The 46,728-nt window shown below is 58.0% G+C and carries 39 protein-coding genes, 1 other RNA gene and 3 pseudogenes; 21 read left to right on the top strand and 22 right to left on the bottom strand.

Translation table 11 applies throughout. The features are described 5' to 3' along the window. Window positions 1-151 precede the first annotated feature (151 nt). A complete protein-coding gene (gene ppk2 / locus ACE1BR_RS20800) occupies window positions 152-967 on the top strand; it encodes a polyphosphate kinase 2 (protein ID WP_374873645.1) in 816 nt (271 codons plus the stop codon). A gap of 110 nt (window positions 968-1,077) precedes the next feature. On the opposite strand, the gene ACE1BR_RS20795 is transcribed toward ppk2, so the two are convergent. The 5 genes from ACE1BR_RS20795 to yejK form a co-directional block, all read right to left on the bottom strand. Then, on the bottom strand, window positions 1,078-2,214 hold the full coding sequence (locus ACE1BR_RS20795; protein ID WP_374873643.1) for an ABC transporter ATP-binding protein: 1,137 nt from the start codon (window positions 2,212-2,214) through the stop codon (window positions 1,078-1,080). A 68-nt stretch (window positions 2,215-2,282) separates the two neighbouring features. Next, on the bottom strand, window positions 2,283-3,173 hold the full coding sequence (gene malG, locus ACE1BR_RS20790; RefSeq protein WP_005333868.1) for a maltose ABC transporter permease MalG: 891 nt from the start codon (window positions 3,171-3,173) through the stop codon (window positions 2,283-2,285). 12 nt (window positions 3,174-3,185) lie between these two features. Then, entirely contained in the window at window positions 3,186-4,838 is a 1,653-nt protein-coding gene (gene malF / locus ACE1BR_RS20785) for a maltose ABC transporter permease MalF (RefSeq protein WP_374873641.1), read from the bottom strand. Window positions 4,839-4,913: 75 nt separating this feature from the next. After that, a complete protein-coding gene (malE, locus tag ACE1BR_RS20780) occupies window positions 4,914-6,095 on the bottom strand; it encodes a maltose/maltodextrin ABC transporter substrate-binding protein MalE (protein ID WP_374873639.1) in 1,182 nt (393 codons plus the stop codon). Window positions 6,096-6,490: 395 nt separating this feature from the next. After that, the gene (gene yejK / locus ACE1BR_RS20775) at window positions 6,491-7,552 is read right to left on the bottom strand and encodes a nucleoid-associated protein YejK (RefSeq protein WP_374873637.1); all 1,062 of its coding nucleotides are present in this window, start codon (window positions 7,550-7,552) and stop codon (window positions 6,491-6,493) included. Between the two features lie 73 nt (window positions 7,553-7,625). Here yejK and ACE1BR_RS20770 point away from each other — a divergent pair, with 73 nt between their 5' ends. Beyond that, the gene (locus ACE1BR_RS20770; protein ID WP_005333874.1) at window positions 7,626-7,853 is read left to right on the top strand and encodes a YejL family protein; all 228 of its coding nucleotides are present in this window, start codon (window positions 7,626-7,628) and stop codon (window positions 7,851-7,853) included. A 47-nt stretch (window positions 7,854-7,900) separates the two neighbouring features. Beyond that, window positions 7,901-9,751: a DUF3413 domain-containing protein gene (locus ACE1BR_RS20765; protein WP_374873635.1), complete on the top strand. Its 1,851-nt coding sequence runs from the start codon at window positions 7,901-7,903 to the stop codon at window positions 9,749-9,751. Window positions 9,752-9,841: 90 nt separating this feature from the next. Here ACE1BR_RS20765 and ACE1BR_RS20760 read toward each other — a convergent pair whose 3' ends face one another. Then, window positions 9,842-10,702 carry a MetQ/NlpA family ABC transporter substrate-binding protein gene (locus ACE1BR_RS20760; protein ID WP_374873633.1) on the bottom strand — a complete coding sequence of 287 codons (861 nt, stop codon included), beginning with the start codon at window positions 10,700-10,702 and terminating at the stop codon, window positions 9,842-9,844. Window positions 10,703-11,219: 517 nt separating this feature from the next. On the opposite strand from ACE1BR_RS20760, the gene ACE1BR_RS20755 reads away from it, so the two are divergent. Both ACE1BR_RS20755 and ACE1BR_RS20750 read left to right on the top strand, forming a co-directional pair. Then, a complete protein-coding gene (locus ACE1BR_RS20755; protein ID WP_374873631.1) occupies window positions 11,220-13,121 on the top strand; it encodes a S8 family serine peptidase in 1,902 nt (633 codons plus the stop codon). 18 nt (window positions 13,122-13,139) lie between these two features. Then, a complete protein-coding gene (locus ACE1BR_RS20750; RefSeq protein WP_374873629.1) occupies window positions 13,140-13,598 on the top strand; it encodes a hypothetical protein in 459 nt (152 codons plus the stop codon). Between the two features lie 104 nt (window positions 13,599-13,702). Here ACE1BR_RS20750 and ppsA read toward each other — a convergent pair whose 3' ends face one another. Next, on the bottom strand, window positions 13,703-16,087 hold the full coding sequence (gene ppsA / locus ACE1BR_RS20745) for a phosphoenolpyruvate synthase (RefSeq protein WP_374873627.1): 2,385 nt from the start codon (window positions 16,085-16,087) through the stop codon (window positions 13,703-13,705). A 348-nt stretch (window positions 16,088-16,435) separates the two neighbouring features. Between ppsA and ACE1BR_RS20740 the strand changes: the two genes are divergently transcribed. After that, window positions 16,436-17,248, top strand: a complete 813-nt coding sequence (locus tag ACE1BR_RS20740) for a pyruvate, water dikinase regulatory protein (protein WP_374873625.1) — start codon at window positions 16,436-16,438, stop codon at window positions 17,246-17,248. Between the two features lie 236 nt (window positions 17,249-17,484). Here the strand turns inward: ACE1BR_RS20740 and ACE1BR_RS20735 are convergent, their stop codons facing one another. Next, entirely contained in the window at window positions 17,485-17,808 is a 324-nt protein-coding gene (locus ACE1BR_RS20735; RefSeq protein WP_374873623.1) for a hypothetical protein, read from the bottom strand. A gap of 50 nt (window positions 17,809-17,858) precedes the next feature. On the opposite strand from ACE1BR_RS20735, the gene ACE1BR_RS20730 reads away from it, so the two are divergent. Both ACE1BR_RS20730 and ACE1BR_RS20725 read left to right on the top strand, forming a co-directional pair. After that, the gene (locus tag ACE1BR_RS20730; protein WP_374873621.1) at window positions 17,859-18,029 is read left to right on the top strand and encodes a hypothetical protein; all 171 of its coding nucleotides are present in this window, start codon (window positions 17,859-17,861) and stop codon (window positions 18,027-18,029) included. Window positions 18,030-18,154: 125 nt separating this feature from the next. Beyond that, entirely contained in the window at window positions 18,155-19,537 is a 1,383-nt protein-coding gene (locus ACE1BR_RS20725; protein WP_374873619.1) for an amino acid permease, read from the top strand. A 99-nt stretch (window positions 19,538-19,636) separates the two neighbouring features. Here ACE1BR_RS20725 and ACE1BR_RS20720 read toward each other — a convergent pair whose 3' ends face one another. Beyond that, entirely contained in the window at window positions 19,637-19,963 is a 327-nt protein-coding gene (locus tag ACE1BR_RS20720) for an ArsR/SmtB family transcription factor (RefSeq protein ID WP_374873617.1), read from the bottom strand. A 106-nt stretch (window positions 19,964-20,069) separates the two neighbouring features. On the opposite strand from ACE1BR_RS20720, the pseudogene ACE1BR_RS20715 reads away from it, so the two are divergent. Then, window positions 20,070-21,140 (top strand): annotated as a pseudogene (locus ACE1BR_RS20715) (permease). A 126-nt stretch (window positions 21,141-21,266) separates the two neighbouring features. Here the strand turns inward: ACE1BR_RS20715 and ACE1BR_RS20710 are convergent. The 4 genes from ACE1BR_RS20710 to gcvT all read right to left on the bottom strand — a co-directional run bounded on the left by ACE1BR_RS20710 (window position 21,267) and on the right by gcvT (window position 26,907). Further along, window positions 21,267-21,977 (bottom strand): HAD family hydrolase, encoded by a 711-nt coding sequence (locus ACE1BR_RS20710; protein WP_374873615.1) that lies wholly within the window; start codon window positions 21,975-21,977, stop codon window positions 21,267-21,269. Window positions 21,978-22,160: 183 nt separating this feature from the next. Beyond that, window positions 22,161-25,037, bottom strand: coding sequence for an aminomethyl-transferring glycine dehydrogenase (gene gcvP, locus ACE1BR_RS20705; RefSeq protein WP_374873613.1), 2,877 nt, complete (start codon window positions 25,035-25,037; stop codon window positions 22,161-22,163). A gap of 299 nt (window positions 25,038-25,336) precedes the next feature. Continuing rightward, window positions 25,337-25,726, bottom strand: a complete 390-nt coding sequence (gene gcvH / locus ACE1BR_RS20700) for a glycine cleavage system protein GcvH (RefSeq protein ID WP_005333898.1) — start codon at window positions 25,724-25,726, stop codon at window positions 25,337-25,339. An 83-nt stretch (window positions 25,727-25,809) separates the two neighbouring features. Then, complete coding sequence (gene gcvT, locus ACE1BR_RS20695; protein WP_374873611.1) at window positions 25,810-26,907, bottom strand: glycine cleavage system aminomethyltransferase GcvT; 1,098 nt, start codon at window positions 26,905-26,907, stop codon at window positions 25,810-25,812. Between gcvT and ACE1BR_RS20690 the strand changes: the two genes are divergently transcribed. Beyond that, window positions 26,884-27,111, top strand: coding sequence for a hypothetical protein (locus ACE1BR_RS20690; protein WP_374873609.1), 228 nt, complete (start codon window positions 26,884-26,886; stop codon window positions 27,109-27,111). The genes gcvT and ACE1BR_RS20690 overlap by 24 nt on opposite strands. Before the next feature lie 212 nt (window positions 27,112-27,323). On the opposite strand, the gene ACE1BR_RS20685 is transcribed toward ACE1BR_RS20690, so the two are convergent. The 3 genes from ACE1BR_RS20685 to ACE1BR_RS20675 all read right to left on the bottom strand — a co-directional run bounded on the left by ACE1BR_RS20685 (window position 27,324) and on the right by ACE1BR_RS20675 (window position 30,684). Beyond that, on the bottom strand, window positions 27,324-28,592 hold the full coding sequence (locus ACE1BR_RS20685; RefSeq protein ID WP_374873607.1) for an FAD-dependent 2-octaprenylphenol hydroxylase: 1,269 nt from the start codon (window positions 28,590-28,592) through the stop codon (window positions 27,324-27,326). A 122-nt stretch (window positions 28,593-28,714) separates the two neighbouring features. Continuing rightward, window positions 28,715-29,938 (bottom strand): 2-octaprenyl-6-methoxyphenyl hydroxylase, encoded by a 1,224-nt coding sequence (gene ubiH, locus ACE1BR_RS20680; RefSeq protein ID WP_374873605.1) that lies wholly within the window; start codon window positions 29,936-29,938, stop codon window positions 28,715-28,717. A gap of 176 nt (window positions 29,939-30,114) precedes the next feature. Next, a complete protein-coding gene (locus tag ACE1BR_RS20675) occupies window positions 30,115-30,684 on the bottom strand; it encodes a UPF0149 family protein (protein WP_374814656.1) in 570 nt (189 codons plus the stop codon). A 173-nt stretch (window positions 30,685-30,857) separates the two neighbouring features. Here ACE1BR_RS20675 and zapA point away from each other — a divergent pair, with 173 nt between their 5' ends. Both zapA and ssrS read left to right on the top strand, forming a co-directional pair. After that, entirely contained in the window at window positions 30,858-31,190 is a 333-nt protein-coding gene (gene zapA / locus ACE1BR_RS20670) for a cell division protein ZapA (RefSeq protein WP_005333910.1), read from the top strand. A 16-nt stretch (window positions 31,191-31,206) separates the two neighbouring features. Next, window positions 31,207-31,388, top strand: a non-coding RNA gene (gene ssrS / locus ACE1BR_RS20665) — 6S RNA. 173 nt (window positions 31,389-31,561) lie between these two features. On the opposite strand, the gene ACE1BR_RS20660 is transcribed toward ssrS, so the two are convergent. Continuing rightward, window positions 31,562-33,853: an FdhF/YdeP family oxidoreductase gene (locus ACE1BR_RS20660; protein WP_374873603.1), complete on the bottom strand. Its 2,292-nt coding sequence runs from the start codon at window positions 33,851-33,853 to the stop codon at window positions 31,562-31,564. Next, a complete protein-coding gene (locus tag ACE1BR_RS20655) occupies window positions 33,840-34,241 on the bottom strand; it encodes a formate dehydrogenase accessory sulfurtransferase FdhD (protein WP_374873601.1) in 402 nt (133 codons plus the stop codon). The genes ACE1BR_RS20660 and ACE1BR_RS20655 overlap by 14 nt, the downstream gene beginning before the upstream one ends. A gap of 162 nt (window positions 34,242-34,403) precedes the next feature. Between ACE1BR_RS20655 and ACE1BR_RS20650 the strand changes: the two genes are divergently transcribed. Next, on the top strand, window positions 34,404-35,312 hold the full coding sequence (locus ACE1BR_RS20650) for a LysR family transcriptional regulator (protein WP_374873599.1): 909 nt from the start codon (window positions 34,404-34,406) through the stop codon (window positions 35,310-35,312). 53 nt (window positions 35,313-35,365) lie between these two features. Here ACE1BR_RS20650 and emrD read toward each other — a convergent pair whose 3' ends face one another. The 3 genes from emrD to ACE1BR_RS20635 form a co-directional block, all read right to left on the bottom strand. Beyond that, the gene (emrD, locus tag ACE1BR_RS20645) at window positions 35,366-36,562 is read right to left on the bottom strand and encodes a multidrug efflux MFS transporter EmrD (protein ID WP_374873597.1); all 1,197 of its coding nucleotides are present in this window, start codon (window positions 36,560-36,562) and stop codon (window positions 35,366-35,368) included. Window positions 36,563-36,825: 263 nt separating this feature from the next. Then, complete coding sequence (locus ACE1BR_RS20640) at window positions 36,826-37,488, bottom strand: glutathione S-transferase family protein (protein ID WP_374873593.1); 663 nt, start codon at window positions 37,486-37,488, stop codon at window positions 36,826-36,828. A 169-nt stretch (window positions 37,489-37,657) separates the two neighbouring features. Then, the gene (locus tag ACE1BR_RS20635) at window positions 37,658-38,113 is read right to left on the bottom strand and encodes a hypothetical protein (protein ID WP_374873591.1); all 456 of its coding nucleotides are present in this window, start codon (window positions 38,111-38,113) and stop codon (window positions 37,658-37,660) included. A gap of 199 nt (window positions 38,114-38,312) precedes the next feature. On the opposite strand from ACE1BR_RS20635, the gene suhB reads away from it, so the two are divergent. The 7 genes from suhB (at window position 38,313) to pseC (ending at window position 45,281) form a co-directional block, all read left to right on the top strand. Next, entirely contained in the window at window positions 38,313-39,116 is an 804-nt protein-coding gene (gene suhB / locus ACE1BR_RS20630) for an inositol-1-monophosphatase (RefSeq protein ID WP_374873589.1), read from the top strand. Between the two features lie 323 nt (window positions 39,117-39,439). Continuing rightward, the gene (locus ACE1BR_RS20625; RefSeq protein WP_374873587.1) at window positions 39,440-40,372 is read left to right on the top strand and encodes a ZIP family metal transporter; all 933 of its coding nucleotides are present in this window, start codon (window positions 39,440-39,442) and stop codon (window positions 40,370-40,372) included. A 171-nt stretch (window positions 40,373-40,543) separates the two neighbouring features. Continuing rightward, window positions 40,544-41,236, top strand: coding sequence for a 5'-methylthioadenosine/S-adenosylhomocysteine nucleosidase (gene mtnN, locus ACE1BR_RS20620; protein WP_374873585.1), 693 nt, complete (start codon window positions 40,544-40,546; stop codon window positions 41,234-41,236). After that, a complete protein-coding gene (locus ACE1BR_RS20615; protein WP_374873583.1) occupies window positions 41,233-42,195 on the top strand; it encodes a cobalamin biosynthesis protein in 963 nt (320 codons plus the stop codon). Before mtnN ends, ACE1BR_RS20615 begins: the two co-directional genes overlap by 4 nt. After that, on the top strand, window positions 42,188-43,006 hold the full coding sequence (locus tag ACE1BR_RS20610) for a cobalamin-binding protein (RefSeq protein ID WP_374873581.1): 819 nt from the start codon (window positions 42,188-42,190) through the stop codon (window positions 43,004-43,006). The genes ACE1BR_RS20615 and ACE1BR_RS20610 overlap by 8 nt, the downstream gene beginning before the upstream one ends. Before the next feature lie 137 nt (window positions 43,007-43,143). Then, entirely contained in the window at window positions 43,144-44,148 is a 1,005-nt protein-coding gene (gene pseB, locus ACE1BR_RS20605) for a UDP-N-acetylglucosamine 4,6-dehydratase (inverting) (protein ID WP_374873579.1), read from the top strand. Next, window positions 44,145-45,281, top strand: coding sequence for a UDP-4-amino-4,6-dideoxy-N-acetyl-beta-L-altrosamine transaminase (gene pseC, locus ACE1BR_RS20600; RefSeq protein ID WP_374873577.1), 1,137 nt, complete (start codon window positions 44,145-44,147; stop codon window positions 45,279-45,281). Before pseB ends, pseC begins: the two co-directional genes overlap by 4 nt. Window positions 45,282-45,361: 80 nt before the next feature. On the opposite strand, the pseudogene ACE1BR_RS20595 reads toward pseC, so the two are convergent. Continuing rightward, window positions 45,362-46,571, bottom strand: a pseudogene (locus tag ACE1BR_RS20595) (IS3 family transposase). 58 nt (window positions 46,572-46,629) lie between these two features. Between ACE1BR_RS20595 and ACE1BR_RS20590 the strand changes: the two are divergent. Then, a pseudogene (locus tag ACE1BR_RS20590) lies at window positions 46,630-46,728 on the top strand (IS5/IS1182 family transposase); the annotation flags it as partial.

Raw genomic sequence — 46,728 nt, 5'->3', positions numbered from 1 at the left:
GGCAGTGCAAATCACCATAGTCATAAATGGCTTCATGTTGGCTTCTGTTGCCAACTAACGGGGCGGCAGTGTAACACGTCCCCCTTGGCAGTCGACTCTCCCTGGTGCAAGCTGAAGTGACGGCAAGAATGGACTCAAAAAGGAGAAAAAGATGCCGAAGGACAAGAGCAAGAAGCGGCCGCGCCTGGACAAGAAATGCTATGAACACCACCTAGCCCATCTGCAAGAGGAGCTGGTCAAGCTGCAGGAGTGGGTCAAGCAGGAAGGGCTGAAAGTAGTCGTGCTGTTCGAGGGGCGCGACGCCGCCGGCAAGGGGGGCGTCATCAAGGCAATCACCGAGCCGCTCAATCCCCGGGTCTGCCGGATCACCGCGCTGCCCGCGCCATCAGACCGAGAGCGCTCCCAATGGTACTTTCAGCGCTACGTGGCTCACCTGCCCGCTGCTGGCGAGATGGTGCTGTTTGACCGCTCCTGGTACAACCGTGCTGGCGTCGAGCGGGTGATGGGCTTTTGCAGCGACGCCGAGTATCGCGAGTTTCTGCGTGCCTGCCCCGAGTTTGAACGGATGCTGATCCGCTCCGGCATCACGGTGATCAAATACTGGTTCTCCGTCTCTGACGAGGAGCAGGAGAAGCGCTTCAAGGAGCGGATCAACACACCCATCAAGCGCTGGAAGTTCAGCCCGATGGATTTGCAGTCCCGCTCGCGCTGGGTGGAGTACTCCCGCGCCAAGGATGACATGTTCACCTACACGGATACCGAGGATTGCCCCTGGTTCGTGGTGGAGGCGGACGACAAACGCCGTGCCCGTCTCAACTGTATCGCCCACCTGCTGGGCAAGGTGCCCTACCAGGCGATCCACTACGAGCCCATCAAGCTCCCCCCCATCAAGACCGAAGGGTATGAGCGCCCGCCGCTGACCAGCCAGACCTTTGTCCCCGATATTACCGCCGATCTCGATGGCTGATCCCTGCTACCGCGCCTGCCGTTTTCACCAAACGGCAGGCAATAAAAAGCCGGTCTGACGACCGGCAAAAAAGGCATTGAATAGTAAGGAAAACCAGCGCAATAACACTATCAGGTACGGATATATTTGGCAGTCCGGGGGAATGCCTGCTCCTTGGCATCAAACAGATAACAGGCCTCGGCCGGGATCCCGACGCTATATGTCTGACCGGTTGCCACATCCACATCCGAGGTAGCCTTGACGGTAAAGTCGTGACCATCCACATCCATATAGACGAAGGACTCGGCACCCAGGTGTTCTGCCACCTGCACAATCCCGCTCACCTTGCTGTGCGCATGAGGGTGATCCAGCGGCATCAGGTGCTCGGGGCGAATGCCCAGCTCAACCTTGTCACCCACAGCCCCACTGCGCGCATCAACCCGGGCACGCACGGTATCGCCAGAGCTCAGCTTGACCACACACTCCTGCTCACCAATCTCCAGCAACTCACCGGCCAGGAAGTTCATCTTGGGCGAGCCGATGAAACCAGCGACGAACTTGTTATCCGGGTTGTGGTAGAGATCCAGCGGTGATCCGAACTGTTCCAGGTTGGTTTCCGCCTCAGCCTTGAGCGGGCTCAGTACCACAATCTTGTCGGCCAGGGTCATCGCTTCCACCTGATCGTGAGTCACGTAGATGATGGTGGAGTTGAGCTCCTTGTGCAGCTTGGCGATCTCGATACGCATCTTGACCCTCAGGGCGGCGTCGAGGTTGGAGAGCGGTTCATCAAACAGAAACACCTGCGGCTGCTGCACTATGCTGCGACCGATGGCGACCCGCTGACGCTGGCCACCGGAGAGCGCCTTGGGCTTTCTGTCCAGCAGCGGTTCAAGGCCCAGGATATCTGCGGCACGCATCACCCGCTTATGGATGTTCTCCTTGTCCATCTTCTTGAGCTTGAGACCAAAGGCCATGTTCTCGTAGATGTTCATGTGGGGATAAAGGGCGTAGGACTGGAACACCATGCCGACGTTGCGCTCAACCGGCGGCACATCGTTCATGTAACGACCACCGATGGTCAGCTCACCGCTGGTGATGTCCTCGAGACCCGCGATCATTCGCAGCAGAGTGGATTTACCGCAGCCGGACGGGCCGACGAAGACGATAAACTCCCCCTCCTTGATGGAGAGGTTGATGCTGCGCAGGGTGTCCTTGTGAACAGCCGGATCGTAATTTTTGCGAACGTTGTTGAGTACTACTTCAGCCATGACGAGCTCCGCTCTTGAATCTTTGCAAATCGTGATAGCGGGGGGAGTCAGCTCCCCCGGCCATTAACTTAACCTTTCACGCCACCGGCGGTCAGACCGCCCACCAGCCAGCGCTGTGCCAACAGGAACACCACTGTGATGGGGAAGCCGGAGAGCACTGCTGCCGCCGCGAAATCACCCCACAGGTAGTTCTGTGGATAGAGGTACTGCTGGGCCCCGACCGCCAGGGTCAGATTGTTCACATCCTGCAGCAGGATGGAGGCCATGGGCACCTCGGTAATGGAACCGATGAAGGCCAGAATAAACACTACCGCCAGAATGGGCACCGACAGGGGTAACAGGATCAGACGGAATGCTTGCCACGGGGTCGCACCATCGATGGCCGCAGCCTCCTCCAGCGAGGAGTCGATGGTCTCGAAGTAGCCCTTGATGGTCCAGACGTGCAGGGCGATACCGCCCATGTAGGCGAGGATCAAACCACCGTGGGTGTTGAGACCGAGCCACGGGATGTAGTCACCAATCTTGTTAAAGAGTGCGTAGATAGCCACCAGCGCCAGTACCGCCGGGAACATCTGGAAAATCAGCATGCCCTGCAGGATGGTGGACTTGCCACGAAAACGCAGGCGGGCAAAGGCGTAGGCACAGGTGGTGGAGAGCGTCACGATCATCAGGGCTGTGATGCCAGCGATCTTGATGGAGTTCCACAACCAGGTCAGCACCGGGAACGGCGGTGGCGTAATGCTGCCGTCGGCGTTGGTGATGGACATACCCAGCGCCAGCTTCCAGTGATCCAGAGTCGGATTGGAGGGGATAATCTCCCCTACCGCGAAGTTACCGTTACGGAACGAGATGGCGATAACCATGATCAACGGGAAAATGATCAGCGCCAGGAAGCCCCACATGACCAGGTGGGTTGCCCACACCCGGTATTTGACTGATTTGGGTTGTACGATTGCCATGTTGAAGCCTCCTTACAGTTGCTTGTCGGCTTTGGACAATTTCAGGTTGAGCAACGCCAGCGCACCTACGATGAGGAAGATAGCTGTGGCGATGGCACTGGCCAGACCGTAGTCCTGACCACCCGATCCCTGGAACGCAATCCGGTAGGTATAACTCACCAGCAAGTCGGTGGTACCGGCCGGGGTGCTGGCGCCGATGATGTCGGGCGCACCGTTGGTCAACAACTGGATAAGCACGAAGTTGTTGAAGTTGAAAGCAAACGAGGCAATCAACAGGGGTGTCAGCGGCTTCATCAGCAGCGGCACGGTGATCTTGAAGAAGTTCTGTACCGGGCCGGCACCGTCCATGGCGGACGCTTCATAGAGATCTTCCGGAATGGCTTTGAGCAGGCCCATGCAGAGGATCATCATGTACGGGTAGCCAAGCCAGGTGTTAACGATAAGGATCATCACCTTGGCCAGGAAGGGGTTGGTATACCAGTCCGGCTTGATGCCAAACGTCGCTTCCAGGAACATGTTGATCTCACCGAAGTTCTGGTTGAACAACCCCTTGAACACCAGGATGGAGATAAACGCCGGAATTGCGTAGGGCAGGATCAGCATGACCCGATAAAAACCGCGCCCCTTGAGAGACTCCCACTGCACCAGACAGGCCAGCACCATGCCGATAGCCAGGGTGAAGGCAACTGAGCAGGTAGAGAAGATCACGGTCCAGATGAAAATCTGCAGGAACGGTGACTGGATGCCCGGATCGGTGACGATGCGCGCGAAGTTCTTCCAGCCCACGCTGACCACGAAACCGGGGGCCACGCCCTTGCCGACAAACTGACCCTGTTCGTCGATGTATTGATAGAAGCCGGTGTCACCGTTGGGCAGCATCAGCTCGCCATTCTGGGTATCACGCAGCAGGTTGCTGTCTTTGATAACCACACCGGACTTGAGCACAGCGCCATCCATCAGGCGAGTGTACTGCTGCTTCTGGGCGGCAAACTTGCGCAGGCTGCTCAGGGTCAGGTGGGTACCGCCATCCGGCAACACCAGATCAAGGTCACTCAGGTGAGTACGATGCTCAACAATGGCGCGGATCGGCGCGGCCTTGCTGGCGACGTCGCCAGTCACGGGCTGCAACTCGACCACTTGCTGGGTGCTCTGCACTCGGCCCTCACGGGACGCCAGCTCACGGGCCTTGTTGTTCATCAGAGAAACAGGTTGGCTGATAAAGGAGTGATCATCCTGTGTCAGCAGCAGCTGGAACTGGCCATTGTCGCCACCCAGCAGGGTAAAATCGAATTCACCACCCGCCACCTTGTAGGTTTTCTTCAGGTGGTAGTCCCGCGCCTGCTCCACGGAGAGCAAGTTGGACCCCGAATAGTTGGTGAAGGCGATGCCAATCGTGTAGGCAAGAGGGAAGATGATAAACACAACCATGCCCGCAACACCCGGGAAGATGTAGCGATGGGCATAGGTCTTCTTGTTCATGAAGACATACAGACCGACGGAAACCACCACCAGATCCAGCAGCGCGAATACCCACTCGCCACTGGCGTACATCATCACGGCTGCATAGCCGTTGAGGATGGCGACCAGGGCCGCTATGGTCCACTTAAGCCAGGTGTGCTTATCCTTCGGACCGGCATAGGACTCAACAGAAGGTACTACTTCCATGCCAATTAACCTTTATAACGCCAAGAGAGATTTGAGAGAGCGGGAGGCCATGACAGCCTCCCGGGGAGTACGAGCTTACTGAACGATACGCTTGGCAGCGGTATCCAGTGCTTCGTCAACACCCTGACGACCGGAGGTCACGTTCTTAAGTGCGGTTTCGAAGGAAGCCCAGAAACGGCTCATCTCGGGCACGGATGGCATCGGTTCACCGCCCAACGCGTTTTGTGCAGTGACCTTGAGGCGCGGATCGGATTCCAGGGTCTTCTGGAAGGATTTCAGCGCAACGGCACCCAGCGGCTTGTCGGCGTTAACCGGTGCCAGACCGGCATCGGTCAGCAGGTAGTTTTCCAGGAACTCGATAGCCAGATCCTTGTTCGGGCTGGCGGCATTGATGGTGGCACCCAGTACGCCAACGAAGGCTTTGGCTGGCTTGCCGTTCAGGGTCGGCAGCGGCGCTACGCCGTACTTGATGCCGCTCTTGTCCAAGTTGCTCCAGGCCCAGGGACCGTTGATCATCATGGCCACTTCGCCCTTGTTGAACTTGGCATCCATTACGCCGTAGTCGATACCTTTTTCCAGGTGACCAGATTTGATCATCTCGGAGATGTAGCCCACGCCCATCTTGGCGCCCGCGTTGTTCACGCCGGTATCTTTTACGTCATAACCGGTAGCGGTTTTCTTGAAGGCGTAACCACCGTTGGCAGCCAACAACGGGTAGCTGAAATAGGGGGTATCATAGGCCCACATGATGGCGCGCTTGCCATTCTTCTTCAGGGTCTCGTCAATCTTGGCGATCTCTTCGAAGGTTTTCGGCGGCTCAGGCAGCAGATCCTTGTTATAGATCATGCTGACTGCTTCCATGGCCACCGGATAGCCATAGGTTTTGCCATCAACAGTCATGGCATCCCATGCCAGCGGTTCGAATTTGGCTTTGGTAGCCGCGTTCGGCGTCACCGGAACCAGCAGACCGGCTTTGACCCACTCACCGTAACGGTCATGAGCCCAGAAGAAGATGTCCGGGCCGTTGCCAGTGGCGGCGGCTTGCTGGAATTTCACTTCAACCTGATCCGGGTGAGCAACAGTAACCTTGATGCCGGTTTCTGCTTCAAACTTCTTACCCACTTCGGCCAGGCCGTTGTATCCCTTGTCACCGTTGATCCAGATGGTCAGCTGGCCTTCATCGATGGCAGCAGTGGCAGAGCAAGCGACGCCAAGAGTGGCCAGACCGATCAGGGATGACAGCAATTTCTTTTTCATGAGCCTTTCCTTGTATTAGTTCCGCGCTGTAAGAGCATTGTGTGCGGGATGAATATTATCCCAAGCGGCAAACGGCTCACATGACGCAACTCGCATTTTTGAAATGCAATTACGTATTTCCTTCCAGAAAGTTTTGAAAACATTTTCTTAAATCGGGGAAATAGGCCTGTTTATCGGCTTATTTCAATACAACCAAGGAAATATAATTACCAAAATGAAATTTTATTACTCGATTGAAAGGGTTTTCACCTGAATGAAAACCCTTTCAGGTGATTTATTTTGTTTGATTTGTTAACAAAGTACCGCGTCAGTTTCGGTCAATGCCCTGTGCCAATAAAAAAAGAGACTCCGCCAAGGCGAAGTCTCTTTTTGCAAGAAATGACGACGTGATCACATTACGACTGACGCAGCAGCTGATCCTTGAGGTTGGGCGGTACCCCCTTGATGGTCAGGGTGTCGGTCTGAGGGTCATAAAAAATCCGGCTGTTCAACAGCTTCTGCTCAAAGCTCAACGTGAGCCCACCACCGGAGCCAACAAACTTGGTCAAGCCGCGCAGGGTGGAACGGTCGGCCGGGAAGCGATCTTCCAGCTCATACTCTTGACCGATAAAGCTGTAAAAATCGAGATCGCCGTCGCCTGCATCTTTTGCGGAGAGTTCTGCAGATAGCTCCTTGATTTCGATCTCTTCACCGGCACTCGCCTGCTCGGTGCAATATTTGAAGACCTGCTTTTTGTAATCGTTGCGCTCGGTCGGTTCGAGCTGGCGACTGTCGCAATAATCTTCCACCGCCTGCAGCAGCCCTTTATTTTGCACCTTGGCATCCATGCCCTCACGGGCACCCAGCAGGTCCATAAAAAAGTCACCCAATTTGCGGCCGATCCGTCCTTTGCTGAAGGTAATATAACGGCGTGATTCGGGTTGGGTTTTCCATTCGGTCAAATCGATGCGGGCCACCAGATTGAGTTTGCCAATATCGAGATACTGAATATGGCGCAGTTCCAGCGCCTCGCTGACGGTGACGCTCTCCTTGCCCTCCAGCAGGGCAATCAACAGATAATCGACCCCGACATAATTGTATTTGGCAAACAGCAGCACCCCTTGCTCGTCGAGGGCGTGCTCCACCAGCTGTTTGACCAGCATCTGGGTCACATTGACCGAGAAAGGCACAAATTCGGTCTGCTCGCTGAGCAGTTGCTCAAGGGCGATACGAAACGCGGGCGAGGGCTGCTTGGGGGCATCGATGCCGTCAGCCAGCTCGGCGACGGCCGTTTCAGGGTCGGCAAAGAAGCCAAAACCCTTGCCACCTTTACCGTTGTAGATCCGATGCAGTTCCGCCATCAGCCCCTGTACCGCCTCGTCAGGAGGCAGGGTCTGGCTGCGGGTATCGGCGTGGGGTTGACCATCGCCGCCCTGGCGCAAGGAGTGAAGAATGATCTTGTCGATATCGAGACTCATGTCACAAAGCCATAGTGTTAGCCGAAAGGGTGAAGTATTATAAGGCGCTTTGAACCGAGATGAACTGAAGATTATGCCCATCGTATCAAAGTACAATAACGAGCAATTTGACGCCCTGATGAACGACCTGATCACTGCGCTGGAAAAGCATAAGGCGCCGGTGGATCTCAGCCTGATGGTGCTCGGCAACCTGACCACCAATATCATCAACGGTATGGCACCGGCCCAGCGTCAGGCCATCACTGAAAAGTTTGTCCAGGCCCTGACCGCATCGGTCGATAACCGCCACGACGCACACTGAGTCCCCGACTCTGTTGATTTGACGTTTCTCAACGCAGATGGATCACTATGGTCGAAACCGGTAACCCCTATCGTGATAATGTCTCTCGCCTGATCACCTGGGGGCATTGGTTCTCCTTCTTCAACATTATTCTGGCCATGCTGATCGCCACCCGCTATCTGGGTGCCATCAGTTGGCCATCGACCACGCTCGGCGTGATCTACCTCGTTGTAAGCTGGATTGGCCACTTCTCGTTCCTGAGTTTTGTCACCTACCTGTTGACGGTCTTTCCGCTCAGCTTCGTGCTGCCCAAAGAGAAGTCACTACGGTTCATCTCAGCCATCATAGCCACCCTGGCGCTGGTGCTGCTGCTGATCGACACCCAGGTATTCCGGCTGTTCAAGTTCCACCTCAATGCCCAGGTGTGGCAATTGCTGCTGGATCAGGCGCAGACCGAAGAGGGCTCAATCTGGAGCATCATCTTCGTCGCCGTGCCCACCATCTTTCTGCTGCAGTTGCTGCTGTCGGCCTATGTCTGGCGCAAGATCAACAAGCGCAAGCGCCGCCAGTACGGCAATCAGGTAGGGCTTGCCCTGCTGGTCTGCTTTATCCTGACCCACGTGGTCAACAGCTGGGCAGATGCCACCCTGTATCAGCCCATCACCATGCAGCGCGCCAACTTCCCCCTCTCCTACCCCATGACGGCCCGCTCCTTCCTGGCCAAACATGGCTGGCTGGATCTGGATCAGTACGAGAAGCAGGCGGCCTCCCAGGGGGATGACAGCGACAGCCGGATGCACTATCCGCTACGTCCGCTCAACGTCAACGCACCGCTGACCCACAACAATCTGCTGATTGTGGTGGTCGACTCGCTGCGCTTTGACATGCTCAACAACATCAATATGCCCAATCTGCAACGCTATGCGGATCAGCACCTGACGTTCCGCAACCATCTCAGTGGCGGCAACGACGATTTGATGGGCATGTTCAGCCTCTTCTACGGGTTGCCCGGCCACTATTACAAGGACATCAGCAGCGATAAACGCCCGCCGGTGCTGTTCGACGAAATGCTGCGTCAGGATTACCAGTTCGGGCTGTTCGGTGCGATGGAAGATGCCCAGAAGTATCGCAAGAGCATCCTCTCTGGCCTGCGCAAACAGGTGTTTGTCTCCGAACAGGGTGACGATGGCAAACTGCTGACCGACTGGCAGCAGTGGCTCGACAAGCGCACGCCAGAACGCCCCTGGTTCTCGCTGGTCTACCTCTCTAGTCCCGGTGACTACCAGCTGCCTGCTACCATGAAGGGGCCGTTCCAGCCGGAACTCGCCAACTTCAACCCGGCAACCGCCTATCGGGCAGAAAACCTGCAAAAGCTGGAGAACCGCTACAAGAACTCGGTCTTCTATACCGACCAGCTACTCGAGCAGATGCTCAACGAGCTGCAGCTGCAAGGCATAGATAACAATACGATTGTCGTTATCACGGCCAACCATGGTCAGGAGTTCAACGATACCCACAGCAACAGCTGGGGTGCCGGCAGCAACTACTCACCCTATCAGGTACAAGTGCCCATGGTGATTGCCTGGCCGGGCCGTGACAGCCAGATATTGGAGCAGCCAAGTAGCCACCTCGATCTGGCGCCCACCCTGATGCAGGGGATGCTGGGGGTGCGCAACCCGCCACGGGATTACAGCATCGGCCGCAATCTGTTCGACACCAGCCCGCGAACCTGGGTGCTGGCAGGGGATCAGAACGACTTTGCCATCTACCAGGGTGATACCATCACCCACTTCAACAAGCAGGGTGATTTCGAACTGCTGGAGCGCAATAGCTATCGCCCGATCAAGCACGGCACCCCGGATATGGGCGCCATGATCCAGGTGATGAACGAGCTGAACCGCTTCTATCGCAATCAATGAGCCCGCGCTGATGGCTTGATACCATGAAAAACGCCCCACATTCGGGGCGTTTTTCATGCCATAACGGAATAATTTAACCCTGATGGGGCGTTAGCCACCCCACCCTTGCGGGTACTTGTAGCCGACAAAATGCTTGGCCGCATAGGCCTTGAAGGCCGCCGAGTTGTAAGCCGCTGCCACATCTTTGGCAAACGGCTGCTCCGCATCCGCGCTTTTCACCACCACCCAGTTGATGAAGTCATAGCTGCGCTCCAGAAACAACCCTTCACTGAACGGGATACCGCTGGAGGCAGCAAAGTTACCGTTGATCACCGAGAAATCCACATCCTCCCGCGAACGGGGCAACTGTGCAGCTTCCAGCAATACCAGCTTGAGATTGTGCGGATTATTCACCACATCAAACTCGCTCGCCTTGAGCGGGTTTATCCCCTCCTTGAGGGTGAGCCAACCGAGATCCTGCAACATCAACAGCGCCCGCGCCTGATTGGTGGGATCGTTGGGGATGGCAACCGTACTCCCCTCTTGCACCTTGTCGAGTGCCGCCAGTTTGCCAGAATAGAGACCCATCGGGCCGGTGGGTACCTGGGTAATGGGCGCCAACGACAGCCCCCGATCCTTGGCAAAACTCTCAAGATAGGGTTTGTGCTGGAAACAGTTCACATCCAGTGACCCGTCGGCCAAAGCAATGTTGGGGGTCACATAGTCGGTAAACTCCACCAGCTTGACCTTGTACCCCTTGGCCTCCAGCTGCGGCTTGATGGAGTCGGTCACCATATCGGCAAAATCTCCCACAGTGGTGCCAATCACAATCTCTTTTTTAACTGGCTGTATGGCCGTGGCATCCGCTGCAATGGCAGAACAAGCGACACTTCCGGCAGCGATTCCGGCAATGAAGGTACTGGCGATCACCCCGGGGCAGAGGGAAAAGGTAAAGAAAGAACGAAACGGCATAGGGACTCCCTGTCAGGTACGCATCGAGATATAGGCCTGCGGCGGGCTTGTTTTCAGAAGCAACACACCTCACACATCAGCAGTCTGGCCATCCAAACGGCTATTGCAGTTACCATAACAGAGCCATCCACCACCGCCAAGCAATAAACCGGTGGCCCAAGGCTCAACCCCACACTTCATCGCCCTTGTACTCACTACTACCTGCTCCAAACACTGCCATGCTGTTCACTTTACCCGGTGCGCGACTTCTCCTGGGATTGCCCCTATATCCAGATTGATGCACCAAAGAAGAGTGACGACAAAGTGAGTTACAAACAAAAAGATCAGTAATGGAAGATAAGATCCATTACTAATAAATCATATAGGCAGTGTCATTAGAATACCAACCACACACTGGATCGGTTTTCTTTGAACCTCATTGAGCTTTTTGCAAAAGGCTCTTTTTGAATCTCCATCGCCCGTGTATAGGTTTCAGTCGCACCCAGGATGGTGCCATTCAAAATGGAGTTTAAAAATAATGAAGCAAACATCGTTAGCACTGGCGATCACAGCGTTGCTGTCGACCCAGCCCAGTGCGCTCGTTCAGGCAAGTGAAGGTTGTGCACCACTCACCGGCAAGGAGAGTGGCATAGATATCGGACGCAGCAGCACGGAGCGCTGTCTGCCAGGTACGAATTCGTTTCAGTATCAACAATGGGGTCTGCTCAACAGCGGACAGGATGCGTTCAGCCACCATGGTGGAGTAGCAGGCAATGATCTCAACCTCTGGTGGGCCCACCGACTCGGCGTACTCGGTCAGGGTATCAATGTGGCGGTCGTCGACGATGGACTGGCCATCAGGCATCCTGATCTAGAGGACAATATCCACCCTGGGTCGAGAAACGTGGTGACTGGCAGCGAGGATCCCACGCCAGCCGAGCCTAAAGATGGCCACGGCACCGCGGTCGCAGGCATCATTGCTGCTGTCGATAACGCAATCGGAACCAAAGGGGTTGCCCCCAGCGCGCAGTTGCAAGGCTTCAATCTGCTCGCTAAAGCTAGCCGCCAGTTACAACTTGACTGGCTCTATGCCCTTGGTAACAGCTATGCCAGCCGCAACATCCGGGTCTTCAACCAGAGCTATGGCCAGAGTATCACCCGACCGATTCCGGTCAGTCCCAACCAGAATCAACTCGACGGTTTGTTTGGACAGCAAACCCTGACTGCTGGCGCGGCATATATCAAAGCAGCGGGCAATGGTTTCAACTCTATTTCCCGTGGCGATTATTCTTACATGCGGCGCAATAACCCCTTCGCCCTGCCGTTTGAAAACAGCAACCTGGATCCCGCCAACAGCAACTTCTGGAACCTGGTGGTCAGCGCCATCAATGCCAACGGGGTGCGAGCCTCCTACTCCAGCGTGGGGAGCAGCGTCTTTCTGAGTGCCCCGGGTGGTGAGGACGGCATAGATGCACCGGCGATTGTCACTACGGACTTGCCTGGCTGTGAGAGGGGTTATCACCATGATCTTGAACTGCCACTTGGTGACCGCACCCGTGAGAACCGGCTACACGCTCTGAACGGGAAACTGGACCCACATTGCGACTACAACGCCATCATGAATGGCACCTCTGCTGCGACCCCCCACGTTTCCGGGGCCATGGCACTGCTGATGTCAGCCTATCCGAACATGTCGGTGCGCGACCTGCGAGACGTACTGGCGCGCAGCGCCACTCGGATTGATGCCGCGCAAGCACCGGTGATGATCAGATATACCAGCAGCACTGGCCAGAGGCGGAACGTGAAAGGCCTCGAAGGGTGGGAACGCAATTTTGCTGGCATGTGGTACAGCCCGACTTACGGCTTCGGTCTGGTGGATGTCAACAAGGCACTCAGCCTAGCGGCTGACCATATTCCCCTGCCGCCATTGGTGCAGTTACCCTGGCAAGAGGTCGTAGTGAAAGACCCCGCAGACCCCGAAATTGGGGCCATTCCGAATGCTGGTGCCCACCCAACCAGCTCGACCACGCTGATTGACGAGCCGTTGACGGTGGAAGCTGTCCAGGTGATGGTGAGTCTGGATCATCAGCGCCTGCCCGACTTGCTGATCGAGCTGGTCTCCCCCTCCGGCACCCGTAGCATACTGCTCAACCCCTTCAACAGCCTGATCGGCCAAACCCTCGACCGGGAGGAATTTGGCTATACCCTCACCACAGGGATCCGCGATATGCGCATGCTCTCACACAAGTTCTATGGTGAATCGGCTCAGGGAGAGTGGCGACTGGAGGTGACTGACGTGGCCAAGGATGACCGCCAAGTATACAAGTTCGATGAAACGACCGAGGAACTCACCGTTGTAACCGAGATCAACAGTCGTCAACCCGGCCAACTGATCTCATGGTCCCTGCGGGTTCTGGGTCACGATGCCAACCGCAGCTAACACGCTAGGAGTATTACCATGAAAAAACCTGTTACCTTGCTTCTGGCAACCCTGCTGGTCCCCCTCTCGGGACAGCTCTGCGCCGAAGAGTCCATCACTATGGATGGCAAGCCGTACAACACCATAGAGGTGAACGGCCAGACCTATCTCATTCCCGACAACGGCAGCAAAAAACGGGTCGCCCGCAACCTTGACAGCAAAGCCCCGCAGCAAACCCTGCGCCCCGGCGATGTACTGCTGCAAGGGGCCGACAGTCCCGAGCTCACCGTCAGTGGCACCCTGCTGGTGGAGGCTGATGACGCCAGCGCCACCGCACTGGCAACCCGTTATGGTCTTAGTTTCACGCTGAGCAGCAGCGGTATCGCCCTGCTGGAGGCCAAACCGGGCACAGATCTCAACGCTATCGCTACCAAACTCAAGCAGGAGGGGGTTAAGGTGCAAATTGAACTCTCGGGGGCAAAGCAACAACCCAAATAGGGGCATAGTGGAAAACACTCAGCCACTGTGTAGCTGCATATCTATCCAATATATCGAGGGGGCCATCATGGCCCCCTTTCTATTCTGCTCGCCAAGGCAGCGACTTACTTGCGGCCATGCTGCTCCGCCAGATAGAGCCAGGTATCGACCACGGTATCCGGGTTAAGCGACACCGAGTCGATCCCCTGCTCCACCAGCCAGGCGGCGAAGTCCGGGTGATCGGATGGACCCTGACCACAGATCCCCACGTACTTGCCCGCCTTGCGGGCGGCGGCAATGGCCATAGCCAGCAGCGCCTTGACCGCCTCGTTACGCTCGTCGAACAGGTGGGCAATCAGCCCGGAATCCCGATCCAGTCCAAGGGTGAGCTGGGTCATGTCGTTGGAGCCGATGGAGAAGCCGTCCACGTGCTCGAGGAACTGGTCTGCCAGCAGGGCGTTGCTCGGGATCTCGCACATCATGATCACCTTGAGCCCCCGCTCGCCGCGGCGCAGGCCGTTTTCGGCCAGGATGTCGATCACCTGCTCCGCCTCGCTCACGGTGCGCACAAAGGGGATCATCACCTCGACGTTGGTCAGCCCCATCACATCGCGCACCCGCTTGATCGCCTCGCACTCGAGGGCAAAGCAGGGGCGGAAGCTGTCGGCGATGTAGCGGGACGCGCCACGAAAACCGATCATCGGGTTCTCTTCGTGAGGCTCGTAGCCACGACCGCCCACCAGATTGGCGTACTCGTTGGACTTGAAGTCCGACATCCGTACTATCACCCGCTCCGGCCAGAACGCAGCCCCCAGGGTGGCGATCCCCTCGGTCAGCTTGGCCACGTAGAACTCCCGTGGGCTGTCGTAACCGGCGATCATCTTGGCGATGGTGGCCTGCAGTTCTGGTGTTTGCTGGTCAAACTCCAGCAGCGCCTTGGGGTGAACCCCGATCATCCGGTTGATGATAAATTCGAGGCGTGCCAGCCCCACCCCGGCATTGGGCAACTGGGCAAAGTCGAAGGCTCTGTCCGGGTTACCGACGTTCATCATGATCTTGATCGGCAGCCGTGGCATGTTGCCCACCTCGGTCACCGCCACGTCAAAGTCCAGCTCGCCGTCATAGATAAAACCGGTATCCCCTTCCGCGCAGGAGACGGTGATCCGCTGACCCGGCTCGATACGGTCGGTGGCGTTGCCACAGCCGACCACCGCCGGAATGCCCAGCTCGCGGGCGATGATAGCCGCGTGACAGGTGCGCCCGCCACGGTTGGTGACGATGGCGGAGGCCCGCTTCATGATGGGCTCCCAGTCCGGGTCGGTCATATCGGTCACCAGCACATCGCCGGGCTGCACCTCGTCCATCTGGCTGATGGAGGAGATAACCCGTGCCGGGCCTGAGCCAATCTTGTGGCCGATGGCCCGCCCCTCGATCAGCACCTTACCCGCTTGCTTGAGGGCAAACCGCTCGAGGGTGTTGGCCTCCTGCCGGCTGCGCACGGTTTCCGGGCGCGCCTGCACGATGTAGAGCTGGCCATCCTGACCATCCTTGGCCCACTCGATGTCCATCGGGCGGCCATAGTGCTGCTCGATGATGAGGGCCTGTTTCGCCAGCGCCATCACCTCTGCATCCGTGATGCAGAAGCGGCTGCGCTCGGCCTCATCGGTGTCGACAATCTTCACCTGACGACCGTGACCGGCATCGTCCGAGTAGGTCATCTTGATAAGCTTGGAGCCGAGGGTCTTGCGCACCACCGCCGGGCGGCCCCCCTTGAGGGTTGGTTTGTGCACATAGAACTCATCCGGGTTGACGGCCCCCTGCACCACCATCTCCCCCAGCCCCTGACTGCCGGTGATAAAGACCACGTCGTTGAAGCCGGACTCGGTATCCAGGGTAAACATCACGCCGGAGGCGGCGAGATCCGAGCGCACCATCCGCTGCACCCCGGCCGACAGGGCCACGCCCTTGTGGTCATAGCCCTGATGCACCCGATAGGAGATGGCGCGATCGTTGAACAGTGACGCAAACACATGCTTGACCGCCGTCATGACGGCATCGATGCCACGTACGTTGAGGAAGGTCTCCTGCTGACCGGCAAAGGAGGCGTCCGGCATATCCTCGGCGGTGGCGGAGGAGCGCACAGCAAACGAGGCACTCATGCCATCACCCAGGCCTGCACTCAACTTCTCATAGGCAACCCGGATCGCCTGCTCCAGCTCGGGCTGGAACGGGGCTTCGATCACCCAGTCGCGGATCTGCTGACCGGCTCGGTTGAGGGCGGCGATATCGTCCACGTCCAGATTGTCGAGCAGATGATGGATCTTGCCGTTGAGGCCGCTTGACTCCAGAAACTCGTTAAACGCAAAGGCGGTGGTGGCAAAGCCCCCCGGCACGGATACACCGGCGCCAGAGAGGTTGCTGATCATCTCGCCAAGGGATGCGTTCTTGCCGCCAACGCGTTCTACGTCCTGCATTCCGAGTTGTTCGTACCAGAGCACGTACTGTTGCACTTGGATGTCTCCAGGTTGGTGGGCACCGATGCCATAGCACCTCGTGCGCCCGATTTAATCGATGAGGTTATGGGTAAGTCAGGTGCGTTATTGTCTGTTTCTTTTGTTGCCAACGGCCATGAAAACGTTTTCCACTGGTTTTCAAAAAAATCCCCGAGCAAGAGTTGGGGATGGTCGAATGACCGGAACATTCTACAATGGCGACACAAAAAGATAACGATTCAGGTTTGCAAGCCACTTCACAACTTGGGCACAGCAGACCGGTTGACAAAACTGGTATGGTTTCGAGAGATACTTCTCACCCTTTACCCCATGTAGCCCTATACGCCGGTATCACAGGAGCCCCACGTGCACACCGTATTTTATGTTTCAGACGGCACCGCTATCACCGCCGAAGTGTTCGGCCACGCGGTACTGAGCCAGTTTCCGCTGGCCTTCGAGCAGATCACTATCCCCTTTGTGGAGACCCAGGAGAAAGCCCGTCAGGTGCGGATGCGGATCGACGAACAGTTCCGCCAGACCGGGGTGCGCCCCATCCTGTTTCACACCATCGTCGACATTAAGGTGCGGGAAGAGGTGCTCAAATCGGAAGCGTGCGCTCACGACTTTCTCAACACCTTCGTCAGCCCGCTGGAGCAAGAGCTGGGGGTGAAAGCCGAGCCCCGCCTCCACCGCACTCACGGCATGGAGAACCGCAAGCTCTATGACGATCGCATTGAGGCGGTCAACTTCGCGCTGGCCAACGACGATGGCATCACCACCAGGGAGTACGACGAGGCGGATATCATCCTGATCGGAGTCTCCCGCTGCGGCAAGACCCCCACCAGCCTCTATCTGGCGCTGCAGTTCGGCATTCGTGCCGCCAACTACCCCTTTATCGAGCAGGACATGGGGATGCTGGAGCTGCCCGCCCCGCTCAAGGCCAACCGTCATAAGCTGTTTGGCCTCACCATCGCGCCGCAGCGGCTGCAGGAGATCCGCAACCAGCGCCGCGCCAACAGCCGCTACTCCTCCATCGAGCAGTGCGAGCAGGAGTTAGCCTGCGTGGAACGGCTGTTTCGCCAGGAGGCGATCCGCTTCCTCGATACCAGCTCCCACTCGGTGGAGGAGATCAGCGCCAAAGTCCTCGAGGCGACCGGTCTACGCCGCCAGCTCTGTTAAGCCAGCTTGACAGCTGTCGGCATCAACAAAAGATAAAAATCACAGCTCATCGGTAAAAGTCAGCTGTTGTGAGCTGTGGTTTGCATAGATGACAGTGAAAAGCGTGGATAAAAAAGGGATAAGCACCACAAATGCTTATCCCTTCTCTTGCCAACCTTGTCATTGCGCGCTTGTCACCAGCGCCCGTTAGCCGCCGTGCCGCTGTTCTGTGCCGCTCTGCAAACAGCCAGACTTGATTATCGATTGAGCTCCGGGTTGTTCATCAACCGGGCATAGAAGGCCAGCAAGCCGTGGCGTATCCGCACCCGCTCTGCCAACCAGCCGCCAGCAAGCGCCCCTGTCACCCCGCCAACCAGCAGCAGCGACTGCCAGTAGTGCAGCAAGCCCTGATCACCGAGCAACAGCCAGCCCAGCAGCATGGTCGCGGCCACCAGCAACAACAGCGGACTGGCGGCAATCCCTAGCCAGAGCGCCACCAGCAGGCTCCGGGCAACTCCTTGCTGTAAGGCACTCCCGCTCTCTACGCGCTCCACATCCCTGCCCCCCAGCTTACTTGGCATCATTTGCATCCTCTTTAGTCAAAAAAACATAAACAACCAAACAAAGGCAGATGTCAACAAAATTGAATTCGATTGCGCAAATTTCAACCAAAAACTACAAGGAAGCCTCTCGGGATCATAAAAACGCTGCTTTTGGCACAAAATACGGCCATCCAGCATGGAAAACAGGTGCATTCATGGCGAATTATCACTATTCTGCTTCGGTTGCCAGCCAACACTAAAAATTAAAAATGGCGCAGCGTAACGAAATAAATACGGCTTTCGTCAGGTTTTGGCTACGCACTGCGTGCCTGCTCAGGATGAGCCCAACACCGGCAAGAGACAACAGAGACGTAAGGACAGACCCATGGATTTGAAACAAGACGGTGAGGAGCTGAAGCGCGGCCTTAAAAACCGCCACATTCAGTTGATTGCTTTAGGCGGCGCCATCGGCACCGGCCTCTTTCTGGGCATTGCCCAAACCATCAAGATGGCCGGCCCCTCGGTACTGCTGGGTTACGCCATCGGCGGCTTTATCGCCTTCCTGATCATGCGCCAACTCGGTGAAATGGTGGTGGAAGAGCCGGTAGCCGGTTCATTCAGCCACTTTGCCTACAAATACTGGGGCGAGTTTGCCGGTTTTGCGTCTGGCTGGAACTACTGGGTGCTCTACGTGCTGGTGAGCATGGCCGAGTTAACCGCAGTGGGCATCTATGTCCAATACTGGTGGCCCGACATTCCGACCTGGATGTCGGCAGCCTTCTTCTTCGTGCTGATCAACACAATCAACCTCTCCAACGTCAAAGCATTTGGCGAGATGGAGTTCTGGTTCGCCATCATCAAGGTAGTCGCCATCATCGGCATGATCGGCTTTGGTGGCTATCTGCTCCTCTCCGGTGCCGGCGGCCCCGAAGCGAGCGTCACCAACCTGTGGGCACAGGGCGGCTTCTTCCCCAACGGCATCAGCGGTCTGGTGATGGCGATGGCGGTGATCATGTTCTCCTTTGGCGGTCTGGAGCTGGTCGGTATTACCGCTGCGGAAGCGGACAATCCCGAGAAGAGCATTCCCAAGGCCACCAATCAGGTGATCTATCGCATCCTGCTCTTCTACATCGGCGCCCTGGCCATCCTGATGTCCCTCTACCCCTGGGGTAAAGTGGTGGAAGGCGGCAGCCCGTTCGTGATGATCTTCCACGCACTGGACAGCAATCTGGTCGCGACCGTGCTCAACATCGTGGTGCTGACGGCAGCACTGTCGGTCTACAACAGCTGCGTCTACTGCAACAGCCGGATGCTGTTCGGTCTGGCCAAACAGGGCAATGGCCCGAGAGTACTGCTCAAGACCAACAAGAGCGGCGTACCGTTGATCGCCCTCTCGGTCTCGGCCATCGCCACCCTGCTCTGCGTGCTGATCAACTACCTGATGCCGGGTAAGGCCTTCGGCCTGCTGATGGCGCTGGTGGTCTCCGCGCTGGTGATCAACTGGGCGATGATCAGCCTGGCGCACCTGAAGTTCCGCAAGGCCAAGATCGCAGAAGGCGTCCAGCCCAAGTTCAAGGCATTCTGGTACCCCTTCGGCAACTACCTCTGCCTTGCCTTTATGGCTGGTATCCTGGTGATCATGTATATGACCCCCGATTTCCGGATCTCGGTCGAACTGATCCCCGCCTGGCTGGTGGTACTGGGCATCGGCTTCGTCATCAAGCGCAAAGGGCAAGCCCAGAGCAAGGTCGCAGCCAATCTGGGTTAATTCCCGCAGTTAGCGACATCAATACAAAACGCCGATCGGATGATCGGCGTTTTTTATTGCGCGCAGTCCAACTGACGGAGCTGCCAACAATCACGGTACTCAGGAAGGCATCTCTTGCCTGTGATCTTGCCAATGATCCGGACTGTTGACGCAACACTCATCGCGGAAAAAGGCGATGATCTCCTCCAGCACCGCGTATTGAGAGACGCAAAGCAGGGTGCGACTCTCCCGGTTCTGCTTCACCAGCCCGACCGAGACCAGCGCCGCGATATGGTGACTGAGAGTGGAGGCGGGGATTGCCAACTGCTTTTGCAGCTCGCCCACCGGCAACCCCTGCTCTCCCGCCTTGACCAGATGCTTAAAGATAAACAGGCGGGTCGGATGACCCAGCTCTTTCAATGCCTTGGCGACCTCTTCCAGTTGCATCTCAGCTCCCTCCACGAATTTGATATTTCGATAATACCAGAAATATCTTGACCGAACATTCATTTCGACTATTTTGGAAATATAGAAACCAAGTGAGGATACGATGATGAATGAGTGGTTAACCATGCTGACCGATGCAGCGCAGATGTTCCTGTTTCTGGCTGTTGAACTGTCGGTGCTGTTTCTGGTCATCAGCGCCGGGGTCAGCCTGATCCGCCAGAAGATCCCCGACGAAAAGATCCAGCGGATGCTGGGGGCGCGCCATGGCAAGGGTTATCTGCTCTCTGCCCTGCTCGGCGCCGTCACCCCCTTTTGCAGTTGCTCCACCATCCCCATGCTGAGAGGCCTGCTCTCGGCCAAGGCTGGCTTTGGCCCCACCCTCACCTTCCTGTTTATCTCCCCACTGCTGAACCCCATCATCGTCGGCTTGATGTGGGCCACCTTCGGCTGGAAAGTGACCCTGCTCTACGCCGTGATCGCGGCCAGCGTCTCCGTCATGGCGAGCATGCTGCTCGACAGGTTCGGGTTCGAGCGTTATGTCATCGACGCCAAAGAGGCCACCCCCTCCTGCAGCAGCGGCTGTGGCCCGGCGACCCGCAGCAAAACTGAGGCAAATTGCAGTGACAACCAAGGTGGCACCATTCGCGCAATCAAACCGTTCAACGGGGCGGCGTGCTGCCCGGTACCGCAACCAGAGATGACAGAACAGGCCACCCTCTCCTGCTGCAGCGATGGCACTGCAACCCTGACCAATGCGCCACAGCTCCCCACCGCCTGGCTCAAGGCTCGCATCGATGCCTGGCAGCAGTTCAAAGCGGTATTGCCCTTCCTGCTGCTGGGGGTGCTCATCGGCTCGTTTATCTACGGCTTTATTCCGGCCTAGTGGATCGCCACCCATGCCAGCGCCGACAACCCGCTGGCCATCCCCTTCAGCTCCATCGTCGGGATCCCGCTCTATATCCGTGCCGAAGCAGTGATCCCGCTCGCGTCGGTACTGCTGGGCAAAGGGATGGGTATGGGCGCCGTTATGGCGCTGATCATCGGCAGTGCCGGAGCCAGCCTGACCGAGGTGATCCTGCTCAAATCGATGTTCAGAACCCCGATGATTGTGGCCTTCCTTACCGTGATCCTCGGCATGGCGATCCTGATGGGCTACCTGACGCAACTGCTGTTTTAAGCCACCATCTTTAAACAGGCAAAGTGCTAAACCAGCCGGGGGTGAAACCATCAGGCTCCGCATAGACAAAACGCCGATCAACTTATCGGCGTTTTGTCTATTCCGTACGGCAATCTGCGGCTGGCTTTACAGATATTGCCCGATGATGGGGAGCAGATCCTCGACGTCACGGGCGATATAGTCTGGTTGGTGTTGCCATGTCTCCGGTTCTGCTCGGCTATAAGCCACGGCAACCGAAATGACCCGGGTCTGCTCACCCAAGGCAGCTTGCAAATTGCGGGCAAACTGCACATCCGCCTCATGATCGCCGATATAGAGCAGTGACTCGCAGCGGGACGTACCAAAGATACTTTCCAGACATTTGATACCGCCGAAGGGGTGGGGTTTTTGCTGCAGTCCTGGCACGTCATCGTAGCCAACCACGGCCTTGAACTGGCTATTCACCCCATGCTGCTCCAGCACCCGGCGAATATTTTTTTGGGAATTTTGCGAACAGATCCCGTGGGGAATGGCCGAAAAACGGCCAATCACCGCCTCCAGCCCCGCAAAAAAACGCACCTCTGTCTTGTTCATCTCCTGATGCTTGGCCCACAGACTGCCAGCCTGCACCATCTCGTCCTGCGACAGGCCGTAGTAATCCATATAGAGCGCCTGCCAGTTCCTGGCGGCGTGATTGGCATGGTGATAGTCCGCTTCGCTACGCAGATAGCGCGGCAAATGCTCGCCGGTCAAATGGGGGGCGACCTCGGCCAGGATCTGCTTGGTGATGTCGATATTCTTCGGCACCGAATTGACCAAAGTGCCGTCATAATCCCACAAAATTGCATTCAACTTCATTCCGATACCTCTGCCATGTTCACTTCCAACACGTGCAATTCCCCGTTGGCCACGATTCTACGTCTCATCTCTCGCGCATAGCCAAACAACCCCAAGTGACAACAGGGCGCGCAGTTTCACGTTGTCATAAAAAAGGCCTTGTCCCAGACAAGGCCTTTGGTCATGGATTCAACATCCAGCTGTTTACTTGGCGTAATCCTCAGTCGGGATACAAGCGCAGAACAGGTTGCGATCGCCGTAGACGTCATCGATGCGGTTGACCGACGGCCACAGTTTGGCGGCGCGCACAGCCTCGGATGGGAAGACCGCTTCGGCACGGCTGTAGCCACGGGACCACTCTGCATCCATCACATCATCCTGAGTGTGCGGCGCATGCACCAGCGGGTTGTCGGTGAGGCTCCACTGCCCCTCCTGCACCTTGGCAATCTCGGCGCGGATGGAAGTCATCGCCTCGACGAAGCGATCCAGCTCACGCTTGGATTCCGATTCGGTCGGTTCGACCATCAGGGTGCCCGCTACCGGGAAGCTCATGGTCGGCGCGTGGAAGCCGTAGTCCATCAGGCGCTTGGCCACATCCATCTCGCTGATGCCGGACGCCTCTTTGAGCGGGCGGATATCCAGGATGCACTCGTGGGCCACCCGACCGTTACGACCGGAGTAGAGCACCGGGAAGGAGTCACCGAGCTTCTTGGCCAGATAGTTGGCGTTGAGGATGGCCACCTGAGTGGATTTCTTCAGCCCCTCGTCACCCAGCATGGCGATATACATCCAACTGATGGGCAGGATGCTGGCCGAGCCGAACGGTGCGGCCGACACGGCGCCGTTGTTGCGGCTCTCCTTGTCAGTCTTGACCACGGCATGACCGGCCACGAACGGCGCCAGATGCTTCTTCACGCCGATGGGGCCCATGCCCGGGCCGCCACCGCCGTGAGGAATGGCGAAGGTTTTGTGCAGGTTGAGGTGGGAAACGTCCGCCCCGATAAAGCCCGGTGATGTGAGGCCCACTTGGGCGTTCATGTTGGCGCCGTCCAGATAGACCTGACCACCGTGCTGGTGAACGATGTCGCACACCTCCTTGATGGTCTCCTCATACACCCCGTGGGTGGAGGGGTAGGTCACCATCAGACAGGAGAGCTGATCCCCCGCCTCGGCGGCCTTGGCGCGCAGGTCCTCGAGATCCACGTTGCCGGACTTGTCACAGGCGGTGACGATCACCTTGAGCCCCGCCATCTGGGCGGAGGCCGGGTTGGTGCCGTGAGCAGAAGCCGGAATGAGGCAGATATCGCGATGCCCCTCACCGCGGGATTCGTGGTACTTCTTGATGGCCAAGAGACCAGCGTACTCGCCCTGCGCCCCGGAGTTGGGCTGCATGCAGACCGCATCGTAACCGGTCACTTTTACCAGCCAGTTCTCAAGGTCGGCCAGCAGCAGCTGATAGCCCTTGGCCTGGGCCAGCGGGGCAAACGGGTGCAACTTGCCGAACTCGGGCCAGGTCACCGGGATCATCTCGGCGGTGGCATTGAGCTTCATGGTGCAGGAGCCCAAGGAGATCATGGCGTAGTTGAGCGCCAGATCTTTGGCTTCGAGACGGTGTATGTAGCGCAGCATCTCGGTTTCGGAGTGGTACTTGTTGAACACCTCGTGGGTCAGCACGGCGTCGGTGCGCAGCAGATCCTGCGGGATGGCGTGATGGGCCTGCGCCGCCTTGTCGAGTGCCTCGATATCCAGTCCATGGCCTTGACCGAGGAAGAGATCAAACAGCTCGGCCACATCAGCGCGGGTGGTGGTTTCAGAGAGCGACACCCCTACCGCGCCATCCAAATCGGCGCGCAGGTTGATGCCGAGCCCTTCGGCTTTGGCAATCAGCGCCGCCTTGTCAGCAGTTTGCACGGTCAGGGTATCGAACCAGCTGGCGTGCTTGAGGGCCACGCCCTTAGCCTTGAGGCCGAGCGCCAGAATGGTGGTGAGACGGTGCACGCGGGAGGCGATGGTTTTCAGTCCTACCGGGCCGTGGTAAACGGCGTAGAAGCTCGCCATGTTGGCTAGCAGCACCTGAGCGGTACAGATGTTAGAGTTGGCCTTCTCACGGCGGATATGCTGCTCGCGGGTCTGCATCGCCATGCGCAGCGCGGCCTTGCCGCGGGCATCCTTGGAGACACCGATGATGCGGCCCGGCATGGAGCGCTTATAGGCATCGCGGGTGGCAAAGAAAGCGGCATGGGGACCACCGTAGCCCATGGGCACGCCGAAGCGCTGGGCCGAGCCCAGCACCACGTCGGCCCCCAGCTCGCCAGGGGATTTGAGCAGCATCAGCGAGAGCAGGTCGGCGCTGACGCAGGCCAGCCCTTTCTGGGCCTGTACGGCGGCAATCAGGGCACGCAGATCTTTCACCTCACCTGTGGTGGTGGGGTACTGGAACAGGGCACCGAACACCTCTTCGCTCACCGCATCGCTCGCGGCGCCAACCGCCACGTCGAAACCAAAGTGAACTGCGCGCTCCTTGACCACGTCAATCACCTGCGGGTGCACATCATCGGCCACGAAGAAAAGGTTGGATTTGGACTTGGCCATCCGTTTGGCCAGCGCCATCGCCTCGGCGGCGGCGGTCGCTTCATCCAGCAGGGAGGCACTGGCCAGATCCATGCCGGTGAGATCCAGCGTCAGCTGCTGGAAGTTGAGCAGGGCTTCGAGACGGCCCTGCGCCAGCTCGGGCTGGTACGGGGTGTAGGCGGTATACCAACCCGGGTTTTCCAGCACGTTGCGCAAAATGACGTGGGGCACATGGGTATCGTGATAACCCATGCCGATATAGCTCTTGGCAATCTTGTTCTGAGCGGCGTAGCCCCTGAGCTTGGCCAGAGCCTCCACTTCGGTCATGCCCGCACCGATCCCCAGCGGGCCCGGCAGGCGAATGGCGGCGGGCACGGTCTGGGCAATCAGATCGTCCAGACTTTCGGCCCCGACGGTCGCCAGCAGCTGGCGCAGCTCTTCCTCACCCGGGCCGATATGGCGGCGGACAAAATCGGTTTTTTGTTCGAGTTCAAACAGTGACTGGGTCATTTCCCTATTTCCTGCTAAATAAGCCCTGGTATGAAATCCTGATAACCAAGACCTGATGTTCCTGATCGTCGGCTGATACCGACTCCACTCATGTTCTGGGTCCCGCAGACAGGGCGCGGCACCGGATGCTGCGGCAGCATCGACAGGGGATCGCCTTGTTGCGTACCGGCCCGCTTACCCCTGGCAAGACCAGGCAGGCAAACGGCAGGCGCGGGCAATTTCACCCTTCCACCGGCTGGCACTTGCCCGGCTGGCGGTCATACAAAAGGGCCCCGCACGTTGGTGCAGGGCCCGGGGTATTACTCTTCGTCCACCACGTTCTGGTAGCCTTCGGCATCCAGCAGGTTGGCCAGCTCGCTCTCGTCATCAAGCTTGATGCGGAACAGCCAGCCAGCGCTGTAAGGATCGGAGTTGACCAGCTCGGGGCTCCCTTCCAGCTCTTCGTTGACGGCAATGATCTCGCCGCTCACCGGGCTGTAGATGTCGGAGGCCGCCTTGACCGACTCGGCCACGGCGCAGTCATCACCGGCACTGACCTGCTTGCCCACTTCCGGCAGCTCGACAAACACCATGTCACCCAGCAGCTCCTGGGCGTGCTCGGTGATACCGACCACGGCCTCGCCGTTGGCTTCAACACGGATCCACTCGTGGGAAGTGGCATATTTCAGTTCGCTCGGGATATGGCTCATTTGTGCTTCCTTTGATCTTTGAGTCGCGTTTAAAAACGAATATGAAAACCAGCAGGGAGGGCGCGGCCCTCCCCTACATTCTCTTAAACCAGCTTCTGGCCGTTACGGACGAAAGCGGGCTTGGTGACTTTCACGGTGACCAGCTTCTTGCGGATCTCCACCTCGGCCAGTTCACCGATATCACGGGGCACCCGCGCCAGGGCAATACTGTACCCCAGAGTGGGAGAGAAAGAGCCGGAGGTGATCACACCTTCCCGCTTCTCACCGTTTGCCGCAGTGAAAGTGACCGGCATACCGGCACGCAGCACCCCTCTCTCTTCCATCACCAGACCCACCAGCTTGGGCTGATTGCCCGCTGCTTTCTGTGCTTCCAGCACAGCGCGGCCGATGAAGTTGCGAGCGGCAGGCTCCCAGGCGATGGTCCAGGCCATATTGGCGGCGAGCGGAGAGACTGACTCGTCCATGTCCTGACCGTAGAGGTTCATCCCCGCTTCGAGGCGCAGAGTATCGCGGGCACCGAGACCACAGGGGGCCACACCGTTGTCCAGCAACGCCTGCCACAGATCGCAGGCTTTCTCTTGCGGCACCACGATTTCATAACCATCCTCGCCGGTGTAGCCGGTGGTGGCGATAAAGAGATCGCCAGCCTGCACGCCGAAGAAAGGCTTCATCCCCACCACGGCAGTGCGCTGGGCCGCGCTCAGCACGGCGGCTGCCTTGATCTTGGCGTTGGGGCCCTGCACCGCGATCATCGCCAGCTCCGGACGCTCGGTGACGGTGACATCGAAATCGATGGCGTGATGGCGGATCCAGGCCAGATCCTTCTCGCGAGTGGCAGAGTTGACCACCAGCCGATAGAAGGTATCGGTCAGGTAATAGGTGATGAGGTCATCGATCACGCCGCCTTCCGGGTTGAGCATACCGCTATAGAGGGCCTTGCCGGAAACGGTGAGTTTGGCCACGTCGTTGGCCAGCAGGTGTTGCAGAAAGGCGTTGACCCGTTCGCCGGTCAAATCGACGATGGTCATGTGGGAGACATCGAACATACCGGCATCGCTGCGCACCGCGTGGTGCTCTTCCAGCTGGGAACCGTAGTTGATGGGCATTTCCCAACCGTGGAAGTCCACCATCTTGGCGCCAGCTTCCAGGTGTTTGGGATGCAGTACAGTAGTCTGGATCATCGCATTCTTTCCTTAGCAAAAAGCCTTTTCGCTTTAGCGACCACCCTTGCGACCCGCGCCACCGCTCTGACTGCACTGCGCGCAGCAAAAAGCGACCGGATCCCAGAGTGTGTGCTCGCTCCTGCCCTTGCCAGGCAAGAGGGATTCCTTGAACGGAGCGGATTATATGACAAGCAGGCGAGCACGCCGCTCAAAAAAAACTAATCCCCTCCCGTAAAACTGACTCCAGACACTAAGATAAATGCAGTGATAAAAACAGCCATAAGCCAACCAAAGCGAGATTAAATGTTGATTTTTACCGTTTCGTCACAATTTGCGGAAAAACGTTTCGCTCCAGAACAAAATTAAAGGCTGACACCCAAAACGGGTCATCAGCCTTGTCGGATTACTTTTGTTACCAAAAACAGCGAGTAATATTAGTTTTTTTCACCCTTGGCCTGAGTGGCACTGCCCTTGGTCGCCGCAACAGCCCAGTCAGGACGGGCCAGCGCGGGCAACTCACCCTCCAGCCCCATGGCGGCGCGGATCACCCCCTCCTTGAATGGGGTCAGCAGGTTGGCCGCCCGCAATCCCACGCCCCGTACCAGCTTCTTGAGCGGGTTGGCACCGCTGAACAGCCGCTTGAGCCCCTCCATTGCCGCCAGCATGCGGGCCGCTTCGCTCTTGCGCCAGCGCTCGTAGCTGCGCAGGTTGGCAAGCAGGCCGATATCCTCACCCGCGGCATGATTCTGCAAAATCTGCTCGGCCAGCGCGGCGGCATCCAGCAGGCCGAGGTTGACCCCCTGCCCCGCCAACGGGTGGATGGTATGGGCAGCATCTCCCACCAGCACCAGCCGCTCACGGGCAAAGTCGCGGGCATAGCGGGCGGTGAGCGGAATGGCGCTGCGCGCCCCTTCCACCTTGCACAGACCGAGCCGAACATCGAAGGCGGCGGTGAGCTGGCGATTGAACTGCTCGTCATCGCAAGCACAGAGCGCCTCAGCGCGGGCAGCGGGCAGCGACCAGACGATGGAGCAGAGGTTCTCTTGCCACAGCGGCAAAAAGGCGAGCGGGCCATCCGGGGTGAAGATCTGACGTGCCACCGCCTCGTGGGGCTCGGCACAGCGCACCGTCGCCACCAATGCGTGGTGACCGTAATCCCAGCTGGTGAGCGGAATATCGGCCTGACGGCGCACCCAGGAGTGGGCGCCATCGGCAGCCACCACCAGCTTGGCCGAGATGGCCTGACCATCTTCAAGGAGCAGCAAGGCGCCCGCCGGGCCGCTCTGCAGACTCTTGGCTCTGGCGGGGGTCAGCAACTGGATATTGCTGGCACCCTCAATCGCGTCGAGCAGCGCCAGCTGGATCACCCGATTCTCGACGATATGGCCGAGGTTGGCCTGACGCAGGCTGGCGGCATCGAAGTCGATATGGCCGAAGCTATCCAGCTCCCACACAGCCATCTTGTCGTAGGGCTGCAGGCGGCGCGCTGCAATACCCTCCCAGGCGCCAACATGGCGCAGGATCTGCTGGCTGGCCAGGCTCAGGGCGCTGACCCGGTTGTCGGCCACCTCCCCCAGCTGCGGATCGGGCAATTGCCCCTCGACCACCAGCACCTTGAGGGCGCTATGTTTAAGGGCCGCAGCGAGCCCCAGCCCCACCATGCCGCCACCGACAATCACCACATCCACATTTTGCATCTGCATCATCTCATCCTTTCAGGGCTGACCGGCTGGCCAGCGAGGGGACGCCCGCGGGCATCGCCTCTTTGTTCAACACGTTTTGAGCAACGAATGGCGGTCAACAGATCCCGCTCAACAAACGCTGGCTAGTTGCCGCACACATCGGCGACAAAGCCCAGAGTGCGCGAGGCGAGCGGCGCCTTGAGGCACGGGAGCCGCCCCATCAGGGTGAGTGCCAGATTGCGCCCCGCCACCAGCGGATCGTGACCATTGGAAAAGAGCTGGGCCAGCGAGGAGGTAAGCCAGACGGTCTGCGCCTGATCGCGCTGGCGCTGCTGCCAGTAGCCACTCAGCACCTTGAAGCTGCCGATATCCTCCCCCTCTGCCAGCGCCTTGGCCACCGCCCCGGTGAGCAGGTCGAGATCCCGCATGCCGAGGTTGAAGCCCTGCCCGGCGATGGGGTGCAGGGCGTGGGCGGCATTGCCCACCAGCACGGTACGCTGGGCCAGCGGGTAGTCGCAGGCGGTCAGGATCAGCGGATAGACGTTACGCACGCCGCATCGCTCGAAGCGGCCGAGCCGCCAGCCAAAGGCCTGCTGCAGACGGGCAAGAAACGCCGCCTCATCGAGGGCCATCAGCTCATCCACCTCATGCTGCCCGACACTCCACACCAGCGAGGAGAGCCCTTCCTGCATCGGCAGCAGCGCCAGCGGCCCCCCTTCGGTAAAGCGCTCGAAGGCTCGTCCTTCTGGGTCTTGCGCCGTTTTGACGGTGGCAATGATGGCGTGCTGCTCAAAGTCATGGCGGGTCACCGGCAACTTGAAGTGCTGCCGCACAAACGAATTGCCCCCGTCGGCCGCCACCAGCAAGCGGGTCTCAATCTGTTCACCACCCTCGAGGGTGAGGGTCACCTTCTCCTCATCCGGTTCTATCTCGCGCACCCGGGCCGGACAACAGACCCGAATATTGGTGGCGGCCGCCATCGCCTGTTGCAGCTCGCGACCGATGGCAGCAAGCTCAATCACCTGACCCAGCGCAGGCAGACCGTATTCGGCGGCCGACAGGCGAGCCTGACCGCAGTGGCCCCGATCCGAGACATGAATATGGGTAATGGGGGCGCAATGGGGGGCAAACAGCGGCCAGAGTCCGCGCCGCAACAGCGCATCACAAGTACCGGCCGAGAGCGCAATGGCGCGGGCGTCAAATCCTGTATGGGTGTGCTGTTCGGGGACGCTCGCCTCCAGCAGCAGGATCTCGAGGGGGGAGCCATCGGATCGAAGCAGGGCCGCCAGCGAGAGCGCCAGCACGGCGCCACTCATTCCACCGCCGACCAGGATGACATCGACCGGTCGCACATCAGATTGAGACATAAGCAGAGAGGAATAAGGGAAAATGGTGGCCTCATGCTACCACAAAGCCGCTGGCAGCATGCGAGGTCAGCGGCAAAAAACCGGTTGCGCCTCACAGGGTTAGCCACAACAAGAGCATAAAAAAGAGCGCCATCAGGCGCTCTTGCAGATCAGTTATGGCCACAGCGGCCACCTCGTCAGTGAAGGGTCGGCGGCGCGCTCGGGGTATCGGGGCGCTTGCCAAACTCTTCGAAGGCCATCATGACCCCCAGTTTGACGTGTTCGTAGAGCACCAGGAAGGAGGCTTCGTTCTCGTCATCTTCCTGATCGAACTCGGCAGAGACCTGAGTGATGCTGGCGATATCCTGGATCATCTCCTGCAGCTCTTCCGACGCACGAGAGAGCTCCTGCTGCACCACGCCGAAACCGGCCAGAAACGCCTGTGACCAGTCCACCAGCGAATCGATGCGCTCATCAAGGGGAGCATCATCGCTTGGCAGCAACAGCTCGACGCCCTTCTGGGCCATCAGGCTCTCGACCACATTGTGATAAAGATCGGTCATCACCTGGCGCACCGGGGCCGGCAGGCCGAAACCGTCGTTCACCAGATCGTTGAAATGGGGCAGCCAGCTCTTCTCATCCAGTGCTACGCCACCGCACACCAGACCGCAGATCACACCATGGGCCTCTACTGCGCTGGCCATCAGCTCATGCTGTTCCATGATGTCGGCCACTGCCGCATATTTAAGGGGGTTCGTTTTGCTCATCGAGGATCCGCTCAAAGTTCAGTCAAATTTGCAGAATTAATGGTCAGGATCCTAGCATTCTCCCTCTTCCAGAGCCAGCAAGGCCTTGAAACTTATGCATCTGCGCTATATAGTCCCGCCCAGTTGTCCACGTGGATAAAGGCGGAAATCAGCTCCGCCGTATTGAGGAAGGCATGAGCACAGAGGCCGTAGAAATCGTCATTTTGGGACGTCCCTACAAGGTATCCTGTCCTTTGGGACAGCAGGATGCCCTGCGCCAGGCCGCCGAGCAGCTGACCGACAAGTTGATCGACCTGCGTCAACGCTCCAAAGTCTCCAGCAACGAGCAATTGGCGATCATGGCAGCGCTCAATTTCTGTCATGAGCTCTGCCTTGAAAAAGAGAAGAACCACCAATACTCTGAGACTATGGACAAGCGGATCAAGATGCTGCAGCGCACCATCGAAGCGGCCCTGATCGAGCACGGACAATATGGTGATTCCAGCGAAGAGGGGCAACAGCCCTAATCGCAAACCGTTTTAAAATTCCCTGGGATGTTTGTCAGCCGGTTCAAGTCCCCGAGCCGATAATCATACCCAACAGGGGATCGGCCTTCTGGCTATTGCGCATGCTCGGCACGACCGAGAAGCCTGCGGTCAGATTCGATTCCCGCCTTGAACCTACGGTTCAAGGGCCCAAACCGGCAACGGCATCTCGGGGTACCAACAGCAAAAGCCCGTCACCTGCGTGACGGGCTTTTTCTTTGTCTGATGATCACGCCAGCCGCTCCCCTGTCCCTTGCAGACCTGAAAAAATGCCCCGGATGAAAAGCTCACCCGAGGCATCAAGGCTCTCACAGGACTGACCGCATAAATGCAGCCAGCCGCGTGTTACCTGCTTATTTGACCAGCAGCAGATGTGCCTGCTGACGGGTTGCGGTCACCAGCACCGGGATCGACTTGGAGGTGGGGGTAAACGACCCGGCCCCGATACTGTCGATGGGCACCAGCGGGTTGGTCTCGGGATAATAAGCCGCGATGTTGCCCTGCGGAATGTCATAAATCACCACGCTAAAGCCGGTCACGATACGCTCGCGACCGTCGTTGCAGATGGCAGCCATATCGACCTTGTCCCCTTCGGCAAAACCGAGGCGACGGGCATCTGCTTCGTTCATGAAGACCACCATACGCTGGCCCTTGATGCCGCGATAGCGATCGTCCATGCCGTAGATAGTGGTGTTGTACTGATCGTGAGAGCGCAGGCTCTGCAGCAACAACACCGGCTGATTGCTCATCTGCTCGGCATGGCGGGTACACTCCGGCAGCACCGAGTGCGGCAGGGTACTGGCGCGAAACTCGGCCTGGCCGCTGGCAGTATTCCAGGTCAGCAGCGCCGCGGAGTTATCGAGATGAAAACCGCACGGCTGCTGGATGCGGGCGTTAAAATCGGTGAAACCAGCGATGGTCTGCTCGATGAGATTGCGGATAAGCGCGTAGTCATCGCGCAGAGCGAGCCAGTCGACCCGCTCGCTGCCCACGGTAGCATGAGCCATCCGTGCCACAATATCAGTCTCGGAGAGGCAGAGCGGCGACACCGGCTCGGCCGCGCCGGTCGAGGCATGCACCATGCTGAAGGTGTCCTCCACCGTGATCTTCTGGCTGCCGGTGCGCTGGATATCGAGCTCGGTGCGACCGAGACAGGGCAGGATCAGCGCCGCCTTGCCCACCTGCAGATGGCTGCGGTTAAGCTTGGTGCTGATCTGCACGTTGAGCTCGGCCTTTTTCATCGCCCCGTAGGTGAAGTCGGTATCGGGCGCCGCTGCCGCCAGGTTGCCACCCAGGCAGATGAGCACCTTGCTCTTGCCCTCGTCCAGCGCCTTGAGCGCTTCGTAAACATTGTGGCCACGAGCCCGTGGCAGGCTTACCTGCAGGTGACGTTCGAGCCGGTCGATAAAGGCGGCAGTGGGCTTTTCGTTGATCCCCATGGTGCGGTTGCCCTGCACGTTGCTGTGGCCCCGTACCGGACAGAGTCCCGCCCCCGGCTTGCCAATCTGGCCACGCATCAGGTGCAGGTTGACGATTTCACGGATGGTATCGACCGAGTGCAGATGCTGGGTCACCCCCATGGCCCAGCAACTGATGATGCGCTGGCTGGCGGCAAATACCCGGGCGGCCTGCACGATGTCGGCGCGGGTCAAACCGGATTGTCGCTCGATCTCGGCCCAGCCGGTGGCGCGTACCTGCGCCTCGTACTCGGCAAAGTGGCGGGTATGGCGGGCGATGAAGTCGCGATCCACCACCTCTGGCGCCTCTTCCAGCATGTACTTGGCCATACCGCGCATGGCGGCCATGTCGCCACCCAGTTTTGGCGTCAGGTATTGATGGCTGATGGTGGTGGCCGCCGGGGTCAGCAGCTCAAGCGGACTCTGCGGGCTGGCGAAGCGCTCCAGCGCCACCTCTTTCAAGTTGTTGAAGCTGACAATCTTGCAGCCGCCGCGCGCCGCCTGACGCAGGGCATTCATCATCCGCGGATGATTGGTACCCGGGTTCTGGCCATAGACGAACACAGCATCGGCCTTGTCGAAGTCATCCAGCACCACAGTCCCCTTGCCAATGCCGACCGACTGGATCAGCGCTACCCCGCTCGCCTCATGGCACATGTTGGAGCAGTCGGGGAAATTGTTGGTGCCAAACAGGCGACCAAACAGCTGATAAAGATAAGAAGCCTCGTTGCTGGCGCGCCCCGAGGTGTAGAACTCCACCTCATCGGGGCTATCAAGTCCCTTGAGGGTGTCGGCGATCAGCGAAAAAGCGTCGTCCCAACTTACCGGCTCATAGTGATCGGTCACCGGGTTGTAGCGCATCGGCTCAGTCAGGCGTCCCTGATACTCCAGCCAGTAGTCGCTCTGGTTGGCCAGCTGGCGCACCGAGTGAGCCGCAAAGAAATCGGCGCCCACCATCTTGCCGGTCGACTCCCATGCCACCGCCTTGGCGCCGTTTTCGCAGAACTGGAAGGCGCCGTGATCATTGTCACCCCAGGCGCAACCCGGGCAATCGAAGCCATCGGTCTGGTTGACCCGCAGCAGATTCTTGATGTTCTGGCGGGTCTTCTGGCTACGCAACACCTGCTTCATGGTGGATTGCAGGGACGAAAAACCGCCTGCTTTGGCAGGCTTTTCAATATGACTCATGACACTCTCCGATAGGATCCGCCGGGCGATAGCTGGAGTAGCTGACCGGTGCATCAAACTTGGGAATATGAACAACGTTGAGGTTGTATTTGAGGGCCAGCCTGACCGCCAGCTGGTTGGGCGATGCCAGACAACGGTTGGCGATGTTAACATCCAGCACCAAGCCATGTTCAGCGGGGGATATCCGGATATCGTGCACATCGTAGTTGTGCCCGATGATCGACTCGCAGAACAGAAATCCAACGGCAAAATCATCGAGATCATGCGGGGTCGCCATCATCACCGCATGGTTGGTGCCATTGATATTGATGGAAACTGTCACCTCCTCCACCCGATGACCCAGCGAGGGCAAGGCGTGGTGGATAACGGCAGGGCTGGCTGCAGGCATGGAAGGTTGGCCTAAAAATGCAATCTGCATTCAAGTTTAAAGAGCCAAGCGACGCAAAACCAATGAATTAAATCTATCTCTTAATAGAATCACTCTATTGACGGTCAATTTTTAATTGATTAATTTTAACCACCACCCCGCCTGACGCTTCGCAACACCGTCATGAACATCAAGCAGCTGCACTACTTTCACGAACTGGCCAAACATCAGCATTTTGCCAAGGCGGCCAAAGCCTGCCATATCACCCAACCCACCCTGTCAGCCAGCATCACGGCGCTGGAGAAAAACCTCGGCACCGATCTGGTGCTGCGCACCAGCCAGTTTGTCGCCCTGACCGAGGCGGGGGAGCTGGTGCGCCAGTATGCCGAGCGGATGCTGCTGGAGCAGGAGGCGCTCAAGCAGGAGCTGGCGCTGTTTCATGGCGAGCTCTCAGGCACCTTGCGCATCGGCATAGTGCCGCAATCCAATATCGACATCATGCCGTTGATCGCCCGCTGCAAGCAGCGCTACCCCGATATCGTCATCCGTCTGTCGGTGCTGAGCAACGAGGCCCTGCTGTCACAGCTGGCGCTGCATCAGTGCGATATCGGGCTGGGGTTTGATATCCCCTCCGGCGAGCCCGACAAACGCACCTTTCATGTCTATCCGCAGGGGCACAACCGGATGGCCGTGCTGATGCACCGCAGCGCAGCAACACCTATTCCCTCCGATATCCCCATGACCCTCGCCAACCTGCAACAACAGCCGCTGGTATTGCCGAGCCGTACCATGCAATTTCGCAACTATCTGGATCTTGCCGCCGAGCGGGCGGGGATCTCGCTCAACGTAGTGCTGGAAACCGACTCCCTGTTCCATCTGGTGAGTGCGGTGCGCCACCAGCTGGGCTGGGCCATCGTCAGTGCCGGGCTCGCCAGCTCCGCCAGCCAGCTCTCCGATCTCGTCTGCCAGCCCCTCGAGCCGTTCGATGCAGGAACCACCGTCTTTCTGACTCGCCAGCAGAGTATCACCCCCGCCATGCGAGCCTTTCTCGATCTGGTGGCGGAGGAAGCCTCCACCAACCAGCAACCATAACGACGAAGCCCGCCAAAAGGCGGGCTGCGTTTTTTGCAGGATAGACCACAGAGTTAGATGGCCATCTGCTCGTGGGGGGAACCGTGGTGGCGCAGCCAGACAAAGCTCAGCGCCACGATCAGCACCATCAGCGTCATGATGGCCCCCAGGGTCACTTGGCCAGTCATCGGAAAACCGGCGGCCAGCAAGGTCACCACACCCGCCCCCAGATTCTGCATACCGCCAAGAATGGCACCGGCAGTCCCCGCCTGGCCCGGGAAGGGCTCGATGGCACAGGACGTGGCGGTCGGATAGAGGATGCCGCTACCGATGAAGTAAACCGCGGCGCCACCTACCAGCGAGGCAGCACTCACCACGCCGAACAGCCCCGGCACCAGAATGATCAGAGAACCGAGCGCCAGGAAGACGATACCAAGTCGCATCAGCTTGCCCTGGCTCAGACGGAAACTCAGCTTGGCAGAGAGCCAGGCACCGAACAGATAGCCAGGCAGTGGCAACACAAACAGCACGCTCACGGTACGGGCACTGAGCTTGAGCACATCGCCCAGCAGCACCCCGGCCGCCGCTTCAAATACCGCCAGTCCCGCAAAGGTCGCCATCAGGCAGAGCAGGTTGCCCTGAAACTTGGAGTTGCCCAGCACATGGCGATAGGCAGCGCCCACGCGCAGCGGCTGGCGGGCAGCAGCAGGCAGGGTTTCACCAAACCAGGCCATGATCGCCAGGGTCGCTACGGCGCCAAAACCGAACAGGAACCAGTAACCGGCACGCCAGTTGAACAGCTCGGTCAACCAGCCACCCAGCACCGGCGCCAGCAGCGGGGAGAAGATCACCCCCATGCTCACCAGACTGTTGGCACGGTTGAGCTCGGCGCCGTTATAGCGATCGCGCATCACGGTACGGCTCATGGCACCACCGGAACCGGTCCCCAACCCTTGGACAAAGCTACCCACCAGCAGTGCGGTGAAGTGCGGAATGAGCTGGATGATCAGGGTCCCCACCAGAAACACCATCATGCCGACGATCAGCACCGGACGACGACCGATGCGATCCGACAGCGGTCCGTAGACAAACTGGGAGAGGCCATAGGGGATCAGGTAACAGGCCATCACCGCCTGCAACTGGCCCGAGGCCACATTGAAATCTCCCGCCATCATAGGAATGGAGGGAACATAAAGGGTCTGGGTCATCTGGCCCACAGCGACCATCAAAATGGTCAATAAAAACAACGGATAAAAACTGTGCCGATCCATATCAGTCCCAAAAAATCGAAAAAATGCGGCCACCCCTCCGGCTCAAAATGGTCCAGAGGAATCTGATCACAGAAGCTGTGATGCAATCAAAAAACAGTGTTGGAAACAGTAGGCGGGGAACCCGCCAAACCACCGCACAGGACGCTTGGTGGTATGTGGGCATCATAGTGATTCAGCTCACAAAAAACGAACGAATCTTTATAATCGGCTTGCCTTAGTTTTTCTAATATTACGGGGTTTTTCACCCCGTCAGTTGTTGATAATCAACGTGTTACCATCTGCTGTGCCTGCTTGATCAGCTCATCCGGCTGCTCCTTGCGCGGCGGTATGGTGATCCCTTTCTGGCAAGCGGGACGTGCTGCCAGCTGATCCATCCAACGCTGCAAATGAGGCAGTCCTTCGATGGAGATTCCGCTCCAGTCATAAATGCGCACCCAGGGCCAGGTAGCTATATCGGCGATGCTGTACTCATCCGCCAGATATTCATGGTGGGCCAGATGGCTGTCGAGCACCTCGAACAGACGGCGCCCCTCTTTCTGGTAACGTTCGATGGCCGCGGGGATCTTCTCGGGGAAGTAGCGGTAGAAGACATTGGCCTGCCCCATCATGGGGCCCACGCCACCCATCTGGAACATCAGCCACTGGATGGCCTGAGAGCGACGCTTGGGATCTGCAGGCAGCAACCGGCCTGCTTTCTCCGCCAGATAGATGAGGATGGCGCCCGACTCAAACACGGCGAAATCGTCATTGTCCCGATCGACGATCGCCGGAATGCGGCCATTGGGATTGATTGCCAGAAATTCGGGCTTCTTCTGCTCCAGCGCCGACAAATCGAGGGGGATGACCCGATAAGGCAACCCCAGCTCCTCGAGCGCAATCGCCACCTTGAAACCGTTGGGGGTCGCGGCAGTATAAAAGTCGATCATGATTCACTCCTTGTTGGTCATAGTCTGATGGCTCGGTGTGAGCAACATACAACACCACAGCCACCTCATCTTGCAACAAATGGCCGGTGCCCGACCATTAAAAAGCGGCGCACCGCGAACCTAAGAGGGAACGCGGTGCGCCGCTGGTGCGCTCAGACAAGAGTGAGTACTAGTTAAGCATGGCGACCGGCTTGCGCTGGCGCAGCAGGATCAGACGAGAGAGCAGCGGGAAATAGGACTCCAGCTTGCGCAGCAGCACCTGGCTGCAGGCGGGCTCGGCCAGATCAGACTCATCCAGCACGATACCATTGGAGACAAAATAGAAACGGGGGTCACGCACATCCGGCCCGCAGACCGTCAGCTCCTTGTCCCCCTTGCGGATCAGCAGAGGCAAGACCGGCAATCCAATCGCCTCGTCCTCCCCTCGGGTAAATCCGGCATCCTGCCAGGGAGTGTCGCTGTCGATCAACAGGATCGCCGCCTCCGTCTTGGCCGGTTGCCACTGGGCAAGAGGGGTCACGGCGATATGGGCAAAGTGATCACCATACTCGGGTGATGACCGCAAAATGGCCAGCAATCCCTCGCTGGCAGCTGATACGTTTTGACTCACTAATGACAAATTCATGGCTCATATCCCTATGCTCATGACAGCCTGTATCCGGCTGCTGGAATAAGACTAGCGCAGATCTGGTCTATATTGGAGCCGTCAAATCAAGCAATCTTAATCAATTGGTCGTAGAGGGATAACAGTTGCCATCGCATAAAATACTGGTATCATACCGCGTCCTTTTATCCCCCGTTCTTTAACATCCAGTGGTGAACCTATGCATCCGATGCTGAATATCGCCGTGCGCGCTGCGCGCAACGCCGGTCAAGTTGTAGTAAAAGCCTTCTCCCAGCCCGAGAACATTGAGGCTATCCAAAAAGGCAGCAATGACTTCGTGACCAACGTTGACCGTGAAGCCGAAGCGGCCATCATTCACACCATCAAAAAATCTTACCCGGAACACAGCATTGTTGCTGAAGAGTCTGGTGAGATTGCCGGTACCAATCCGGACTACCAATGGATCATTGACCCGCTGGATGGCACAACCAACCTTGTCAAAGGCATTCCGCACTTTGCCGTTTCCGTCGCCCTGCGCGTGAAAGGCAAAACCGAACAAGCCGTTGTTTACGATCCCATCCGTGACGAGCTGTTTACTGCTACCCGTGGTAGCGGCGCCCAGCTGAACGGCTACCGCATCCGTGTCGGCAAAGCCAAAGAGCTGGCAGGCACCGTGCTGGCAACCGGCTTCCCGTTCAAGCAGAAGCACCACATCGAGCCGTACCTGAAGATGTTCCAGAGCATGTTCATCGAATGTGCCGACATCCGTCGCTCCGGCTCTGCCGCGCTGGATCTGGCCTATGTGGCTGCCGGTCGCGTCGACGGTTTCTGGGAAATCGGCCTGAAGCCGTGGGACACCGCTGCCGGTGAACTGCTGGCCAAAGAAGCTGGCGCCATCGTCACCGATTTCGTAGGTGGTCACAACTACGAAAACTCCGGCAACATCGTGGTTGCCAACCCGCGCGTTCTGAAAGAGATGCTCGGCAAGATCCGTGAAGAGCTGCCGGAATCTCTGGCCAAATAAGCCAGCTTCCCAGCATTCACCAAAATAAAAAAACCGGCGCCAGCCGGTTTTTTTGTTTCTGTCATCCGAACATCAAGACAGACATCTGCACCCTGTTTAAAAGCATGGCGATGCATCCCCACTTGCCACTCAACACCCAGTTCAACCATTTTCAGACACACCCTCTCGCAGCCGGCCTTTGGCTACCGGTCAGACTCCCCATATTGCTTGGATAAACGTCTTCCCCGCCTTTCCGATAACCGCAATCGCCTTGCGGGCATGGACAAGGGGCTGCCAAGCCGATGTAATGCCTCCATCCACTTTGCACACCCCGAGGTCATGCCATGGACCATATCTCTGCCCTCCCCCCGTTATCCTGGGCACAGCAACTGCGCAGCCAGATGCAGAGCCGCCCACTCACTGCACTCGGCCTCTTTATCGCGCTGGTCGCGGTGTTGCTCATGTTGCTGCAGAGCCTGATCATGCTGGCGACCGGCGAAGTGACCAGCGGCGTGCGCTACGGCCTGATCGGGGGGGCCGCCGGCTTTGCCGCCACCGCCATCGGCGCCCTGCCCGCCCTGTTCCTGCGCTCGGTACCGCAAAAGGTGGAGGACACCATGCTGGGCTTTGCCGCCGGCATGATGCTGGCAGCCAGTGCCTTTTCCCTGCTGCTGCCTGGGCTGGAAGCCGCCGAAGGGATCACCGGCAACGGCTTTAGCGCCGCCGCCGTGGTGGTGGTCGGCATGACCCTCGGGGTACTGTTGATGCTGGGGCTGGATCAATTCACCCCGCACGAGCACGACAAGACCGGCCCCTGCGGCCCCGGCCACGAGCAGTGCTCCCGGGTCTGGTTGTTCGTCTTTGCTATCGCCCTGCACAACCTGCCAGAAGGGATGGCCATCGGGGTGAGCTTCTCGCAGGGGGATATGTCGGTGGGGCTGCCGCTTACCACCGCCATCGCACTGCAAGATATCCCTGAAGGACTGGCAGTGGCGCTGGCCATGTGCGCCGCCGGTTTTCGCCCCTCGGTGGCGGTGCTGGTTGCCATCGCAAGCGGTCTGCTCGAACCGGTTGGCGCCCTGCTCGGGGTCGGCCTCTCCAGCGGGATGGCCATCGCCTACCCGATAGGACTTGGACTCGCCGCCGGTGCCATGCTGTTTGTGGTCTCGCACGAGGTGATCCCGGAGACCCACCGCAACGGTCATCAGACCTATGCCACCCTTGGCCTGATGGCAGGCTTTGCCCTGATGATGACTCTGGATACCGCCCTCGGCTAAAAGCACCTCCCCCCTTCTTGCCCTTGCTTTGTAATCTCTAGCGGCGCTCCCATATGGAGCGCCGCATTTCATCTCCCCCTTTCGCTTGTGCCTCTCGGCGCCGACGCCATCTTTTGTTATGATCTACAGCAACTTAAATTCAGCCACACGGCTAGCAAGACGAGGTCAGCAATGAAAGTAGGTATTATCGGCGCCATGGAGCAAGAAGTAGCCCTGCTGCGCAGCCAGATGAGCAACCCCACCACCCTGCAACTGGGCGGCTGCGAGTTCTATCAGGGAATGCTGGCAGGCAAAGAGGTGATCCTGACCCGCTCCGGCATCGGTAAAGTCGCCGCCAGCGTGGCAACCAGCCTGTTGCTGGAAAAATTCGCCCCCGACTGCGTCATCAATACCGGCTCAGCGGGCGGCTTTGCCCAGGACCTGCACATCGGTGACGTGGTGATCGCCAGCGAGATGCGCTTCCACGATGTCGACGTGACCGCCTTTGGTTACGAAATGGGTCAGATGGCGCAGCAACCTGCCGCCTTCCCCTGCGACGAGAAGCTCATCGCGGTTGCTCAGGATTGCATCGCCGAGCAGGGCAAGCACCAGACCAGGGTCGGCCTTATCTGCACTGGCGATCAGTTCATGTGCAAACCGGACGCCATCGCCAAGGCTCGCGCCGACTTCCCGCAAATGCTGGCAGTCGAGATGGAAGGTGCCGCTATCGGTCAGGTGTGCCACATGTTCAAAGTGCCCTATCTGGTGGTACGCGCCATGTCCGACATCGCTGGCAAGGAACAGGTTGAATCCTTCGATGCCTTTATCGAGGTAGCGGGCAAGCACTCCGCCGAAGTGATCATCAAGATGCTCGGCAAGCTGTGATCGAGACCGGCTCGCTTGATTTGATGGCCGACGTCCTCCTCTCGACGACGGCGGTCATTCTGGTGGGGGCAGCCCTGCTGGAGGCGGTGATCCCGTGGCCATCCCATCTGCGGCTGTCGGCCATCACCCCCCTACTGACCCGGCTGGGTCACAAGGTGCACCGAGCCGATGGTACACCACGCCAGCAACTGCAAGCTGGCATGTTGGCAATGCTGGTGGTCTGGGTTCCCTGCGCAGCCGGACTCTGGTCGCTGCGCAATCTGGCCTTGAGCGAGCCGCTCTTCGATATGCTGTTCCTGCTGCTGATGCTCGAGTCGCGCCCGCTACGCGAGCTGGCGAGCACCATCAAAACGCTCGCCACGCAGGAGACTCTGCCGCTGGCCCGATTGCAGTCTGCCCCTTGGCTCAAGCGGGAGACCGGCAAACTCTCGGCCATGGGGCTCGCCAAGGCGGTGACTGAGAGCTGCGCCCTGCGTCTGGTCGGCCAGTGGGCGGGCCCGCTGCTGGGCTTTGCTCTCGCAGGCGTACAAGGCGCCCTGCTCTGGCGGCTGGTGCAACTGATGAACCAGAGCTGGAGTCGCAAAAATCCTGTCTTCGACCACTTTGGTCGCGCCGCCAGCGCCCTCTATCAGGGGCTCAATGCCCCCGTTATTTTGCTGCTGGGGTTGCCACTACTGGTAAGCCGCCTCAAGCAGGCAATACCGTTGTTGCGAAACGGTGTGCTCTGGCCCTATCCCGCAATGGGAATGCTACTCACGCTGCTCGCCGATAAGTGCCGGATCCGTCTTGGTGGCCCTCGCTACTATCAGGGGTCCCTCCAGCGCTGGCCAGTCATCGGCAGTGGTGATGAGCCAAATAACGAGACTTCACGCAAGGTGCTCAACATTTTGCAAGGGTGTGGCTGGGGTTGGCTGATGCTGGCGCTGATCATCACACTTATGGAGCAGCTGCATGGCTAAATGGCTACTGCTGCTGATCTGGCTCCCCTGTACTCTGCAGGCAGCACCACCGGCTCGGGTGATAAGTGTGATCCCCCATCTTACCGAACTGCTCTACGAGATCGGCGCCGGTGACAAACTGGTGGCTATCGACGATGCCTCTGACTATCCCGTCGAAGTGAAGACCAAGCCCAAAGTGGCGAATTATCGCAGCATTAATATCGAGGCACTGCTGGCACAAAAGCCTGATCTGATTTTGGGCTGGCGCTCGGCGCAGTCACGGATGCTGGCACCGCTGGAGCAACTCGGGATCCCGGTTTTCTACTCAGAGCCCACCAATTTTGCCTCGCTGGCTAGCGAAATGCGGGCGCTGGGCAAAGTGCTTGGCGTAGAGAAGAGCGCCAACGAGGCCGCCGATCGCTATCTGATACGCTTGCATGACCTGCAGCAGCGTTATGGCCAGCCAAGCGGCATCAAGGTGTTCTATCAACTCTGGAACCCACCACTCACCAGTGTCAGCGGCAATGCCTGGGCCGCTCAGGCCATCGAACTCTGCGGGGGGATCAACATCATGGCCAGCGCCAGAACGCCCTACCCTCAAGTGAACATAGAACAGGTCATCAGGGCCAACCCGGCACTCATCCTGGCCGGGAGTCAAGATCCTGACGCCCTGAGCCATTGGCAGCAGTGGCCAAGTCTTGATGCGGTAAAACAGCACCAACTGATGCTCGTCAACCCGGATGAGCTACTTCGTTTCACCCCGAGAGCGCTCAATGCGGTGGAGCAGGTATGCCGCGCCATAAAACGCCGAGAACAATCGGCCTCATCCTGACCATTTCAAATCAGCAGGGGCTGGTAATCCAGCTTTAAAACTGTTTTTATGAATGGATCACACTCTTTGCGCAAAAAGCTGGCGCTTTATTTGCTAGCATATGATTCATCTACTGTTTTTATGACGAGATGCCCACAATGTTCAACGATAAAACGCTACTGATCACAGGTGGCACCGGCTCGTTTGGCCAACGACTGGTCAAAACAGTACTGGAACGTTATAAACCGAAGCGGCTCATCATCTACTCTCGAGACGAACTGAAACAGTTCGAGATGCAGCAAGAATTCAATGACCCCTGCATGCGCTACTTCATTGGTGATGTAAGAGATGCCAATCGGCTCACCATGGCGATGCGTGGTGTGGATTATGTGGTGCATGCTGCGGCACTCAAACAAGTGCCAGCCGCTGAATACAATCCGATGGAGTGCATCAAAACCAATATCCATGGTGCCGAGAACGTCATCCAGGCAGCATTGCTCAATCAAGTCAAAAAGGTCATTGCCCTCTCTACCGACAAAGCCGCGAACCCAATCAACCTCTACGGCGCCACCAAGCTGGCATCAGACAAACTGTTCGTCGCGGCCAATAACATTGCCGGTCAAGATCCCACCCGCTTTGCCGTGGTCCGTTACGGCAACGTAGTCGGCTCCCGTGGCTCCGTTGTCCCCTTCTTCCAAAAGCTGATTGACCAGGGCGCAGATGCGTTACCTATCACCCATGAAGAGATGACTCGCTTCTGGATCACCTTGCAGCAAGGGGTAGATTTCGTGTTGGATAATTTCGGCCGCATGAAAGGGGGGGAGATTTTTGTTCCCAAATTGCCATCCGTCCGAATTACGGATCTCGCCAGTGCAATGGCACCGCATCTGCCACACAAGCTCATCGGTATCCGCCCGGGAGAAAAACTCCATGAAGTGATGTGTCCTGCCGATGACTCCTATCACACTTTCGAATTCGATGAGTTCTTTGTGATCGGCCCGACCATTAACTTCAATAATCGTAACAACGATTTTTCCAAGACGGCCGCGGGCGAGAAAGGGAAGATGGTGGAGCAAGGATTTGAATACAACTCCCGAAGCAACCCTGATTTTTTCACCATAGAACAACTGCAGAAAATGAATGAGAAAGGGGTGTCGGAATGATCCCGTATGGCCGTCAATCTATCAGCCAGGCAGATATCGATGCTGTAGTGGAAGTACTCAAATCCGATTTTTTGACCCAAGGGCCTGTGGTACCTCGATTCGAGCAAGCGGTTGCTGATTATTGTGGCGCGCAATTTGGGGTGGCGGTCAATTCGGGCACAGCAGCACTCCATATCGCCTGTCTGGCGCTAGGCGTCGGCCCAGGGGATTGGGTCTGGACATCCCCTATCAGCTTTGTGGCTTCCGCAAACTGTGCTCTCTATTGCGGTGCACAAGTCGATTTTGTCGATATTGAGCCAGATACCGGCAATATGTGTGCAGTAGAGTTGGAACGAAAACTGGTTATTGCGAAACGGGAAGGAAAGCTGCCCAAGGTAGTGATCCCGGTACACTTCGCGGGCCTACCCTGCGATATGCAGGAGCTCCATCGCCTGGGGCAAGAGTATGGCTTTCGCATCATCGAAGACGCCTGCCACGCCCTCGGTGCCCGCTATCACGGTGAACCCACCGGCAACGGCCGCTACAGCGACATCACCGTCTTCAGCTTTCATCCGGTAAAGATCATCACCACCGGCGAAGGGGGCATGGCGATGACCAACGACCCAGCACTTGCCAAGACCATGCGCCTGCTGCGCAGCCACGGCATCACCCGGGAACCGGAAGACTTTATCAACGAACCGGACGGCCCTTGGTACTACGAGCAGCAGATGCTGGGTTTCAACTACCGGATGACCGATATCCAGGCCGCGTTGGGGTTGAGCCAGATGGAGAATCTGGAGAACTGGATAGCCAAACGTGGCGAGATTGCCCGTCGTTACTTCGAAACATTGTCCCCTGAACGCTTGCCCCGTTATTTTAGTACTGAGCGGCGCAGTGCATTTCACCTGTATGTACACCATGTTACACCCGAACAGCGCCGCGACATTTTCCAGAAACTGCGTGAACATGGCATCGGTGCCAACGTGCACTATATGCCAATCTACAAGCAACCTTGGCATCAAACATGTCACGCCATACCACAATCTCATGCCGATCAGTTTTACGCTGGTGCAGTTACCCTCCCCCTTTTTCCTGGACTGATGAAACAACAACAAGGGGAACTTTTTAATCAAATTTTAACTGACCAAAGCTAAGTGTGGATAAAGGGACAGACAACCTAGAATGTGTCTAGTCCTGAAATAGGTTTACACATTCTCAACTAGCCTAACGTCACTCAGAACCCCCGATGTACCGCATCGGGGGTTTTGTATTTCAACGCCTGATGTGGTCGCTCCAGGTTGTAGATATCCACTGCTTCACGCACCATCTCCCGCGCTTGTGCCAGGTCCTGCGGGCTTTACTGCAGTAACTCTCCTTTCAAAATCCCGTTCACCCGCTCTGCTAACGCATTCTGGTAACAGTCATAGCCATCCGTCATCGAGCAGCGGACCCCATGCCGCTCATGCAGCGCCTGATACAAGCCCGAGCAATACTGCACGCCACGGTCCGAGTGATGGATAAGCTCTCCGTTACCATGTCGCTGTTTCAGCGCTTTCTTAAACGCCATCGCCACCGACTCGGCATGCATCCCTTCGTGCACGTGATGACCCACTATCTTGCGTGAGTAAGCATCCGTCACCAGGCTCAGGTACAGCGGGCCGCTCCTGGCTGGCAAATAGGTCATGTCGGCGACCCACACTTGCTCCGGTGCCTCCGCTCCGACCCGGCCTTGAGCAAGTTGGGATGACGGTAGAAACGGTGAAAACTGTGGGTGGTCTTGTGATACGCCCGCCGGGGCTGCACCAGCAGACGGTGCTCGGCCAATATCTGAAACAGCCTGTCCCGCCCTACCTTGAGTCTGCCATCATCCTGACCCTGAAGCAGATAATGCAGCTTGCGGGTACCCACCCGTGGCTGGCGCAGCCGAACCTTGCGCACAAAGCGCACCACCTGCAGTCCCTGTGCGTGACGCTGGTCGGCAACCCGATTGCGCTTGTAGTAAGCCTGACGGCTTATCCCCAGAAACTGGCAAGCCCTGACGATGGTCAGCCTCTGGACTTGCCGCTGCGAGAGGACTTGCCGGGTCGCTTTTTTACGCTGGAGACGCCGTAGTCGTTTTTGAGTACATCGACGACGGCCTCAAAGAACTCGACCTTCTGGCTCATCAGGGCCAGCGGCTGCTCGAGCTCTTTGATACGCTGTTCAGGCGTCTGGTTGTCGGGGTCAGGCATGGTGATACTCCTGCTGGCTCGTACAGAAGCCCCCTGGCTCCAATCTTACCGACCATGTTTACGCAACCATACCAGAATGGTCGAGTTGCCCTGAATGCCATAACGAGCCTGAGCCTGTTTGTAGGTGAGCTCGCCTTTTTCAATCTACTCGACCAGCGTCAATTTAAAAGTCAGCGAGTAATCGCGCTGTGTCCGTTTCACACCTTGTCCCATCGGGCTCTCCATTTATTGGGGGAAAAGGTGTAAACCATATTCAGGACGGGACACTCACAAGAACGCTGGGCTATGGGAAAAGGGGCACCCAAGAAATGAGGCCGTGCTGGTGATGCGCAAGGAAGGGCTGGCGCACAGGAAGAAGATATCGGGGTAT

Source organism: Aeromonas sp. MdU4, from assembly GCF_041929505.1.
In the GTDB taxonomy this organism is placed as follows: Bacteria; Pseudomonadota; Gammaproteobacteria; order Enterobacterales; family Aeromonadaceae; genus Aeromonas.
Note: the sequence above shows the minus strand (reverse complement) of the source record. Positions and strands in the feature narration are given on the sequence as shown.

Bases quoted from the DNA above. Each gene is read 5' to 3' on its own strand.
- gcvT (WP_374873611.1), bottom strand. From the start codon at position 26,907: ATGATCCAGACTACTGTACTGCATCCCAAACACCTGGAAGCTGGCGCC.
- ubiH (WP_374873605.1), bottom strand. From the start codon at position 29,938: ATGTCTCAATCTGATGTGCGACCGGTCGATGTCATCCTGGTCGGCGGT.
- ACE1BR_RS20690 (WP_374873609.1), top strand. From the start codon at position 26,884: ATGCAGTACAGTAGTCTGGATCATCGCATTCTTTCCTTAGCAAAAAGC.
- ACE1BR_RS20610 (WP_374873581.1), top strand. From the start codon at position 42,188: ATGGCTAAATGGCTACTGCTGCTGATCTGGCTCCCCTGTACTCTGCAG.
- ACE1BR_RS20735 (WP_374873623.1), bottom strand. From the start codon at position 17,808: ATGCCAAGTAAGCTGGGGGGCAGGGATGTGGAGCGCGTAGAGAGCGGG.
- malF (WP_374873641.1), bottom strand. From the start codon at position 4,838: ATGGAAGTAGTACCTTCTGTTGAGTCCTATGCCGGTCCGAAGGATAAG.
- gcvP (WP_374873613.1), bottom strand. From the start codon at position 25,037: ATGACCCAGTCACTGTTTGAACTCGAACAAAAAACCGATTTTGTCCGC.
- ACE1BR_RS20660 (WP_374873603.1), bottom strand. From the start codon at position 33,853: ATGAGTCATATTGAAAAGCCTGCCAAAGCAGGCGGTTTTTCGTCCCTG.
- ACE1BR_RS20685 (WP_374873607.1), bottom strand. From the start codon at position 28,592: ATGCAGATGCAAAATGTGGATGTGGTGATTGTCGGTGGCGGCATGGTG.
- emrD (WP_374873597.1), bottom strand. From the start codon at position 36,562: ATGGATCGGCACAGTTTTTATCCGTTGTTTTTATTGACCATTTTGATG.
- yejK (WP_374873637.1), bottom strand. From the start codon at position 7,552: ATGAGTCTCGATATCGACAAGATCATTCTTCACTCCTTGCGCCAGGGC.
- ACE1BR_RS20720 (WP_374873617.1), bottom strand. From the start codon at position 19,963: ATGCAACTGGAAGAGGTCGCCAAGGCATTGAAAGAGCTGGGTCATCCG.
- mtnN (WP_374873585.1), top strand. From the start codon at position 40,544: ATGAAAGTAGGTATTATCGGCGCCATGGAGCAAGAAGTAGCCCTGCTG.
- pseB (WP_374873579.1), top strand. From the start codon at position 43,144: ATGTTCAACGATAAAACGCTACTGATCACAGGTGGCACCGGCTCGTTT.
- zapA (WP_005333910.1), top strand. From the start codon at position 30,858: ATGAGCACAGAGGCCGTAGAAATCGTCATTTTGGGACGTCCCTACAAG.
- ACE1BR_RS20625 (WP_374873587.1), top strand. From the start codon at position 39,440: ATGGACCATATCTCTGCCCTCCCCCCGTTATCCTGGGCACAGCAACTG.
- ACE1BR_RS20655 (WP_374873601.1), bottom strand. From the start codon at position 34,241: ATGCCTGCAGCCAGCCCTGCCGTTATCCACCACGCCTTGCCCTCGCTG.
- ACE1BR_RS20635 (WP_374873591.1), bottom strand. From the start codon at position 38,113: ATGAATTTGTCATTAGTGAGTCAAAACGTATCAGCTGCCAGCGAGGGA.
- ACE1BR_RS20650 (WP_374873599.1), top strand. From the start codon at position 34,404: ATGAACATCAAGCAGCTGCACTACTTTCACGAACTGGCCAAACATCAG.
- ACE1BR_RS20710 (WP_374873615.1), bottom strand. From the start codon at position 21,977: ATGAAGTTGAATGCAATTTTGTGGGATTATGACGGCACTTTGGTCAAT.
- ACE1BR_RS20640 (WP_374873593.1), bottom strand. From the start codon at position 37,488: ATGATCGACTTTTATACTGCCGCGACCCCCAACGGTTTCAAGGTGGCG.
- pseC (WP_374873577.1), top strand. From the start codon at position 44,145: ATGATCCCGTATGGCCGTCAATCTATCAGCCAGGCAGATATCGATGCT.
- ACE1BR_RS20725 (WP_374873619.1), top strand. From the start codon at position 18,155: ATGGATTTGAAACAAGACGGTGAGGAGCTGAAGCGCGGCCTTAAAAAC.
- ppk2 (WP_374873645.1), top strand. From the start codon at position 152: ATGCCGAAGGACAAGAGCAAGAAGCGGCCGCGCCTGGACAAGAAATGC.
- ACE1BR_RS20750 (WP_374873629.1), top strand. From the start codon at position 13,140: ATGAAAAAACCTGTTACCTTGCTTCTGGCAACCCTGCTGGTCCCCCTC.
- ACE1BR_RS20730 (WP_374873621.1), top strand. From the start codon at position 17,859: ATGTCAACAAAATTGAATTCGATTGCGCAAATTTCAACCAAAAACTAC.
- ACE1BR_RS20765 (WP_374873635.1), top strand. From the start codon at position 7,901: ATGGTCGAAACCGGTAACCCCTATCGTGATAATGTCTCTCGCCTGATC.
- ACE1BR_RS20795 (WP_374873643.1), bottom strand. From the start codon at position 2,214: ATGGCTGAAGTAGTACTCAACAACGTTCGCAAAAATTACGATCCGGCT.
- ACE1BR_RS20760 (WP_374873633.1), bottom strand. From the start codon at position 10,702: ATGCCGTTTCGTTCTTTCTTTACCTTTTCCCTCTGCCCCGGGGTGATC.
- gcvH (WP_005333898.1), bottom strand. From the start codon at position 25,726: ATGAGCCATATCCCGAGCGAACTGAAATATGCCACTTCCCACGAGTGG.
- ACE1BR_RS20675 (WP_374814656.1), bottom strand. From the start codon at position 30,684: ATGAGCAAAACGAACCCCCTTAAATATGCGGCAGTGGCCGACATCATG.
- ACE1BR_RS20770 (WP_005333874.1), top strand. From the start codon at position 7,626: ATGCCCATCGTATCAAAGTACAATAACGAGCAATTTGACGCCCTGATG.
- malG (WP_005333868.1), bottom strand. From the start codon at position 3,173: ATGGCAATCGTACAACCCAAATCAGTCAAATACCGGGTGTGGGCAACC.
- ACE1BR_RS20755 (WP_374873631.1), top strand. From the start codon at position 11,220: ATGAAGCAAACATCGTTAGCACTGGCGATCACAGCGTTGCTGTCGACC.
- malE (WP_374873639.1), bottom strand. From the start codon at position 6,095: ATGAAAAAGAAATTGCTGTCATCCCTGATCGGTCTGGCCACTCTTGGC.
- suhB (WP_374873589.1), top strand. From the start codon at position 38,313: ATGCATCCGATGCTGAATATCGCCGTGCGCGCTGCGCGCAACGCCGGT.